Source organism: Rhizobium aethiopicum (genome assembly GCF_900094625.1).
GTDB classification, from domain to species: domain Bacteria; phylum Pseudomonadota; class Alphaproteobacteria; order Rhizobiales; family Rhizobiaceae; genus Rhizobium; species Rhizobium aethiopicum.
Genome location: NZ_FMAJ01000025.1, coordinates 1 through 43228, shown reverse-complemented (window position 1 = coordinate 43228; position 43228 = coordinate 1). Strand labels below are relative to the sequence as shown.

41 protein-coding genes, 1 tRNA gene and 1 pseudogene are annotated in these 43228 nt (G+C 61.5%); 24 read left to right on the top strand and 19 right to left on the bottom strand.

Annotated elements, in window-relative coordinates; translation table 11 throughout:
• From GA0061105_RS32210 to GA0061105_RS29230, 6 genes and pseudogenes are all read right to left on the bottom strand, one after another.
• Positions 1-119 (bottom strand): annotated as a pseudogene (locus GA0061105_RS32210) (electron transfer flavoprotein subunit alpha/FixB family protein); the annotation flags it as partial.
• Between the two features lie 24 nt (positions 120-143).
• Positions 144-893 (bottom strand): electron transfer flavoprotein subunit beta/FixA family protein, encoded by a 750-nt coding sequence (locus GA0061105_RS29255; protein WP_092754619.1) that lies wholly within the window; start codon positions 891-893, stop codon positions 144-146.
• A 183-nt stretch (positions 894-1076) separates the two neighbouring features.
• Positions 1077-1853, bottom strand: coding sequence for a rhomboid family intramembrane serine protease (locus tag GA0061105_RS29250; protein ID WP_064697562.1), 777 nt, complete (start codon positions 1851-1853; stop codon positions 1077-1079).
• A 32-nt stretch (positions 1854-1885) separates the two neighbouring features.
• Entirely contained in the window at positions 1886-2464 is a 579-nt protein-coding gene (locus GA0061105_RS29245) for a cob(I)yrinic acid a,c-diamide adenosyltransferase (RefSeq protein ID WP_092754616.1), read from the bottom strand.
• 399 nt (positions 2465-2863) lie between these two features.
• Positions 2864-3067, bottom strand: a complete 204-nt coding sequence (locus tag GA0061105_RS29235) for a twin transmembrane helix small protein (protein ID WP_092754610.1) — start codon at positions 3065-3067, stop codon at positions 2864-2866.
• 18 nt (positions 3068-3085) lie between these two features.
• Entirely contained in the window at positions 3086-3919 is an 834-nt protein-coding gene (locus GA0061105_RS29230; protein WP_092754607.1) for an SDR family oxidoreductase, read from the bottom strand.
• 75 nt (positions 3920-3994) lie between these two features.
• Between GA0061105_RS29230 and GA0061105_RS29225 the strand changes: the two genes are divergently transcribed.
• On the top strand, positions 3995-4918 hold the full coding sequence (locus GA0061105_RS29225) for a YihY/virulence factor BrkB family protein (protein WP_064697567.1): 924 nt from the start codon (positions 3995-3997) through the stop codon (positions 4916-4918).
• On the opposite strand, the gene gluQRS is transcribed toward GA0061105_RS29225, so the two are convergent.
• A complete protein-coding gene (gene gluQRS, locus GA0061105_RS29220; protein WP_092754604.1) occupies positions 4883-5764 on the bottom strand; it encodes a tRNA glutamyl-Q(34) synthetase GluQRS in 882 nt (293 codons plus the stop codon). The genes GA0061105_RS29225 and gluQRS overlap by 36 nt on opposite strands.
• Between gluQRS and GA0061105_RS29215 the strand changes: the two genes are divergently transcribed.
• On the top strand, positions 5763-6455 hold the full coding sequence (locus GA0061105_RS29215; RefSeq protein WP_092754601.1) for a DNA-3-methyladenine glycosylase family protein: 693 nt from the start codon (positions 5763-5765) through the stop codon (positions 6453-6455). The two genes, gluQRS and GA0061105_RS29215, sit on opposite strands and share 2 nt — an antisense overlap.
• Before the next feature lie 111 nt (positions 6456-6566).
• Positions 6567-7124, top strand: a complete 558-nt coding sequence (locus GA0061105_RS29210) for an HNH endonuclease (RefSeq protein WP_064697570.1) — start codon at positions 6567-6569, stop codon at positions 7122-7124.
• Positions 7125-7134: 10 nt separating this feature from the next.
• On the opposite strand, the gene GA0061105_RS29205 is transcribed toward GA0061105_RS29210, so the two are convergent.
• Together GA0061105_RS29205 and GA0061105_RS29200 are read right to left on the bottom strand one after the other, a co-directional pair.
• The gene (locus GA0061105_RS29205) at positions 7135-7650 is read right to left on the bottom strand and encodes a disulfide bond formation protein B (RefSeq protein WP_092754598.1); all 516 of its coding nucleotides are present in this window, start codon (positions 7648-7650) and stop codon (positions 7135-7137) included.
• Positions 7651-7672: 22 nt separating this feature from the next.
• Complete coding sequence (locus tag GA0061105_RS29200) at positions 7673-8263, bottom strand: YqaA family protein (protein ID WP_064697572.1); 591 nt, start codon at positions 8261-8263, stop codon at positions 7673-7675.
• A 198-nt stretch (positions 8264-8461) separates the two neighbouring features.
• On the opposite strand from GA0061105_RS29200, the gene GA0061105_RS29195 reads away from it, so the two are divergent.
• Positions 8462-8752 (top strand): hypothetical protein, encoded by a 291-nt coding sequence (locus tag GA0061105_RS29195; RefSeq protein ID WP_064697573.1) that lies wholly within the window; start codon positions 8462-8464, stop codon positions 8750-8752.
• A 40-nt stretch (positions 8753-8792) separates the two neighbouring features.
• On the opposite strand, the gene GA0061105_RS29190 is transcribed toward GA0061105_RS29195, so the two are convergent.
• Complete coding sequence (locus GA0061105_RS29190; RefSeq protein WP_092754595.1) at positions 8793-10541, bottom strand: cation:proton antiporter domain-containing protein; 1749 nt, start codon at positions 10539-10541, stop codon at positions 8793-8795.
• Between the two features lie 214 nt (positions 10542-10755).
• Here GA0061105_RS29190 and GA0061105_RS29185 point away from each other — a divergent pair, with 214 nt between their 5' ends.
• Positions 10756-11040, top strand: a complete 285-nt coding sequence (locus GA0061105_RS29185) for a hypothetical protein (RefSeq protein ID WP_092754592.1) — start codon at positions 10756-10758, stop codon at positions 11038-11040.
• 166 nt (positions 11041-11206) lie between these two features.
• The gene (locus tag GA0061105_RS29180) at positions 11207-11494 is read left to right on the top strand and encodes a hypothetical protein (protein ID WP_064697599.1); all 288 of its coding nucleotides are present in this window, start codon (positions 11207-11209) and stop codon (positions 11492-11494) included.
• A gap of 96 nt (positions 11495-11590) precedes the next feature.
• Here the strand turns inward: GA0061105_RS29180 and GA0061105_RS29175 are convergent.
• Together GA0061105_RS29175 and GA0061105_RS29170 are read right to left on the bottom strand one after the other, a co-directional pair.
• Positions 11591-11675 (bottom strand) — tRNA-Leu (locus GA0061105_RS29175).
• A 123-nt stretch (positions 11676-11798) separates the two neighbouring features.
• Positions 11799-13094: an MFS transporter gene (locus GA0061105_RS29170; protein WP_092754589.1), complete on the bottom strand. Its 1296-nt coding sequence runs from the start codon at positions 13092-13094 to the stop codon at positions 11799-11801.
• A gap of 129 nt (positions 13095-13223) precedes the next feature.
• Between GA0061105_RS29170 and GA0061105_RS29165 the strand changes: the two genes are divergently transcribed.
• Entirely contained in the window at positions 13224-13829 is a 606-nt protein-coding gene (locus GA0061105_RS29165) for a TetR/AcrR family transcriptional regulator (RefSeq protein ID WP_064697600.1), read from the top strand.
• Here GA0061105_RS29165 and GA0061105_RS29160 read toward each other — a convergent pair.
• The gene (locus tag GA0061105_RS29160; RefSeq protein WP_092754586.1) at positions 13796-14776 is read right to left on the bottom strand and encodes an aldo/keto reductase; all 981 of its coding nucleotides are present in this window, start codon (positions 14774-14776) and stop codon (positions 13796-13798) included. The two genes, GA0061105_RS29165 and GA0061105_RS29160, sit on opposite strands and share 34 nt — an antisense overlap.
• Positions 14777-14971: 195 nt before the next feature.
• Between GA0061105_RS29160 and GA0061105_RS29155 the strand changes: the two genes are divergently transcribed.
• Complete coding sequence (locus tag GA0061105_RS29155) at positions 14972-16600, top strand: AMP-binding protein (protein WP_064697578.1); 1629 nt, start codon at positions 14972-14974, stop codon at positions 16598-16600.
• A 4-nt stretch (positions 16601-16604) separates the two neighbouring features.
• Here GA0061105_RS29155 and GA0061105_RS29150 read toward each other — a convergent pair whose 3' ends face one another.
• From GA0061105_RS29150 to secA, 3 genes are all read right to left on the bottom strand, one after another.
• Positions 16605-17882, bottom strand: a complete 1278-nt coding sequence (locus tag GA0061105_RS29150) for a GNAT family N-acetyltransferase (protein WP_064697579.1) — start codon at positions 17880-17882, stop codon at positions 16605-16607.
• Complete coding sequence (locus GA0061105_RS29145) at positions 17883-19298, bottom strand: lipopolysaccharide biosynthesis protein (protein WP_064697580.1); 1416 nt, start codon at positions 19296-19298, stop codon at positions 17883-17885.
• A gap of 177 nt (positions 19299-19475) precedes the next feature.
• Positions 19476-22190 carry a preprotein translocase subunit SecA gene (gene secA, locus GA0061105_RS29140; RefSeq protein WP_064697581.1) on the bottom strand — a complete coding sequence of 905 codons (2715 nt, stop codon included), beginning with the start codon at positions 22188-22190 and terminating at the stop codon, positions 19476-19478.
• A gap of 246 nt (positions 22191-22436) precedes the next feature.
• On the opposite strand from secA, the gene GA0061105_RS29135 reads away from it, so the two are divergent.
• The 6 genes from GA0061105_RS29135 (at position 22437) to GA0061105_RS29110 (ending at position 26542) form a co-directional block, all read left to right on the top strand.
• Entirely contained in the window at positions 22437-23318 is an 882-nt protein-coding gene (locus tag GA0061105_RS29135) for a peptidylprolyl isomerase (RefSeq protein ID WP_092754583.1), read from the top strand.
• A gap of 92 nt (positions 23319-23410) precedes the next feature.
• Positions 23411-24652, top strand: coding sequence for a bifunctional glutamate N-acetyltransferase/amino-acid acetyltransferase ArgJ (argJ, locus tag GA0061105_RS29130; RefSeq protein WP_092754581.1), 1242 nt, complete (start codon positions 23411-23413; stop codon positions 24650-24652).
• On the top strand, positions 24633-25439 hold the full coding sequence (locus tag GA0061105_RS29125; RefSeq protein WP_092754578.1) for a GNAT family N-acetyltransferase: 807 nt from the start codon (positions 24633-24635) through the stop codon (positions 25437-25439). Before argJ ends, GA0061105_RS29125 begins: the two co-directional genes overlap by 20 nt.
• Positions 25436-25849, top strand: a complete 414-nt coding sequence (mutT, locus tag GA0061105_RS29120; RefSeq protein ID WP_064697585.1) for an 8-oxo-dGTP diphosphatase MutT — start codon at positions 25436-25438, stop codon at positions 25847-25849. The genes GA0061105_RS29125 and mutT overlap by 4 nt, the downstream gene beginning before the upstream one ends.
• A gap of 126 nt (positions 25850-25975) precedes the next feature.
• Positions 25976-26293, top strand: coding sequence for a hypothetical protein (locus tag GA0061105_RS29115; protein ID WP_064697586.1), 318 nt, complete (start codon positions 25976-25978; stop codon positions 26291-26293).
• Positions 26294-26374: 81 nt separating this feature from the next.
• Complete coding sequence (locus GA0061105_RS29110; protein WP_064697587.1) at positions 26375-26542, top strand: Flp family type IVb pilin; 168 nt, start codon at positions 26375-26377, stop codon at positions 26540-26542.
• A 15-nt stretch (positions 26543-26557) separates the two neighbouring features.
• Here GA0061105_RS29110 and GA0061105_RS29105 read toward each other — a convergent pair whose 3' ends face one another.
• Positions 26558-27442, bottom strand: coding sequence for a methyltransferase domain-containing protein (locus tag GA0061105_RS29105; protein ID WP_092754575.1), 885 nt, complete (start codon positions 27440-27442; stop codon positions 26558-26560).
• A 77-nt stretch (positions 27443-27519) separates the two neighbouring features.
• On the opposite strand from GA0061105_RS29105, the gene GA0061105_RS29100 reads away from it, so the two are divergent.
• From GA0061105_RS29100 to GA0061105_RS29085, 4 genes are read left to right on the top strand one after another with little or no spacing between them, the layout of a single operon-like run.
• Entirely contained in the window at positions 27520-28296 is a 777-nt protein-coding gene (locus tag GA0061105_RS29100) for a ComF family protein (RefSeq protein ID WP_092754625.1), read from the top strand.
• 32 nt (positions 28297-28328) lie between these two features.
• A complete protein-coding gene (grxC, locus tag GA0061105_RS29095) occupies positions 28329-28586 on the top strand; it encodes a glutaredoxin 3 (protein ID WP_064697589.1) in 258 nt (85 codons plus the stop codon).
• A 10-nt stretch (positions 28587-28596) separates the two neighbouring features.
• Positions 28597-29454, top strand: coding sequence for a carbon-nitrogen hydrolase family protein (locus GA0061105_RS29090; protein WP_092754572.1), 858 nt, complete (start codon positions 28597-28599; stop codon positions 29452-29454).
• Positions 29451-29879 carry a DUF1178 family protein gene (locus GA0061105_RS29085; RefSeq protein ID WP_064697591.1) on the top strand — a complete coding sequence of 143 codons (429 nt, stop codon included), beginning with the start codon at positions 29451-29453 and terminating at the stop codon, positions 29877-29879. Before GA0061105_RS29090 ends, GA0061105_RS29085 begins: the two co-directional genes overlap by 4 nt.
• 75 nt (positions 29880-29954) lie before the next feature.
• On the opposite strand, the gene ubiG is transcribed toward GA0061105_RS29085, so the two are convergent.
• Complete coding sequence (gene ubiG, locus GA0061105_RS29080) at positions 29955-30701, bottom strand: bifunctional 2-polyprenyl-6-hydroxyphenol methylase/3-demethylubiquinol 3-O-methyltransferase UbiG (protein ID WP_092754622.1); 747 nt, start codon at positions 30699-30701, stop codon at positions 29955-29957.
• Between the two features lie 295 nt (positions 30702-30996).
• On the opposite strand from ubiG, the gene GA0061105_RS29075 reads away from it, so the two are divergent.
• The 6 genes from GA0061105_RS29075 (at position 30997) to clpB (ending at position 40474) form a co-directional block, all read left to right on the top strand.
• Entirely contained in the window at positions 30997-32271 is a 1275-nt protein-coding gene (locus tag GA0061105_RS29075; protein WP_064697592.1) for an aspartate kinase, read from the top strand.
• An 87-nt stretch (positions 32272-32358) separates the two neighbouring features.
• On the top strand, positions 32359-34626 hold the full coding sequence (ptsP, locus tag GA0061105_RS29070) for a phosphoenolpyruvate--protein phosphotransferase (RefSeq protein ID WP_092754569.1): 2268 nt from the start codon (positions 32359-32361) through the stop codon (positions 34624-34626).
• Positions 34627-34654: 28 nt separating this feature from the next.
• Complete coding sequence (prfA, locus tag GA0061105_RS29065; RefSeq protein ID WP_092754566.1) at positions 34655-35734, top strand: peptide chain release factor 1; 1080 nt, start codon at positions 34655-34657, stop codon at positions 35732-35734.
• Positions 35731-36591, top strand: a complete 861-nt coding sequence (gene prmC / locus GA0061105_RS29060) for a peptide chain release factor N(5)-glutamine methyltransferase (RefSeq protein ID WP_092754563.1) — start codon at positions 35731-35733, stop codon at positions 36589-36591. Before prfA ends, prmC begins: the two co-directional genes overlap by 4 nt.
• A gap of 343 nt (positions 36592-36934) precedes the next feature.
• Complete coding sequence (locus GA0061105_RS29055; RefSeq protein WP_064697596.1) at positions 36935-37651, top strand: DUF4167 domain-containing protein; 717 nt, start codon at positions 36935-36937, stop codon at positions 37649-37651.
• Between the two features lie 222 nt (positions 37652-37873).
• Positions 37874-40474, top strand: a complete 2601-nt coding sequence (gene clpB / locus GA0061105_RS29050; RefSeq protein WP_092754560.1) for an ATP-dependent chaperone ClpB — start codon at positions 37874-37876, stop codon at positions 40472-40474.
• Between the two features lie 103 nt (positions 40475-40577).
• Here the strand turns inward: clpB and GA0061105_RS29045 are convergent, their stop codons facing one another.
• The gene (locus GA0061105_RS29045; RefSeq protein ID WP_064697598.1) at positions 40578-42521 is read right to left on the bottom strand and encodes a M23 family metallopeptidase; all 1944 of its coding nucleotides are present in this window, start codon (positions 42519-42521) and stop codon (positions 40578-40580) included.
• Positions 42522-43228 lie beyond the last annotated feature (707 nt).

The following is a 43228-nucleotide window of genomic DNA, read 5'->3' as shown; positions in this document are numbered from 1 at the left end:
GCCTTGCCGGCAACGAGGATGTGAATGTCAGAGCCGATCTGGCTTGCCGCCGTCAGCGCCTTGGCGGTCTGGTCGGAAAGATGATTGCCGTCATGGTCGGCCAGAAGAAGAATGGTCATGATAGTTGCTCCTGTTCCAAGCCGTTACAGCACGCCGGCTTCGTTCTTCAGCTTGTCGACGAGTTCGGCGACCGACTTGACCTTGACGCCGGCCTTGCGGCCGGATGGCTCCTCGGTCTTCAGCACCTTCAGCCGCGGCGTCGTGTCGACGCCGAAATCGGCGGGAGCCTTCTTGTCGAGCGGCTTCTTCTTCGCCTTCATGATGTTCGGCAGCGAGGCATAACGCGGTTCGTTGAGGCGCAGATCGGTGGTGACGACCGCCGGCAGCTTGATCTCGATCGTCTGCAGGCCGCCGTCGACCTCGCGGGTCACGGTCGCTTTGCCGTCACCGATCTCGATCTTCGAGGCGAAGGTCGCCTGGGCGGTGCCCAAGAGCGCCGCCAGCATCTGGCCGGTCTGGTTGGAATCGTCGTCGATCGCCTGCTTGCCGGTGATCACAAGCCCCGGCTGTTCGGCATCGGCCACCGCTTTCAGGATCTTGGCGACGGCGAGCGGCTCGACTTGATCCTCGGTCTCGACCAGGATCGCCCGGTCGGCACCCATGGCCAGCGCCGTCCTCAGCGTCTCCTCGGCCTTGGCGGGGCCGATCGACACCACCACCACTTCTTCCGCCTTGCCGGCTTCCTTCAGCCGCAGCGCCTCTTCAACCGAGATCTCGTCGAACGGGTTCATCGACATCTTCACATTGGCAAGCTCGACACCGGAACCATCCGGCTTCACCCGGATCTTCACGTTGTAGTCAACAACCCGCTTGACGGGCACGAGAATCTTCATGGGGCCTTCCTTCAAGAAAAACTGATTTCGCGAGGTTGTTAGGAAAATGCGCGCTCAAGCGCCGCTTCGATTGTCGAATGGCGACATGGATACGCGTTTTTCCTCCAAATTCAACGCTTGCCTAACGCCGGCAGAGATTCCTCGGCAATATATTAACGTTTACGTACGCGTCAATATATCTGTTTAGCGCCGGCCTCGGCCCCAAGGAAGACGCTGACGCTCGACCGCGCCGGCCGCAACGGGGGCGGCTTCACCCCTTACGGCACGGGGTGTAACGATTTGCCGGTCGAAGAGCGGCACCCCGGGGCGGCGCAGGACGAGGACCAGCAGGGCACCGGCAAGAATGCCGCCGACATGGGCGCCCCAGGAAACGTCGCCATCGGGCGCAATCGCCAACATGAAGAATTGTTGCCCGATCCACAAAAGCAGCGGCACGAAGGCCGGCAGTGGCAAGGGCACACGCAGGAACACCAGCACCCAGACCCGGACGCGCGGATGCAGCATGACATAGGCGGCAACAACGCCGGAGATCGCTCCGGAAGCGCCGACCAGCGGCGCTTCCGACGCCGTTGTCAACAGACCATGGCAGAGGGCGCCGATAGCTGCACAGAGCAGGTAGAAAAGCAGGAAACGCATGTGCCCCAACGCATCCTCGACGTTGTCGCCGAAGACCCAGAGGAAGACCATGTTGGAGGCCAGATGCCAAAAGCCCGTATGGACGAAGGAATAGGTGAGATAGGTCAGCGGCTCCGGCACGATTTCCAATCCCTGTGCCAATTGCGCGTGGCCGAAGGCGACTGCCGGGATGTAGCCAAGGCCGACCGTCGTCGCCTGGGCAGCCAGTTCGCTCTCCAGACTGGTGAAGAGCCAGACGGCGAAATTCAGCGCGATCAAGGCCAGCGTCACCCACTGGACCTTGATATGCTTCAGCGTATTAGCATCGTGAAGTGGTATGAACATAAGGCCCCCCGGCGATCGTGATCGCGGCAAACCTATCTGTTTTTTCCCGGAACCCAAAGCACATCAGCACGACCTCGGTCATTTGCGTGACGGGCCGCGACGAAGAGAAAATCCGAGAGGCGATTGATATATTTCATCGCTGTCTCGCCGATGATTTCATCGTCCCTGCGCGCAAGCGTCACCATCAGGCGTTCGGCCCGGCGCGCGATCGTGCGGGCCAGATGCAAGTGTGCGGCGGCCGCACTGCCGCCCGGCAGGATGAAGGATTTCAGCGGATTCAGATCGGCGTTCAGCCGATCGATATCACGCTCGATCCGCTCGACCTGCGTCTCGACAATCCGCAGCGGCTCATAGGCTGGAGGCTCACCGGTGTCGGGAGTGGCAAGATCGGCACCGAGGTCGAAGAGATCGTTCTGGATCGACATCAGCATCGCGTCGAGGTCGGGCACGCCTGTCGTATAAAGCCGCGCCAGGCCGATCGCGGAATTGGTCTCGTCGATCGTGCCATAGGCTTCGACGCGCAGGTCGTCCTTCCTCCGTCGTCGGCCGGAAGCCAGCCCGGTCGTGCCGTCGTCGCCTGTCTTCGTGTAGATCTTGTTGAGTCTCACCATGCAGCACCGCCGATCGGGGGGAGGGCTGTCGCGTCCCCCCAACGTCCGTCATGCTCGGGCTTGACCCGAGCATCCACACCGCATCCGTCAGCAGTTAGGAGGATGGAACCCCGGGTCAAGCCCGAGGATGACGGAGGGTGGGGTTGGCCTTCTCGCCAAACTCGCGCCGGCATACGGACGCACGCCGCGTCGGGGAGCTTCCTCAAGCCGGCGCTCGCCTCATCTTCCTTATTCCTGTCCTCGGGCTTGATCCGAGCGATGTCACAGGAATCCGGTGCGCCCAAGTCCGTGGGCGCGGAAGACTTTTTCAATGGCAGGCAGTGGTCATTCACGGCGCGGACGCGAGGAATGAGGGAAGATATGTTGGCGTGCATCATCAAAAAGCCCTCCACGGTTTCTTCAGGTCGGGCGGCCGCCGCCGGTGAACCATAGTGTCAGCATGATCAGCACTACCGCAATTGCCTGCAACAGAACACGAAGCTGCATCAGCTTGTTGGAAACGTTGGCGTCGCCGCCCTTCATCATGTTGAAGAGACCGCGGATCAGCACGAGGGCGACGAGGCCCATGACGATGATCGCAAGGATATAGGTGGCCGTGGACATGGCATTCAGCTTTCTCGGTCAATCGGTCCAGCGCATCAGATTGTAGAAGAGGTCCGCCGGAAGCAGCCGCTTCAGGAGCATGCCCTGTCTGGCCGGAGTCGTTACAGGATAATGTGGCCTTGGTTTTTTCGAGTTCAATGCGTGTTTCAATACCGAATAGACCGCGTCCGGGCCAAGTTTATGGCGGTTGACCGGCCCCGAGCCATCAAGCCTCGCCAATTGTCTGGTATAATCGGCTGCGTGCGGCGAATTCTCGACGTCGATGTTTTCCTTGAACTTTGCGAGCGCATTGGCGGTAAAGCGCGAGGCGATCGGCCCGGGTTCGATCAGGCTCAAATGGATGCCGCTGCCATGGAGTTCCATGCGCAGAGTGATGCTGAGGCCTTCCAGCGCGAATTTCGAGGCGGTGTAGGCACCGCGATAGCGGTAGGGAACCAGGCCGAGAATGGAGGAGCATTGCACGATGCGTCCATGACCATGTTTGCGCATCGAGGGAATGACCTGCCGCGTCAACTCGTGCCAGCCGAAGAAATTCGCCTCGAACTGCGCGCGCAGCGCCGCCGTCGACAGATCCTCCACGGCGCCAGGCTGGCCATAGGCGCCGTTGTTGAAGAGCGCGTCGATGCGGCCGCCGCTGCGGTCGAGCACCGCGGCGACCAGGTCGGAAATCGTCTCGGCCCTTGCATAGTCCATCACGAAGGCTTCGATGCCGGCCTCTTCCAGCCCGGCCAGATCTTCCGTCTTGCGCACCGTCGCAAAGACACGCCAGCCATCGGCTTTCAGCGCTCGGGCGCAATGAGCGCCGATGCCGGAGGAACAGCCGGTGACGATGATGGTGCGCTGTTCCGCCATGGAATGATTCCTGTACAAAATGGGACTCGTTTCCCATATTCGGCCAGAGGATACAATCTGGAAGCCGGGGACGGAATGCGGAAGGTGCTGCGCACGATCTACGACGTGGTCTATGACGCGATCTGTCACATGGTCGAGGACGACGGATTTGCGATGGCGAGCCACGTGGCGCTGTCGAGCCTGCTTGCGGTTTTTCCCTTCCTGATCTTCGGCACGGCGCTTGCAAGCTTCCTCGGCGCCGATCAGTTTTCCTCCACTGCCATTCATTTGATCTTCGACACCTGGCCTGAAGCGATCGCAAAGCCGCTCGCCGACCAGGTGCTCCAGGTCCTGACCATTCAGCGCGGCGGGCTGCTGACGATCTCGGTGCTGGCGGCCGCGTATTTCGCCTCGAACGGCGTCGAAGCGCTGCGCATCTCGCTCAACCGTGCCTATCGGGTGCAGGAAACGCGGCCGTGGTATTTCACCCGCCTCGCCAGTCTCGGATACGTGCTGATCGCGGTCATCATCTTCGCGGCGATCAGTATCCTGCTGGTGGCCGTGCCATTGGCTCTCGACTATGCCCGGAAGTGGTTGCCGTTGTTTGCCGATACGCTCGACGTCGTCTTCAGCTGGCGCATCTACGGCACGCTTGTCGTGCTGACCGTCGGGCTGCTGGTCATGCACCTGTGGTTGCCGGCCGGCAAGCGGCGCGTGTTCGACGTTATTCCCGGCGTGCTGCTGACGCTGCTTCTGTGGCTCGCCGGCGCGTTGATTTTTGCCTATTATCTCGCGACCTTCGCCAATTATACAGCGACCTATGCAGGTCTCGCCTCGGTGATGATCGTGTTGATCTTCCTCTACATGGTCGGCGTCATCTTCATCATCGGCGCAGAGATCAACGCGGCGCTGATCAAATTCCGCGTCTTCCGGATGTTCTCCCACACGCTTTCGATCGTCGGCAGAGAGCGTGTCGAACGGCGATCAAAGCCCGACAAGACGGCGAATATCGGCCCCTGACATGCCTCGGGCGCGCAATTCGGCAAGCCCACTGTCACCTTCGCTTTTCGAAAGCTTGCGGCCCTCGGCGTCGAGAATGAGACGATGATGGTGATAGAGGGGCTGCGGCAGGCCGAGCAGCACCTGCAACAGCCGGTGCACCGATGTGGCGTGGAAGAGATCAAGGCCGCGCACGACATGGGTGACGCCCTGCAGTGCATCGTCGACGACCACCGAAAGGTGATAGCTCGAGGGAGCATCCGAGCGCGACAGGATGACGTCCCCCCAGACGTCGGGTTCGGCGGCGATCTCGCCCGTCCTGCCGTTGCCGGTTTCCGTCCAGAACAGCAGCTCGCCGATCAGTTCGAGCGCCTTGCGCATATCGAGCCGCCAGGCGTGTTTTTTGCCGGAGGAAAGAATATCCCGCCATTCGGCCTCCGGCCGCTCGCGATCTATCGGCGGGTAATGCGGCGTGCCGTCGGGATCGCGCGGCCAGGGTTCGCCTGCTGCCTCGTAGGCGGAGACACGCGCCTTCACTTCGCCGCGCGTCAGGAAAGCCGGATAGACCAGGCCGCGCTCGATCAGCGCGTGCAGCGCCGCCTGATACTCCGGGAAATGTTCCGACTGCCGCCGCACCGGGCTTTCCCAGTCAATGCCCAGCCAGTCGAGGTCCCTCAGGATGCCGGCCTCGAATTCGGGGGTGCAGCGCGTCTGGTCGATATCCTCGATGCGCAGCAGCAGGCGGCCATTTTCGGCTTCGGCCATGTCGCGGTTCAAAAAAGCCGAAAGCGCATGGCCGAGATGCAGCGATCCGTTGGGACTCGGCGCAAAACGAAAGACAGGTTTTTGACGCTCGCTCGTGGTCATGCTTTCTTCTGCCACGGATTCTGGTTTGGAACCACTGGGAGGACGCGTGCAGATCATCCGCAACGACGATGACGTCAGGCTGGGGCTCGAAGCGCTGCTGGTCCTCGATCCGCGGCTTGCACCGATCGCAGCAGATGCGGGGGCGGTTCCGCTGCGGCTGCGCGAACCGGGTTTTGCCGGCCTTGCCCATATCATCGTCTCGCAAATGGTATCGCGCGCCAGCGCCGAGGCGATCTGGCGGCGCATGCTGCCGGCGGACGGCCCGCTGACGGCTGAAGATTACGTGATGCTCGCGCCGGAGGCATGGCGGGAATTCGGCTTGTCGCGCGCCAAGGCCGACACGCTGTCGCGGATCGCCGAAGCGGTTGTCTCCGGCCGCCTCGATCTTTCCGGACTCTGCCTGAAGCCGCCGGACGAAGCGCTTGGCGAGCTGACGGCGCTGAAGGGCGTCGGCCCGTGGACGGCGGAGGTCTATCTGATGTTCTGCGGCGGCCATGCCGACGTCTTTCCGGCCGGCGACGTCGCGCTGCAGAATGCCGTCGCCGCCGCGCTTGGACTTGCGGCGCGGCCGCAAGCAAAGGCGCTTGCCAAGCTTTCTGAGGTCTGGTCGCCGTGGCGCTCGGTGGCCGCCCGGCTTTTCTGGGCCTACTACGCCACGAAAATGCGACGCAACATGGTACCGACCGGCTGATCGGCAACGCTCTTTAAATTGCCTTTATCCTCTGAATTTATTGGACTTCACAATCCTGTAACAACCGGCCTAATATACAGGTGCAGATGCCGAATCGATCAGGAGAGTCCCTTGACGATTGCAGTCTCCCCGCAGGCCCTGCCGGCGCTCGTCCTGAACGCTGACTACCGGCCGCTGAGTTATTACCCCTTGTCGCTTTGGTCCTGGCAGGACGCGATCAAGGCGGTATTTCTCGACCGTGTGAACATCATCGCGGAATATGAACATTCGGTTTCCTCGCCGAGCTTTTCGATGCGGCTTCCGAGTGTCGTGTGCCTGAAGACTTACGTTCAGCCATCCCGCAATCCGGCTTTCACCCGGTTCAACGTTTTCCTGCGCGACCGGTTCGAGTGCCAGTATTGCGGCTCCCACGACGACCTGACCTTCGATCACGTCATCCCGCGGGCGCATGGAGGCGAGACGACCTGGGAGAATGTCGTGGCGGCCTGCTCGCCCTGCAATCTGCGCAAGGGCAGCAAACTTCCGAAGCAGGCGGGCATGTTCCCGGCGCAAAAACCATACCAGCCGACGGTGCAGGATCTGCACAATAATGGCCGGCTGTTTCCGCCCAACTATCTGCATGAAAGCTGGCTCGACTATCTCTACTGGGATAGCGAACTGCAGCCCTGACAGGTTCGCCTTACGCAGATTTGCGGACGCCGACGAAGGCGAAAGCTGCGAGCAGAATGCCTGCGATCACGTTCCAGCCTGCAAAAGACAGGCCAAGCACTCTCAGCGCCGCATCGGTGCAGGATGGGCCTTTGATCGTATTGAGCTCGGTGAGCAGATCGCCGGCATTGCCCGTCATGCTGTTTGCAGTGGTCGAGCAGGTCGCCGGCCCCGGCCAGAAATGCCATTCCACGCCGGCGTGATAGACGCCCATGCCTGCCGTCACCAGCATCAGGATGCCGGCCGCGAGAATGAGCGCCCGGGTGATCCAGTTCGGCAGGCCGACGAGCGAGGTTATCGCGCCGATCATGGCGATCGGGATGGCATAATAATAGGGCTGGCGCTGCAAGAGGCAGAGTGCACAGGGAATATAGCCGCCGATATACTGGAAGCCAAGTGCGGTGCCGACTGCCGCCGCCATGCCGATGGCGAGCAATAAGGAATAGGTAAAACCGGGGCGAGCGAGCGGCGAGGAGGTGGCAGTCATGGCGGAACTCCGCAAAATGGGCCTAGTGAGCGAAAGAGCGGTAGCCGACATATAACACGATCGCGGCACCGGCACCGACGCCAACGATCTGGCCGAGACGCTTCTCGACGAAATGCCGGATCGGCTCGCCGTAGCGGCGCAGCAGCCAGGCGAGGAACAGGAAACGGGCGCCGCGCGCAACGATTGCCGAAACGATGAACAGACCAAGATTGACGTGGATGACGCCGGACAGAATGGTCACGATCTTGATCGGCGGCAGATGAGCGAGGCCCGATGTAACGAGCAACAGCAGGATCGTCTCGTAGCTGACATAGGCCTTCATCTGTTCGAAAGCATCGAGCTTGCCGTAGAATTCGAGAACCGGCCGGGCCACCGTTTCATAGGCGTAATAACCGAGCGCCCAGCCGGCGATGCCGCCGAGGACAGAGGCCACGGTCGCCACCAGCGCATAGCGATAGGAGCGTTCCGGCTTGGCGAGCGCCATCGGCAGGAAAAGCACGTCGGCGGGAACGAGAAAGACGGAGCTTTCCACGAAGGCGATGACGGCGAGCCAGACTTCGGCCGATTTGCGCGAGGCCAGAGACATGGTCCAGTCGTAAAGTCTGCGAAGCATCCCATTCCTTTCCTGTTGCGGTGCAAAAAAAGCTTTAGGGTCCATGTGCGGCGCTGTAAATGCTCGCCCGTGTCCTTCGTGCCACCGCCGTCTAAAAATTTTGTGATCCGGACGCGTCGCCGCCCCTCTCAAGGTTTAATAGGATTGCGAATCGGCCATTCTGCGGCAAGCTTTACGTGGGTCGACGTGCAGGGTGGCATGAGAATGTTCAAAGTGATCGAAGGCGGCCTTGGGCGGGCCGTGCAAATGAATGACTGGGCCGAAGTAGGCCGGGGACCGAGCCGGGAAGATGTGCGCCACGAAGCGAACCGGCGGCTCAAGGAAAGTGGTTACCACCCGTCGCGCATCCGGGAGTTTGCCACCGGCGTGCCGATGCTGGCGTCGCTGAAATACCTGTCGCTGCAGATCGATTTCGCAGCCGAGACCTTATCGCGGCTCGACCCGATCCCGGACGATTTCCGCTCAGATGGCTATTGGCCGGCAGGTTAAGAATCACCCGGATTTGGAAGTCGGATCGGCGATCTCAGCGTCAGGAAAGATCCATCGATTTTTCCCATTGCTGACGCAGCACGTTCATTTCCGTGCGTTTCTGCGCCATTTCGCTGACGATGGCGCGCAGATTGGGATGGTGCGACATGAACATGTTGAAATCGCGCCGCTCTAGCACTTCGAACTGGCAGAAGTCGACGGCGATCACGTCTGCTGTGCGCCTTCCGCCGCTCAGCAGCGCCATTTCCCCGAAGAAGGCGCCCGGTTCCAGGCGGATTGCGCCGCTGGCGAGCCGCACTTCGACCGCGCCCGATGAGATGAAATACATGCTGTCGCCGCGGTCTCCGCGACGGATGACACGTTCGCCGGGCGGCGCCGACTTCGCCTTGAAGAGCAGCAGCAGTTCTTCCTGCGCGTCCTCGCCGACCTGGGAAAACAGCGGGAAGGTTTCGATCAGCTGCTGCATCTTCAACTGATGCTGGCGTTCACGTTCCTCGCCGAGCGCCCTGATCTTTTCCAGCTCCCTGCCGAGCGTCTTCTGCCTCTTTCTGCCGAAGCTTTCGAAGAGGACGGGCCATTTAGAATGGACATATTTTTTCAAGCCATCGGTCGCGAAGATCACGATCGGGTTGAGTGTGATCGACAGGATCGCTGCGGCAAGGATCAGATCCTGGCCTTCATGCGGCAGCAGCCCTAGTGACACGCCGAGGCCGGCGAGGATGAAGGAAAACTCGCCGATCTGAGCAAGGCCGCCGGCCAAGGTCAGCCCCATGCCGATCGGATATCGCAGCAGCATAACGATCGCGAAGGTGATGACGGCCTTGCCGACGATGACGAGCGCCAGGGCGCCGATCACGGCCAGCGGCTGGCGCACCAGGATCGAGGGGTCGAAGAGCATGCCGACAGAGACGAAGAACAGCACGGAGAAGGCGTTTTGCAACGGCAGCGAATCGGCCGCCGCTCTATGGCTGAGCTGGGATTCGCTCATGACGACGCCGGCAAAAAAGGCGCCGAGCGCAAAGGAGACGCCGAAAATCGCCGCGGAGCCGAAGGCGATGCCGAGCGCGATCGCCAGCACCGTCAGCGTGAAGAGCTCGCGCGAGCCGGTACGGGCGATCATCGTCAGCAGCCATGGCACGATGCGGGGGCCGAGAAAGATCGCCATGGCGGTGAAGGCCACGACCTTGAACAGGGTCAGCCCGATTGTCAGCGCAAGCGGCAGCTCGCCGAGGCCGTGATTGGTGGCATCGACGGCGTGGCCGCCGAGAAGCTCTGCCAGTGCTGGCAGCAGCACCAGCGCCAGCACCATCGCCAGATCCTCGACGATCAGCCAGCCGACGGCGACACGCCCGCTTGGCGCATTGACGAGATTGCGTTCTTCCAGCGCTTTCAGGAGAACCACGGTGCTCGCCACGGAAAGGCTGAGGCCCAAGACGATGCCGGCGCCGAGGCTCCAGCCCCAGAGCTTGCAGAGGCCGATGCCCAACAGAGTGGCCAGGATAATCCGGCCGATCGCGCCCGGCACGGCGATCCCGCGTACAGCGAGCAGATCGGAGGCGGAAAAATGCAGGCCGACGCCGAACATCAGCAGAATGACGCCCATTTCGGCGAGCTGGCCGGCAAGGGGGGTGTCGGCGACGAAGCCCGGCGTAAACGGCCCCATCAGGATGCCGGCCATCAGATAACCGACGAGCGGCGGCAGCCGGAGCCTGTCGGCGCCATAACCGAGGATCGCCGCGAAAACGAAACTGACGGCGACCGTCGCGATGAGTCCTACTTCCTGATGCACGTCTGCCCTCGTCTGATGGTAACGGCGGCCACTCTGTACGAAGTGCAAATAAAATTAAACAGTTGATTTGCATTCCACGGCTGCGGTGAGAGGCGTTGGCTTGGTCGCCAACAAATGAGCTCCCCATCTATTCCAGGATGACAGGCTCGCAGCCGATATCGGAACCACCTTTCTCCTGCTTCGTTGGCCTTTGATCACGAGAAGGAGGAACGATATGCGAAAGATCATTCTGAACTGTACCGTGGCGGCCCTCGCCGCCTGCTCCTTTGCAGCGCCTGTACTCGCCGACAGCGTGTATGTCAGGGAGCGTTCCTATGACGACGACTATCGTCATGAGCGGGTGCGGCCCGGAATCACCATCAGCGAACGCGGCGTGACGTTTGGAGCCGTTCGCGACCGTGAGCACCGCCGTTATCGCGACAATGGCTGCGAAACCAGGAGCGTCACCCGCCAGACCGATGAAGGCGAAGTCACCAAGACGGTCCGACGCTGCTACTGATCAGATCCGCGGGCAAAGACGAAGCCCGGCTCCCGCAAGCCGGGTTTCGCCTTTCGTGTGGCGCGGACAGCGCAATGAGGTGGTGGAAGTGATCAGGGGGTGTTATGAGCCCCCTTTGTTCGAAGCGCATTCCAGCGCACAGAACCCCGCACAGGAATTTTTCAGTATGATTGAGCTTACCCCTTCCCAGATCGTCGCACTCAAACTCGCCAAGGCCGGAGATCTCTATCCTCAGCCGGCGAATAAATGGACGCATCAGAACGCGACGGTGACCTACGCAAAGACCGACCGCTGGAAAGAGCGGCCGCAGAAGGTGAAATCGGTCACGGCAAAGACGCTGGGCGAGTTGAAAGAGCCGGGCTTCCTCGAACGGCGGCACCTCGACGATGACGCATCAAAAGATGTCTACGGCATCACGATGGCCGGCAAGATGTGGCTGCTGAAGAACAAGTAGTTTTCGGGAAGGCGCGGGATCTGTTGGGTCCCGTCCGCCTTCGTTCCTGACAGGACGACGGCGCGACAGCCTTCTTTGCTCCCGCAAAGCGGAGGCTGGTGCCCCATGCCGGGGTCGAACCAGCACTTCTTTCGAAACTCGATTTTGAGTCGAGCGCGTCTACCAATTCCGCCAATGGGGCAACGGATACGGACGGGCGGCTGTCTAACATGCGAGCGCCTGCGCGCGCAAGACGGGCCGGCGAAGTTATCGCAATGGCGCGTTGGAGGATCCGGCCTGGTTGCGAGGCCGGATCTTTTTCATATCAGTGGGCGGCGGCAGGTGCCGCGCTGGGCAGGCCGGACTTCTTCAGGGTGATCGCCAGGACCGAAGCCAGCAGGCAGAAGGCGCCGGCGACAAAGAAGGCGGGCAGGTAGCTCGAGAGCTCCGTGCGTGACAGGCCGGCGCCATAGGCGGCGGTGGCGGCGCCCAGCTGGTGTCCGGCAAAGACCCAGCCGAAAACGATGCCGGCCTTTTCGCGGCCGAAGCGATCGGCGGCGATCTTGACGGTCGGCGGCACGGTGGCGATCCAGTCGAGACCGTAGAAGATGGCGAAGATCGAGAGCCCGTAAAAGCTGAAATCGCTGAAGGGCAGGTAGAGCAGCGACAGGCCGCGCAGGCCATAATACCAGAACAGCAGCCAGCGATTGTCGAACCGGTCGGACAGCCAGCCGGAGCCGATGGTGCCGAAGAAATCGAAGATGCCCATGACCGCCAGCACACTGGCGGCGGCCACTGGCATGATGCCGAAATCGCCGCAGAGGGTGACGAAATGGGTCTGGATCAGGCCATTGGTGCTGAGGCCGCAGATGAAGAAGGTGGCAAAGAGGATCCAGAAGGTCGAGGTTGTCGAGATTTCGCGCAGCGTGGTGATCGGCGTCATCAGGGCAGCGCCGAGCGTGGTGCGGGCCGGCGCAGGCGCCACGTGAGCTTCTCCCAGTGACGGCAGATTCACGTCCGAGGGGCGGTCGCGCATGAAGAGAAGGACGAGAAGCGCGGCAGCCATGATCATGGCGCAGACGAAGAACACGGTGGCGCGCCAGCCGTAACGTTCGGTGAGTTCGGCCATCAGCGGCAGGAAGACGAGCTGGCCGGTTGCCGAGCTCGCCGAGAGCATGCCGACGACAAGGCCGCGATGCTTGACGAACCAACGGGCCGAAACCGTTGCCGCCAGCACCATGGCCGTGAGGCCGGTGCCGAAGCCGACGACAACGCCCCACAGCGCCAGCAGATGCCAAAGCTTCGTCATGAACAGCGAACCGATGAAACCTGCGCCGATCAGCGCCAGCGCAAAGACGATGACCTTTCGAACGCCGAAATAATTCATGAAGGCGGCGGCGAACGGACCCATGAGACCGAAAAGGATCAAGCGGACCGCCAGTGCGGACGAAATCTGCGAGGTTTCCCAGCCGAACTCGTCCTGGAGCGGTTTGATGAGGACGCCGGGCGCGCCCATGGCGCCTGCCGTCACCAGCATGGTCAGGAAGGTCGCGGCAACGACGACCCAACCGTAATGAATGTTGCGCCGCGCAAGGGAGGAGGCCAGGGCTGTTGAAACCATGAGGGAGCTTCCATTCGAAGTTCAAGTGGCGAAGAGACGGAAAGGGATTTACATGATGGTCATCATATTTCTTGCTTATTGATGATGGACATCATATATTTTGTCAAGCGACTATTTTTGGAGATGAAGATGCGGGTCAGCCGCGAAAAATTTGCCGAAAACCGAGAGAGAATCCTCAGTGTTGCCGGCGTGCTTTTTCGAGAGAACGGTTTCGACGGCGTCGGCGTCGCCGACATCATGAAGGCGGCGGGGCTGACGCATGGCGGCTTTTACGGCCACTTCGGTTCGAAGGACGAGCTGGCGCTTGAGGTCAGCCGCAAGCTGATCGACAAGGTCGAGACGCGCTGGAAGGAACATATTGCCGAGTCGCCGGACAGACCGCTGCAAGCACTTCTCGACCATTATATCCATTGGCGCACGGTTGACGATCCAGGCGGCAGCTGTGTCTTCGCGACTTTGATCCAAGAGGTGAGCCGCAGCCGTGGCGCCGTCCGCGCGGTCTTCAGCGACGGGCTGTCCGTCCTGGTCGACACGCTTGCCGATATCGTTCCCGGCGAGACCGAGGAGGAGCGCCGCGCTAATGCCGCGACGACCCTCTCATCGATGATGGGTGCCGTGATTCTTGCCCGCGCCGTCGAGGACAGGGCTCTTGCCGAGCAGTTTCTCGTGACGATGCGCCGGCAGCTCGACCCCGCCAGCGGTTACTTGAAGCCGGCGACGGCGTGCGGGACATAGGGCGCTTCCAATGCCGCGTTTTCCTCGGCGGTCAGTTTGACCGAAAGCGAGGCAATGGCATCCTTCAGGTGGTTCGGTTTGGATGCGCCGATGATCGGGGCTGTCACCACGCTCTTCTGCAGGATCCAGGCGGTGGCGACCTGGGCGCGGGAGATGCCGCGGGCGCTGGCGATTTCGGCGACGGTATCGACGATCCTGCGGTCGGCGTCGATGGACTGCGTGTAAAGCGTCTTGCCGAATTCGTCGGTTTCGCTGCGCGCCGTCGTCTCGTCCCAGTCGCGGGTCAGGCGGCCGCGGGCCAGCGGGCTCCAGGGAATGACGGCGATCTTCTGATCTTCGCAGAAAGGCAGCATTTCGCGCTCTTCCTCGCGGTAGAGCAGGTTCAGGTGGTTCTGCATGCTGACGAACTCGGTCCACCCGTTCAGCCGGGAGACGTAGAGCGCCTTGGCGAATTGCCAGGCATACATGGATGAGGCGCCGATATAGCGTGCCTTGCCCGATTTGACGACATCGTGCAGCGCTTCCAGCGTTTCCTCGATCGGCGTGGTATAGTCAAAACGATGGATCTGGTAGAGGTCGACATAGTCGGTGCCGAGGCGGCGCAGGCTATTGTCGATCTCGTCGAAGATCGCTTTGCGCGATAGCCCGGCACCGTTCGGGCCCGGTCGCATGCGGTTGAACACCTTGGTCGCCAGCACGATATCCTCGCGCTTGGCGAAGTCCTTGATGGCACGGCCGACGATCTCCTCCGAGGAACCGTTGGAATAGGTGTTGGCGGTGTCGAGAAAATTGATGCCGAGGTCGATCGCCTGCTTGATCATCGTCCGGCTTTCCTCCTCCCGCAGGCTCCAGGCGTGATTGCCGCGGGCAGGGTCGCCGAAGGTCATGCAGCCGAGGCAGATTTTCGACACTTCGAGACCGGTCTTTCCAAATTTGACGTATTCCATGAAACGGCTCCAGAATTGAGATGCCCCCGCGGCGTTTCAAGATCTAGTGCGACGCCGCCAAAGCCGCAGGGGGTAAACGAGGAATTTGCGGACGGTGAATGCAATAGTGCGTGATGGGGGCGCCGTTTTGGTCTGCGGCTTGCGCATCCCCGCAGCAAGGTGTTAGCTGCTGCAGCATTTCACTGGAATCCGCCTATGCGACTGCCGTCTTTCGATCGTTATGACGATCTCTACCGAGATTTTTCCTGGCGGATTCCGGAGGATTTCAATATCGGCCGCGCCGTCAGCGACGAATGGGCGTCGAGAGACCCGGAGCGCGTCTGTCTGGAGCATTTCAGCGCAGATGGCGACCATCTTTCGCTGACCTATGGCGAACTTTCCAGTTCCTCTTCGAAGTTTGCCAATGCGCTGGCGTCGCTCGGCATCAAGCGCGGCGATCGCGTCGCTCTGCTGATGCCCCAGTCCTTCCAGACCGTTATTGCTCATGTTGCAATCTATAAAATGGGCGCGATCGCCCTACCGCTGGCGTTGCTGTTTGGCGTCGAGGCGCTTGAATATCGGCTGAGGATTTCGGGTGCGGCGGCAATCGTCACCAATGATTTCGGCCTTGATCGCGTCCGGCAGGTCCGCGGTCGTCTGCCGGAGCTGCGACATGTGATCAGTGTCAGCAGCGCTGCCGACGCCCTCTCCTTTGCTGATCTGATCGCCTCGCATTCGCCGGTCTTCGCGGAAGAGAAGACAACGCCCGACGATCCGGCGCTGATGATCTTTACCTCGGGCACGACAGGGCCGCCCAAGGGCGCGCTGCATGGCCATCGTGTTCTGCCCGGGCATATTCCCGGCATGCAGTTTGCCCATGAAGGTTTTCCAGAGGCGGGCGACAAGGTCTGGACCCCGTCCGACTGGGCCTGGGCCGGCGGTCTGCTCAACGCATTGCTGCCGAGCCTTCTGCTCGGCGTTCCCGTGGTCTCGTCGCCAGCCCAGAAATTCGACGCCGACATGGCCTATCGGATCATGGCGGAGATGAAGGTGCGCAATGCCTTCATCCCGCCGACGGCGCTGCGACTGATGCGGTCCGTTTCGGATCCGCGATCGAAATATGATCTGGTGCTGCGCACCATAGGCTCGGCCGGGGAGGCGCTCGGCCGTGAGACCTATGAGTGGGCGCAGCGCGCGCTCGGCATAACCGTCAACGAATTTTACGGTCAGACGGAATGCAATTTCGTGCTGTCGTCGAGCGCCGCCTTTGGCGTCAGCAAGGCGGGCGCCATCGGACGGGCGGTGCCCGGGCATCGCATCGCGATCCTCAGCGAGGCCGGCGACGAATTGCCGGCGGGCGAATCGGGCCAGATCGCCATCGCCAGTCCCGATCCAGTCATGTTCCTCGGCTATTGGAACGATGCGGCGGCGACCGAGCGAAAATTTCTCAACGACTGGCTGCTGACCGGCGACGTCGGCCGGCAGGACGAAGACGGCTACGTCACCTTCGAAGGCCGCGACGACGACGTCATCACCTCGTCCGGATATCGCATCGGTCCGGCCGAGATCGAAGATTGCCTGATCGGCCATCCCGCCGTGCAGCTTGCCGCCGCCGTCGGCAAACCCGATGCTGTGCGCACCGAGATCGTCAAGGCCTATATCGTGCTGTCGCCCGGCCAGTCGCCGAGCGAGGCGCTGGCCGCCGACATCAGGGAATGGGTGAAGATGCGGCTTTCGATGCACGAATATCCACGCGAGGTGGAGTTCGTGCCGTCATTGCCGCTGACCACGACCGGCAAGGTGATCCGCCGTCTATTGCGGGAAAAGGCGGCCGCCGAAGGTTAGTTGTTCAACCCCGGCCCGCAAGCGACATGATCTTCTGGCGCAGCATCTTGGCCATGTTGCGGGTGCTGCGATACATGTGGAGCTGGGCGGCAACCTGGCGCATGTCGCGGTCGCCGTTTTGCGTTAGGCCGATAACCAAGGTTCCCATCTCCTCGCGCTCCTGCCAGAAACGGCTCATGATTGGGTGGTCGGAGACGGCGCAGGAATCCGAGCGCACGATATTGGCATCGTCGAGATGCCATTCCGTGAGTTCGCTCATCAAGAGCTTGCCCGGCGAATAGCGGGCATAGTTCTCGTCATAGGCGGTCTTCCAGGTATAGGCCTCGCCGCCCATCATCAACACCACGATGGCGGCGATCGCCTTGCCGTTGAGATCGATCGTATGGATGCGCACCGCGTCGACGGCGGCGAGGTTCGAGACGGCCTCGCGCGCGAAGGCGGTATGGTAGCGATCGGTGACGAGAGCGCTTCGCCGCTTGCCTTTCCAGCCGCCGGCCTCCATCGCCAGGAATTCCTCGAAGCGGACATGGACTTCGCGCGGCTGGCGGGCGACTGCGTAGACGGCCGTTCCCTGTTCCTCCAGCAGGCGCCACTGACGGCGCATCTCGCGCATATGCGAGGAGGATATTGTCTTGCCGAGATAGGCAGGCGCCTCCTCCTGGCTCTGCAGCATCGGCCGCAGATAGGGGTTGGCCACGGTAAGGGGAAGGTTGCGGCTGAGTGCCACGGCTTTCAGCATGCGCACGAAAATTCCGTTCAATCTCATATCCGGCAAGACAAGGATGCTCGGCAGGTTGAGATCAGGAGCGATGAGCCCCTCGAAGAAATTGTCGAGGGTTTCGGCCGCATCTTCGCTATCAACGAGCGGCGTACCGAGCGGGCCGAAGCTGTTCGACCAGCCGCGGATGATCGAGGGGCCGACGGCAAAACCCGGTCTATCGACTGAAAACGGCAGGAGGAAGCGCATCCGGCTGCGGCCGGCATTGTGGTCGCGGATCAGAGCGAAGTTTACCTGCCGGTCTTCGATCCGCGGCATGGCGGGTGCGAGGAAGCGGCCGGAGAAAAAGACGTTCGGTTCCATGGAGCGGTTGGAGAGGAAGTCGAGCTCATCCTGAAGTTCGTAGCCGAGCTTGCCGGGATAGAGGCAAAGCTCGCGCCCCGGCCGGCCGATCTCGGCGCGGGCCTCGGCCTGCGGCGCTTCGAAATGCAGCGCCGCCAGATCATGAATCATGCGGTTGGTGATGCTGTCGGTGCTTTTGGTAACGGGGGGCAGGCGCACCATCTATCGAACTCTCATTTCTGGCGTTGCGGCGGAGGGGCTGGCAAAGGCGAAGAGGACAATGCCGAGCGTGCGGCGCACGGCGACATGCAGGAGGATGGCCTCGACCGCCATGGCCGAGGCGGTGGCGACGGCGGTGCCTTCGATGCCATAATGCGGGATCAAGGAAAGGTTGAGGCCGACATTAGCCGCCAATGCGCCGGCATAGAGCGCGACACAGAGGTTCTGCTTGCCCGCCATCATCAGCAGCGTTTCGGCCGGACCCACCAGTGACTTGGCAAGGATGCCGGCGAGCAGGATCCCCATCAGCAGATAACCCGACGTGAAGGCGCCGCCGAACAGCGACAGCAGCAGGTGGCCGGCGGCGAGCACGACGAGGCCGACGCCGAGCGCCGGCCAGAAGGTCCAGCGGGCGGCGTCGGTTGCGGCGGCCGCCAGCTGGGCATGGTCGCCTTCGGCGATGATCGCCGAAAAGCGCGGGCCGGAAGCCGCCTTGACCGAGAAATTGATGAAATGCACCAGCGCCATGGTTTTGGCGGCGGCGAAATAGACGGCGACGTCGTGCGGCTCGAGGAAAATGCCGACGACGATGACATCGGAATTGGTGAGCAGGAAACTCACGCCCTCGATCAGGAAGATCGGGAAGGCGACGCTGAGCCAGGCGAGGAAATCTACCTTGCGGGGACCTTCGTCATAGTGCCGCCGAAGGCGGTAGAGTGTAGCGCTATATTGGCCGAGTGCAGTGACGAAGGTGGCAACAAGCGCCGCCTGCATGGCGGTGACGGCCGTATGCTCTGCGCCCATCGCAATCGCGATCAGCATGAAGGCGATGATGAGGATCGGCCGGATGATATAGACCGGGCTCAGAGCCATTACCGGCCAATGGTTCGCCCGCGACGTGCCTTCCAGAATATCGCCGAGTGCGATCATCGGCATGGCAAGCAGGCCGAGGAAAATCGGCACGAGGTAATAGGTCTCGATCATATCGCCGAAGAAATGCAGCCCGATCATGCCGGCGGCGAGCATCGCCGTGCCGGACAGCATCGCGAAGATGCGTGCCGTGCCGGTCAGTCCGCGGATTTCCTCGAAGGCGCCCGCCGCCTTGTACTGCGGCAGAAAGCGGACGATCACGGTGTGGAAGCCAAGGCAGGAGAGATCGCCGAAGACGACGATCAGCACCCAGACGAAAACGAAAATGCCATATTCATATTCGCCCATCAGCCGTGCGAGCACGATCTGCGAGATGAAGGCGAGGGCGGCGCTGAGGATGCGGATCGAGAAGGCCGTCAGCGCCATGCGCTGCGCGGCGGCCTTTTCACCACCTTCAGTGAGGACGGCCGCAAGCATGCGGAGCGTCCGGCCGCCGGCCGGGCGCAGGCCCGCGGGCAGCAGTTTCTCCGCTGTTTCTATGACCGCCATGATGAACACGCAAAACTCTGAGGTCAGGCAAATCGCCCCTGAAGTCTTGACAGATCAGGGTTAAGAAACGGTTCCGGACTGAGCCGCCATTCGACTGTGCAGGTCGGGTTCGTCGGAGCTGCCGCAGAAACGAAAATGCCGCCCGGAGGCGGCATTTTCCAGGTTTCACGATTTGTCTCAGACCTGCTCGAAGGCGCCGTGGCAATGTTTGTATTTCTTGCCGGAACCGCAAGGGCAGGCCTCGTTGCGCCCGACCTTGCCCCAGGTGGCGGGGTCGTCGGGATTGCGGTTCTCGGGCGAGACCATGACTTCGGAGGCCTGGTAGATCGGGGCGAAATCGTCCTCGCCGGTGGTCGGATCCAGGTGGTGAGCCTGCATCACCGGCGGCTCGGGTTCGGCCGGCGCCTGCTGCACCAGCTCGACGCGCATCAGCTGGGCGGTGACGGCCTCGCGCAGATTGTTGAGGAGGCCAGTGAAGAGTTCGAAGGCTTCGGACTTGTATTCCTGCAGCGGGTCGCGCTGGGCATAACCGCGGAAACCGATGACGGAGCGCAGATGGTCGAGGTTGACGATGTGCTCGCGCCAGAGATGATCGAGCGTCTGCATGACGATCGAGCGTTCGACATAATGCATGATGTCGTCGCCGAAGCGCTCGGCCTTTTCGGTAAAGAGGGCGTTGGCGGCTTGCGTCAGTCGCTCGCGAATATCGTCCTCGCCGATGCCTTCTTCCTTGAACCACTCTTCGATCGGCAGATCGAGGTTCAGGATATTGGTAACGCCGGCCTTCATGCCGGCGGCATCCCATTGTTCGGCATAGGCGCGCTCGGGGATATGCTTTTCGACCAGATCCTCGATTACTTCGCGTCGCATGTCGGAGACGGTCTCGGAAATGTTGGTCGATTCCATCAGCTCGAGGCGCTGTTCGAAAATCACCTTGCGCTGATCGTTGAGGACGTCGTCATACTTCAGCAGATTCTTGCGGATGTCGAAGTTGCGGGCTTCGACCTTCTTCTGCGCGCGCTCGAGGGCCTTGTTGATCCAGGGATGGACGATTGCCTCGCCCTCCTTGAGGCCGAGCTTGGTCAGCATGCTGTCCATGCGGTCGGAGCCGAAGATGCGCATCAGGTCGTCCTGAAGCGACAGATAGAATTTCGAGCGGCCGGGGTCGCCCTGACGGCCGGAGCGGCCGCGCAGCTGGTTGTCGATACGGCGGCTCTCGTGGCGTTCGGTGGCGATCACGTAGAGGCCGCCGGCGGCGAGCGCCTTTTCCTTCAGGGTTTTGATTTCCTCGACGATTGCCTGGATTTTCGCGTCGCGCTCCGGACCGGCTTCGACATCGCCGAGCTCGCGCTCGATGCGCATATCGAGGTTGCCGCCGAGCTGAATGTCGGTACCGCGGCCGGCCATATTGGTAGCGATAGTGACGGCGCCCGGCACACCGGCCTGGGCAACGATATAGGCTTCCTGCTCGTGGTAGCGGGCGTTCAGCACCTGGAAGTTATCGAAGCCCTGCTTGCGCATGCGCTCGGCAAGCAGCTCCGACTTCTCGATCGAGGTCGTGCCGACGAGCACCGGCTGGCCGCGCTTATGAGCATCGAGGATTTCGTCGATGATCGCCTTGAACTTCTCGTCGAAGGTCCGGTAGACCTCGTCGTCCTCATCGATACGCTTGATCGGCAGGTTGGTCGGGACCTCGATGACATCGAGATTGTAGATATTGCCGAATTCTTCCGCTTCCGTCTGCGCCGTGCCGGTCATGCCGGCGAGCTTGTCGTACATGCGGAAGTAGTTCTGGAAAGTGATCGAAGCCAGCGTCTGGTTTTCCGGCTGGATCTGCACCTTTTCCTTGGCTTCCAGCGCCTGGTGCTGGCCTTCCGAATAACGCCGGCCCGGCATCATGCGGCCGGTGAATTCGTCGATGATGACGACTTCGTCGTTGCGGACGATATAGTCCTTGTCGCGCTGGAAGAGCTTGTGGGCCTTCAGTGCATTGTTGATGTGGTGGACGATCGCGACGTTCTCGATGTCGTAGAGCGCATTACCCTTCAGGAGGCCAGCCTGGCGGAGAAGGTTCTCCAGCTTTTCGGTGCCTTCTTCGGAAAAGTTGGCGGAGCGCTGCTTTTCGTCGATTTCGTAATCGCTCGGTACGAGCAGCGGAATGAAGGCGTCGATCGTATTGTAGAGTTCGGAGCGGTCGTCGAGCGGGCCGGAGATGATCAGCGGGGTGCGCGCCTCGTCCACGAGGATCGAGTCCACTTCGTCGACGATCGCAAAATTGTGGCCGCGCTGGACCATCTGGTTCTTCTCATACTTCATGTTATCGCGCAGATAATCGAAGCCGAGCTCGTTGTTGGTGGCATAGGTGATGTCGCAGGCATAGGCCGCGCGGCGCTCCTCGTCGGAGAGGCCGTGGACGATGACGCCGGTCGTCATTCCGAGGAAGCCATAGACGCGACCCATGGTCGCGGCGTCACGCTGGGCGAGATAATCGTTGACGGTGACGACGTGCACGCCCTTGCCGGAAAGCGCGTTCAGATAGACCGGCAGGGTGGCGACGAGGGTCTTGCCTTCGCCCGTCTTCATCTCGGCGATCGCATTCGAGTGCAGGATCATGCCGCCAATCAGCTGCACGTCAAAAGGTCGCAGGCCGAGAACGCGGCGCGACGCCTCGCGCACGACGGCGAAGGCGGGAATCAGAATGTCGTCGAGCGTCTTGCCTTCGGCGAGAAGAGCGCGGAATTCGACCGTCTTTGCCGCGAGCTGCTCGTCCGTCAGCGCCTTCGTCTTCTCTTCGATGGAGTTGATCGCGGCGACGTTCGGCTGGTAGGACCGCACGCGGCGATCATTGGACGATCCAAATAACTTGCGGGCTATACCGCCAAAGCTGACCATGTGACTGGTCCTTTCTCAATATTCATCCGCGACGTTTCTTGTCCGCGGCCCAGCCGAAAATCAGGCGCACGCCTTGAAACGCCCGGAAACTGTTCTGGACGCGAGGTTGCGTGACAGATAAGAGGGGGGTCGAATGATGTCAACGGATTTGGCGGATACAGAAAGGCCACAATCCAGTGTTGATGGCTATTTTGAGCTGGAACAGGCGATGCTGAAGCCGGCGATATAACTGTGAAGGGTTATTTGATGTTGAGCACCAAAAAATTCGCCATGCTGGCGTTTGCAACTTTCGTTGCATGCCAGGCTCCGGCCCATGCAGAGGACGCGGTCGTCGCCAAGGTCGGCAATCTGGAGATCCACCAATCGGAACTCGATCTCGCCGTCGCCAACCTCGATCCGCAGCTGGCGCAGCTTCCCGAAGAACAGAAGAAGGTCGCAGCCCTTTCGGCCGCCATCGACGTGAAGCTGCTGGCCGCCGACGCCCTCGCCGAGAAGCTCGATCAGACCGACGAATTCAAGAAGCGCATGCAGTATCTTTCCGATCGCGAGCTGCACAATGCCTACTTCAAGAAGCACGTCGTCGACACCGTGAAGCCTGATGAAGTCAAGGCTCGTTACGACAAGGAAGTCGCCGCCCTGCCGAAGCAGGAGGAAGTCCACGCCCGCCACATCCTGGTCAAGACCGAGGACGAAGCCAAGGATATCATCAAGCAGCTTGACGCCGGCAAGGATTTCGCCGAACTCGCCAAGGAAAAATCCACAGATCCGAACAAGTCGGAGGGCGGTGATCTCGGCTATTTCTCGCGGGGCCGGATGGTCAAGGAATTCGAGAACGCAGCCTTCGCGCTCGAGAAGGGCACCTATTCCAAGACGCCTGTTAAGACCGATTTCGGCTATCATGTCATCAAGGTCGAGGACAAGCGCGACGCTCCGCCGCCGCCTTTCGACCAGGTGCAGGACCAGGTTCGTCAACTCGTCATGCGCGACAAGTATCTTGCCCTCCTCAACCAGGCCAAGTCGTCTGCCAAGATCGAGATCTCGGACGAGACGTTGCGCAAGGGTTACGACGAGGCCAACAAGCAGCCGGAGCGGGGCAGCGAGCCCGCCGCGCCGGCGCCGAAGCAGTAATATTCGCATCGGGCCCGGTTCTTCCGGGCCCTTCACTATGTTGTCGCATTTCCACTGATGCCGCCTGGAAATGCTCATTGGCAGGTCTCAGCATGTCCGGTTCCGTTTCCCCGCTCGCCCCGAAATCCTTCGTCCCGATGCCTTCGCTGCGCGGCGTGCGCATGGCGACGGCTTCCGCCGGCATCAAGTACAAGAACCGTACCGACGTGCTGATGATGGTTTTCGACAAACCGGCTGCTGTAGCCGGGGTGTTTACCCGCTCCAAGTGCCCGTCGGCGCCCGTCGATTTCTGCCGCGCCAATCTTCCCCATGGCAGCGCCCGGGCGGTCGTCGTCAACTCAGGCAATGCCAATGCCTTTACCGGCCTGAAGGGCCGCCAGGCGACCGCGTTGACGGCGAAGTCGGCTGCGGCTGCCGTCGGCTGCGCCGAAAACGAGATCTACCTGGCGTCGACCGGCGTCATTGGCGAGCCGCTCGATGCCGCCAAATTCTCAGGTGTCCTCGACAAGATGCAGGCCGAGGCGACCGGCGATTTCTGGTTCGAAGCCGCCAAGGCGATCATGACGACCGATACCTATCCCAAGGTTTCGACCCGCAGTGCCGAAATCGGCGGCGTCACTGTCACGATCAACGGCATTGCCAAGGGCGCTGGCATGATCGCGCCCGACATGGCGACGATGCTCTCCTTCGTCGTCACCGATGCCGACATCGCGTCCGACGCGCTGCAGGCGCTTCTATCCGACGGCGTCGGCCCGACCTTCAACTCCATGACCGTCGACAGCGACACGTCCACCTCCGACACGCTGATGCTGTTTGCGACGGGTGCAGCGGCCGAGGACGGCCAGGCCCGCATCGAACGTGCCGACGATCCGCGTCTTGCCCCTTTCCGGGTCGCGCTCAATGAAGTGCTGAAAGATCTTTCGCTGCAGGTGGTGCGTGACGGCGAGGGTGCGACCAAGATGCTCGAAATCACCGTGAGGGGCGCCGAGAGCGATGCCGCCGCTAAGCGCATCGCCCTGTCGATCGCCAATTCGCCGCTGGTCAAGACGGCGGCCGCCGGCGAAGACGCCAATTGGGGCCGAATCGTCATGGCCGTCGGAAAGTCCGGCGAGATGGCCGACCGCGATCGGCTCGCCATCTGGTTCGGCGATGTCAGGGTCGCCGTCAACGGCGAGCGCGATCCCGACTATTCAGAGCAGGCCGCCTCTGATGTGATGAAGGCGCAGGACATCCCCGTCAAAGTCGATATCGGCCTCGGCACCGGCACGGCAACCGTCTGGACCTGCGACCTCACCAAGGAATATGTTGCGATCAATGGCGACTATCGGAGCTGATCGTTCATTGGTGCAGGCATCCATATCCTCGCAGAATCTGCCGCTGGTCCGCAGGCTGGAGGCCGTCGGCTTTCGCGCCTGGCCGGCGGCATCCGTGCAATATGACGGCAGCTGGCAGGTCCGGCTAACAGCGGGCCACCCGTCCAACCGGCTGAATTCCATCGTGCCGCTCGATCCCTCGGATCACCGCGACGTCGAGATTCGGCTGGAAAAGGCAAGCCGGAAGTTCGAGGCCTATGGACGTCCCGCCGTGGTTCGCCAGACGCCGCTCGCGTCGCCGGTGCTGATCGAGCTTCTCAGGGCCCAGAACTGGACGCGGTTCGACGAGACCGTGGTGATGACCTGTGATCTTGCCGAGGCGGAACTGCCGGATACGCTCGATCATCTGCCGACCCATGATGTCGGCCGCTTCGTCGACGCAAACCTTGCCGTCGACGGGGCGCCGTCGACGCTGAAGCCGGCGCTTGCCGAAATCATTTCGGCGATCAAGCCGCCGTCGGGCCTCTTCATGATCGAAAATGCGGCGGAGGGGCCGCTGGCGACCGTGCTCTGCGTCCAGGACAACGATCTTGCCGGCATCATGTCGCTCTCGGTCTGCGAAAAGCGGCGGCGCGAGGGGCTCGGCACTGAAATCCTGACCTCGGCGCTGCGCTGGGCGCGCGTGCGCAGCGCCCGCTCGGCCTGGCTGCAGGTAAAGCTCTCCAACCGCCCGGCCATAGCGCTCTACGAGCGGCTCGGGTTTCGGGACGCCTATCACTATTGCTATTGGCAGAGGGAGTCGCGATGAGCGAGGCAGGCCGGAAGATATTGCTGGTCGCCGCCTGTGCGCTGATTGATGCCGACGGGCGTATCCTGTTGGCACAGCGTCCCGAGGGAAAGTCGCTGGCCGGGCTCTGGGAGTTTCCCGGCGGGAAAGTCGAGCCCGGCGAGACGCCGGAGGAGACGCTGGTGCGCGAGCTTGAGGAAGAGCTCGGCATCAGGACCAAGATCGCTTGCCTCGCGCCGCTCACCTTCGCCAGCCATTCCTACGAGACCTTCCACCTGCTGATGCCGCTTTATATCTGCCGGCGCTATGAGGGAATTGCCCAGGGCCGCGAGGGCCAGGCGCTGAAATGGGTACGTGCGCAGGCGCTTCGGGATTACCCGATGCCGCCCGCCGACGAGCCGCTGATCCCGATGTTGCAGGATTTACTTTAGCGTTAGCTGATTATTATTGTGCCACGCCGTTTTCGGCTGTGGATATTAATGGATCGTTTAACACCTTCTGCCAAAGATCGGCCTCAATCAAGCATCTGGCGTGCGTGTATTAAAAGGCTTGACCTCATGGACGATGATTTCTGGAAAGCTGTCCGGGAAAAGGAACGGGCTTCGTCTGCCTCGCGCAGGACGGGTGCGCTTAATATCGCCCTTCTCTTTGGTACGGCGGTGGTTGCGCTGACGCTGATCCTGACGCCCATGCTTGCGGATTCCTCGAAGAAAAGCGTCTTTGCGAGTGCGCCGGTCGATTTCGACACGATCACCACCGGGTCCATTCCGAAGAACGAAAGTGGCAAGCACTATACGATTCGTCGCAGCGTCCTTCAGGATACGCCCGGCTCGGTCTGCGTCGTGCAAGGCTACGGTGTCGGCGCCGGTTGCTGAAGCCGCTGCTGAAGCATGACGGCCAGCGCCCGGTGGCCGGAGAATTGATCGTTGCAGTCTGTTCACGCAGAAGGTTGGGGTATGCGACTTTTGAAAGCATTTCTTGCAGACGAGACAGGCGCGACGGCGGTGGAATACGGCCTGATTGCCGCCGTCATTTGCACAGCCCTCCTCTCCGGTCTCGGCATTTTTACCGGCAGCCTGCAGAATGTCTTCAACGTGGTCAGCAACAATATGACCGTCAATTGACGAAGCTGCCGACGATTACTGCCTGAGCCTGTGCTCGTCGACTTTCAGGGCATCGGCAAGACGTGCTTTGGCCGAGCCCGGCTGGAGCGGCTTCTGCTGGCTCTCGTGCGGAGCCCATCCAGAGAGATAGATGATCGAGAATGTCGCGCGAATGCGTCCGTCGGGGTCGGAGTAGCGCTCGGCGTAAATCTCTGCCGCGCGCAGGAAGAAGGCGCGCGTCAGCGGCAGGCGAGCGCGGGCTGCAAGCGGATTGCTCATGCCCATTGCCCTTAGGTCGCGCATCAGCGGAAAGAGCGAATCATATCGTACCGTATAGTTCTCGGCGTCGATCACCGGGAGCGTGAAACCGGCGCGCTGCATGAGACTGCCGATATCACGCACATCGGCGAAGGGGATGACGCGGGGGCTTGCGCCGCCCGTCATTTCGACTTCGGCGGCCAAGAGCACGTCGCGCAGTTCCTGCAGCGTGCCGGCGCCGGGAATGGCCGCCAGGAACAGGCCGTCCGGCTTGAGGGCGCGGCGAATCTGGATGAAGACTCCCGGCGTATCGTTGGTGAGATGCAGGCTGAGCGGCGCAAGGATGAGATTGGCCGATTGCGGCTCAAGCGGCACCTCCTCGAGCGGCGCCTCCATCAGGGTTTCCTCCGGACCCGCATAGGCCTTCTCGGCCTCGACGCGCATCATCGTGCCGATCTTGCCCGTCGCCACCGCCGCGCGGGCGGCCGCTCCAGTGGCGCCGTGCAGTTCGACAGCGGCCTCGAATGCCCGCTCGACGACGGCAAGCCTTTCGGCCATTTCCTCAGCGGCAATATCGAGCAGGAAGGCGGCCCTGGGATCGTTATTGACAAGCGCCCGGTGGCGATGCGCGGCGATCAGGGCTCTGTCGAAGATCGTTTCCATGGCAATCTCCTTAGTCCCGCGCCGTATACGCGGCAAGGCGATTTTCCTTGATGAGAGAACAGGCTAATCTCGGCGGCATGAAATCGATCCAGTTCGAGAGACCGGTGGAGTTCCTGCGGGCGCAGATCCTGCGGCCGTTTTCGGCGCTGGCCGATTTTCTGTATCCGCCCGCCTGTTCGGTCTGCGGCATTTCGACCGGCGGCCACCGAGGGCTCTGCGCGAAATGCTGGTCCGGCATCCGTTTCATCGAGCGTCCCTTCTGCGAGGTGCTCGGCATTCCCTTCTCGCATGATCTCGGCGCCGGCATCCTCAGTGCCGAGGCGATCGCCAATCCGCCGCCTTTCGACCGGTTGCGGTCGGCGGCAACGCACGATCATGCGGTGCGGGATCTCGTTCATGGGCTGAAATATCGCGATCGCACCGATCTGGCGCCGATGATGGCCGGCTGGATGCTCCGTGCCTCCGACGGCGCGGTCGAAAGCTGCGACGCGCTGATCCCGGTGCCGCTGCACCGCACCCGCATGCTGGCGCGCAAGTTCAACCAGGCTGCCGAGCTTGCCCGCCATATGGCGAGCCTATCGGGCAAACCGCTGCTTGCAGCCACACTCATCCGCGTCAAGCGCACCAGCCAGCAGGTCGGCCTCGGTGCCAAGGCGCGCGAGGACAATGTCAGAGGTGCTTTCGCGATTACCAAAGGTTGCGAGAACGAGGTTTTCGGCAAGCGTATCGTGCTCGTCGACGACGTCTACACGACGGGGGCGACGGTTGCCGCCGCAAGCCGGACGCTGCGTAAGGCGGGTGCGGCGGATATAACGGTTTTGACCTTTGCAAGGGCTCTTTCCGAGCCTATATGACAGAAAATACCCGGCATTCGTCTGGAGATATCATGGTACCCGTCACGATCTATACACGGCAGTTCTGCGGCTATTGCACCCGTGCCAAATCCCTGCTCGAACAAAAGGGCGTCGAATATGTCGAGCATGACGCGACCTATTCGCCGGACCTTCGCCAGGAGATGATCGGCAAATCGAACGGGCGCACGACTTTCCCGCAGATCTTCATCGGCGCCGATCATGTTGGCGGCTGTGACGACCTTTTCGCGCTGGATCGAGCCGGTAAGCTCGATCCGATGCTGGCGGCATGAGGGAACTCCGATGAGCTTTAAGGCTGCCGCCGTTCAGATGTGCTCCGGGGTCGATCCGGCGAAGAACGCAGCCGTCATGACTCGGCTGGTGCGCGAGGCTGCTGGCCAGGGGGCGACCTATGTGCAGACGCCTGAAATGACCGGAATGCTGCAGCGTGACCGGGCGGCGGCACGCGCCGTGCTTGCCGAAGAAACGCACGATATCATCGTCAAGACGGGCTCCGAGCTTGCGATGGAGCTTGGCATCTACATGCATGTCGGCTCGACGGCGATTGCGCTTGCCGACGGCAAGATCGCCAATCGCGGTTTCCTCTTCGGTCCCGACGGCCGGATCCTCAATCGCTACGACAAGATCCATATGTTCGACGTCGATCTCGAAAATGGCGAGAGCTGGCGCGAAAGTGCGTCCTACACCGCCGGCTCAGAGGCGCGCGTCCTGTCGCTCCCCTTTGCCGAAATCGGCTTTGCAATCTGCTATGACGTCCGGTTTCCGGCGCTCTTTCGCGCCCAGGCCGTTGCCGGAGCCGAAGTGATGACGGTTCCCGCCGCTTTCACCAGGCAGACCGGTGAGGCGCATTGGGAGATCCTGCTGAGGGCGCGCGCGATCGAGAACGGCGTCTTCGTCATAGCGGCTGCACAGGCGGGCCGGCACGAGGACGGGCGCGAGACCTTCGGCCATTCGATGATCATCGATCCCTGGGGCACGGTGCTGGCCTCGGCTGGCGCCACCGGCGAGGCGGTCATCGTTGCCGAGATCGATCCCAGCTCGGTAAAAGCCGCCCACGACAAGATCCCGAATCTGAGGAACGGCCGGGAATTCTCGATTGAGAAGATCGCGGGGGCAGTCGCAGGAGGCGTCGCCGCTTGATCCGCTATTCCCTTCGCTGTGACAATGCCCATGAATTCGAAGGCTGGTTTTCGGAGAGCGCCGACTTCGACCGTCAGGTCGAGAGCGGTTTCCTGACCTGCCCGGTCTGTCATTCCGCCGCCGTCGGCAAGCTCCTGATGGCGCCTTCGGTGTCGACGGCGCGCAAGAAGGACGAGAGGCAGACGCTGGCGATGGACGCCATGCGCCGGGAAGCCTTGGAAAAGCTGAAAGAGGCAGTCGCCGCGGTCAAGGCCAATTCAGAGGATGTCGGGGCGAAGTTTCCCGAGGAAGCGCGCAAGATTCATTACGGCGAGGCGGATGCCCGCGGCATCATCGGCCAGGCGACATTAGACGAGGCGCAGGCGCTCGTGGAGGAAGGCATCGAAATCGCCGCCATTCCGGTGCTGCCGGAGGACGTGAACTGACGTGCACTCCAGGTAGTCCTTCCGCAGCCTGTCCCCGCCCCGCGCGGAAGTGTAGCCGGTTATTGACGTCGAACGTTAACCCGGCCGCTTGGCCAGCAGCATATAATTCACGTCCATATCCCGAGACAGGTTCCACTGGTTCGAGAGCGGATTAAAGAAAACACCGGTGCGCTCGGTAATCTCGAGGCCGCTTGCCGTTAACGGCTTTTCTAGCTCTTCCGGGCGCACCAGCTTTTCATATTGATGGGTGCCGCGCGGGAGCCAGCGGAGAATGTTTTCGGCGGCGAAAATAGCAAGGGCTGCCGCCTTCATCGTCCGGTTGATGGTGGCGACGAAGATCAGGCCGCCCGGGCGAACCATTTTCGCACAGGTCGTCATGAAGAGCTCGACGTCGGCGACGTGTTCCACAACTTCCATGTTGAGGACGATATCGAAGGTTTCGCCGGCCTCGGCGAGCTCCTCGGCGGTGACCGCGCGATAGTCGACCGAGACACCCGAACCCTTCGCATGGGTCGAGGCGATACCGATATTCTTTTCGGAAGGATCGGCGCCGACCACGGAAGCGCCCATGCGGGCAACAGGCTCGGACAACAGGCCGCCGCCGCAACCGATGTCGAGTACGCGCAAACCTTCGAGCGGACGAGGGCTTTTTGGATCACGGCCGAAATTCTCGCAGGCCTTGTCCCTTATATAGGCGAGGCGGACGGGATTGAACTTGTGCAGCGGCCGGAATTTGCCGGTCGGGCTCCACCATTCCGCCGCCATTGCCGAGAAGCGGTCCACTTCGCCCTGGTCAATCGTGCTTCTGGCGGTCTCCGTCATCATCCACTCCTTCGTTCGTGAGATGTGAAGTCGGACGATCGCGGGCATAAGTCAAGGGGCGCAGAGCGGGAGACCGGCGAAGCGCGGAGCCGCCCGACAATTGCTTTTGTCACACGCGCTTGCCTCCCCCCGTCAAACTCGCTAAGAGACGCCGCAACTTGGGGCCTTCAGGGGCCTGGGCTTTAGAGCGGTTCCAGAAATGGAAGCCGGCTCTTTCGCCAAGCGTTCCGCCCCAGAGCTTTCGTGATGCCGGGTCCGGGTTTCCGCTTTCCGGCGCCAGTCGTGGTAGAGGCATATGGCACGCATCGTAATGAAATTCGGCGGCACGTCCGTCGCTGACCTGGACCGCATCAAGAACGTTGCCCGCCATGTGAAACGCGAAGTCGATGCCGGCCACGAGGTGGCGGTTGTCGTTTCGGCCATGTCCGGCAAGACCAACGAGCTGGTCGGCTGGGTGCAGGGTACACCGAAGGTCATCGGCGCCAATTCCCCGTTTTACGATGCGCGCGAGTATGATGCGGTGGTCGCCTCCGGCGAGCAGGTGACCTCGGGGCTGTTGGCGATCGCTTTGCAGGCGATGGACATCAATGCGCGCTCCTGGCAGGGATGGCAGATCCCAATCCGCACCGACAACGCGCACGGCGCGGCGCGGATACTTGAGATCGACGGTTCGGACATCGTCAAGCGGATGGGCGAGGGGCAGGTCGCTGTTATCGCCGGCTTCCAAGGTTTGGGACCCGACAATCGCATCGCCACACTCGGCCGCGGCGGGTCGGACACGTCGGCCGTCGCCATTGCCGCCGCTGTCAAAGCGGATCGCTGCGATATCTATACCGATGTCGACGGCGTCTATACGACCGATCCGCGCATCGTGCCGCAGGCGCGCAGGCTGAAGAAGATCGCCTTCGAGGAAATGCTCGAGATGGCCTCGCTCGGCGCCAAGGTGCTGCAGGTGCGCTCGGTTGAGCTTGCCATGGTGCACAAGGTGCGCACCTTCGTGCGTTCGTCTTTCGAAGATCCCGATGCTCCGGGCATGGGCGATCTGTTGAACCCGCCCGGAACGCTGATTTGTGACGAGGATGAAATCGTGGAACAGGAAGTAGTCACCGGCATCGCCTATGCCAAGGATGAGGCTCAGATCTCGCTTCGCCGTCTTGCCGACCGGCCGGGCGTATCTGCCGCGATCTTCGGGCCGCTTGCCGAATCCCATATCAATGTCGACATGATCGTCCAGAATATTTCCGAGGACGGATCGAAGACCGACATGACCTTCACCGTGCCGTCGGGCGACGTGGAGAAGGCGATCAAGGTTCTCGGCGACCATAAGGAGAAGATCGGCTACGATGTCGTGCAGAACGAATCGGGGCTGGTGAAGGTGTCCGTCATCGGCATCGGTATGCGCAGCCATGCGGGCGTTGCCGCCACCGCCTTTCGTGCACTTGCCGAAAAAGGCATCAACATCAAGGCGATCACGACCTCCGAGATCAAGATTTCCATCCTGATCGATGGTCCCTATGCAGAACTCGCTGTCAGGACTTTGCATTCCTGCTACGGTCTGGATAAGAATTGATTCCAGTGGCCGGCCTGCCCCTTCAGGTTGAGGAGACGGAGGCGGGCCGCCGGGACTGAGTGCGATGTTTCGGGAGCTTGAGACGCCATGAGAGACCTTTCCGTCGGTCCGCGCGTGCTGCTCAGACGGCTGCGCGAGTTGATGGCAGAGCCGCTGGAGCCGCAGGATCGTCTTGACCGGATCGTCCGACAGATCGCCGGCAACATGGTGGCGGAAGTCTGCTCCGTCTATGTGCTGCGCGCCGACGGCGTGCTCGAACTTTACGCGACCGAAGGCCTCAACCGCGAGGCGGTGCACCTGGCGCAGCTGAAGATGGGGCAGGGTCTCGTCGGCACGATCGCGGCCTCGGCACAGCCGCTGAACCTTTCCGACGCGCAGTCGCATCCGGCCTTCCGCTACCTGCCGGAGACAGGCGAAGAAATCTACCATTCCTTCCTCGGCGTCCCTATCCTCAGGACCGGGCGCTCGCTCGGCGTTCTCGTCGTGCAGAACAAGGCGAGCCGCAACTATCGCGATGAGGAGGTGGAAGCGCTTGAGACGACGGCGATGGTGCTTGCCGAGATGATCGCCACCGGCGAGCTCAAGAAGATCACCAAGCCGGGCCTCGAACTCGACCTGACACGATCGGTGACGATCGATGGCGACACCTATAATGACGGCATCGGTCTCGGCTACGTCGTCTTGCACGAGCCGCGCATCGTCGTCACCAACCTGCTGAACGAGGATGTGGAAAAGGAAATCCGCCGGTTGGCGGAGGCCATGGGGTCGCTGAGGATCTCGATCGACGACATGCTGTCGCGCCGCGATGTCTCGATGGAAGGCGAGCATCGGGAGGTGCTGGAAACCTATCGTATGTTCGCGCATGACCAGGGCTGGGTGCGCAAGCTCGAGGAGGCGATCCGCAACGGCCTGACGGCGGAAGCGGCGGTCGAAAAGGTGCAGAGCGACACCAAGGCGCGGATGATGCGGTTGACCGACCCTTATCTGCGCGAACGCATGCATGATTTCGAGGATCTGGCGAACCGACTGCTTAGGCAGCTGACGGGCTATACCGGGCGGACGACCGCCGAAGGCTTTCCGAGCGATGCGATTATCCTGGCCCGCGCCATGGGGGCGGCCGAGCTGCTCGATTATCCCCGCGCCAACGTGCGCGGACTGGTGCTGGAAGAGGGGGCGGTGACGAGCCATGTGGTGATCGTCGCCCGCGCCATGGGCATTCCCGTCATCGGCCAGGCGGCGGGCGTTGTGGCGCTCGCCGAGAATGGCGATGCCGTTATCATTGACGCCGACGAAGGGCACGTGCATCTCCGGCCGATGGCTGATCACCGGCGTTCCTACGAGGAAAAGGTGCGCTTCCGCGCGCGGCGGCAGGAGCAGTTCCGGGCGTTGCGCGCCATCGAGCCGGTCACCAGGGACGGCCAGCGGATCTCGCTGATGATGAATGCCGGCCTGCTGGTCGACCTGCCACAGCTCTCGGAATCGGGCGCGGAGGGTATCGGCCTGTTCCGCACCGAGCTGCAGTTCATGATTGCGTCTACCATGCCGAAGGCGGAAGAGCAGGAGCAGTTCTACCGCAATGTCATCAAACAGGCGGCAGGCCGCGTCGTCACCTTTCGCACACTCGATATCGGCGGCGACAAGGTCGTACCCTATTTCCGTGGCCACGAGGAGGAAAACCCCGCACTCGGGTGGCGCGCGATCCGGCTGTCGCTCGACCGGCCCGGACTGTTGCGCACCCAGCTGCGCGCCTTGCTGAAGGCATCGGCCGACACCGAGCTGAAGCTGATGGTACCGATGGTGACCGAGGTTTCCGAGCTGAAGATGGTGCGCGAGCTCTTGCAGAAGGAAGTGCAGCATCTCTCGCGTTTCGGCCATGGGCTGCCGCGCAAGCTTCAGTTCGGGGCGATGCTGGAGGTGCCTGCACTGCTCTGGCAGCTCGACGAACTGATGGCGGCGGTCGATTTCGTTTCGGTCGGTTCGAATGACCTCTTCCAGTTTGCGATGGCCGTCGATCGCGGTAATGCGCGCGTGTCGGACCGTTTCGACCCGCTTGGCAAGCCGTTTTTGCGCATCCTGCGCGACATCGTGCGCGGCGCGAACCGGAACAAGACGCCGGTCACCCTTTGCGGCGAGCTCGCCGGCAAGCCGCTCTCGGCAATGGCGCTTCTTGGTATCGGCTTCCGCTCGATTTCGATGTCGCCGGCCTCGATCGGGCCAGTGAAGGCGATGCTGCTCGGGCTCGATGTCGGCGCGCTGGCGAAGGCAATGGACGAGGTCCTTGACGATCATGCCGCCGACGCGCCGATGCGCGAGGTGCTTGCCCGCTTCGCCGAGAGCCACAATATTCCCCTTTAGAAATTTGCAAGAAGAATCGGAGTGAAGGGTGGCGAAGCTTCCCGTTGAAAAGATGCGTGAGCTGGAACGGCGTTTCGGCGAGATCGAGGCGCGCATGTCGGCTGGTCCGGCCGCCGACGTCTATGTGAAGCTCGCATCCGAATATTCCGAGCTGCAGCCTGTCGTCACGAAAATTCGCGCCTATCAAAAATCCGTCGGCGAACTTGCCGATCTCGAAACGCTGCTCGAAGACAAATCAGTCGATCGCGAGATGCGCGATCTGGCCGAGCTCGAACTGCCGGAAGTGAAAGCGCTGATAGAGGCGCTGGAGCAGGAAATGCAGATCCTGCTTCTGCCGAAGGACGCAGCCGACGAAAAGAGCGCCATCCTGGAAATTCGCGCCGGCACCGGCGGCTCCGAAGCTGCCCTTTTTGCCGGTGATTTGTTTCGGATGTACGAGCGTTTCGCGTCGGAAAAGGGCTGGAAGGTGGAGGTGCTCTCTGCAAGCGAGGGCGAGGCCGGCGGCTATAAGGAAATCATCGCGACGATCACCGGCAGGGGCGTCTTTGCCAAACTGAAATTCGAGTCCGGCGTGCACCGCGTGCAGCGCGTGCCGGAAACCGAGGCGGGCGGGCGCATCCATACATCGGCCGCGACAGTGGCCGTGCTGCCGGAGGCCGAGGAGATCGACATCGAGATCCGGCCGGAGGATATCCGCATCGACACGATGCGCTCTTCGGGCGCGGGCGGTCAGCACGTCAATACGACGGACTCGGCGGTGCGCATCACTCACCTGCCGAGCGGCATCGTCGTCACCAGCTCGGAAAAATCACAGCACCAGAACCGCGCCAAGGCGATGCAGGTATTGCGCTCCAGGCTCTACGATGCAGAGCGGCAGCGGGCCGATAACGAGCGCTCGGCCGACCGCAAGAGCCAGGTCGGCTCCGGCGATCGTTCGGAACGCATCCGTACCTATAATTTCCCGCAGGGGCGGGTGACCGACCATCGCATCAATCTGACGCTTTACAAGCTGGACCGGATGATGGAGGGCGAGATCGAGGAAGTCGTCGATGCATTGATGGCCGATTATCAGGCAAGCCAGCTGGCGCAGCTCGGCGAACAACAATGAGCCCGACGGTCGCCGATATGCTCGCCGATGCACGCCGTCGCTTCACCGAGGCAGGCATCGTCGATCCGGCAGCCGATGCGCGGCTGCTTGTCGCCGGCCTTTTGAAACAGTCGTCGACCGAGCTGCTGACGCGATCAGCCGAGAAGCTTTCACCCGAGCAGACTAAGGGGATTTTGGAGGCGGCGGAACGGCGGGTCGGCCATGAGCCGGTGCATCGCATTCTTGGCGAGCGGGAATTCTACGGCCTGCCGCTTGCCCTCTCGGCGGAAACGCTGGAGCCGCGTCCCGATACGGAAATCCTGGTCGATACGGTGCTTCCCTATCTTAAGGACCTTGCAAAGGCCGAGAGCAATCTCCATATTCTTGATATCGGAACCGGGACCGGGGCGATATGCCTGGCGCTTTTGAGCGAGTGTCCCGATGCGTCAGGTATCGGCAGCGACATATCGGCAGATGCCCTAGGGACGGCACGATCAAACGCAGAAAGAAATGGGTTGCAGGATCGCTTTCAGACCGTACAGTCGAGATGGTTCGAGAACATCCATGGTTCGTTTCACGCGATTGTCTCAAATCCGCCCTATATTGCCTCCAGTGTCATTCACGATCTCGCTCCCGAAGTGACGAAATTTGATCCGGTTGCGGCTCTGGATGGCGGCCCGGATGGGCTTGACGCCTACAAAGCCATAGCCAAGGATGCGGCAAGGTTCATGAGGCCCGACGGGATTCTCGGACTGGAAATCGGCTACGACCAGCGAAACGATGTGACGGCGATCTTCGAAGCGAAGGGCTTCAGGTGCCTCAAATCCGTGAAAGATTATGGTCAGAACGACAGGGCGCTCGTGTTCGCGCTCGCGTAAGAGGCGATAATAGCGGCATTGGACGGGACATTATTGTTATTGCGAAGAAAAGGCTTGGATTTCCCCGGGAAGCAATATAGGTTACGGACACGTGTTGGGCAGATAGGAATGAACGAGATTCGTTCGGTACTTGGTTTGCCTCGGGGGTCCGCTCTTTTAAACGAGAGTTTCAACGGTTGAACACGACCCAACGCGTGAATCAGTCAAACTGACTTGAGAACCAAGCGGCAGGTCGGCGCAGAGGCGCAGTATGCTCGCGGCACAAAGGTCCTGACCCGGTTTTCCGGTCATGGCGGTTGGTGCCATGTATCCATCACAAACAGAGAATTCAGGTGAACGATCTATGAGGCCAGGACAGCAAAACAAGCGCGGTCGAGGGCGTGGTAACAACAATAACAATGGCGGCGGCGGAAATAACAATAACAACAATTTCAACCGCAAGGGCGGTAACCCGCTGACCCGGACCTATGACAGCTCCGGCCCCGATGTGAAGATTCGCGGTACTGCACAGCATATCGCCGAGAAATACGCGCAGCTTGCCCGTGATGCCCAGAGCTCCGGCGATCGCGTGATCGCCGAGAACTATCTCCAGCACGCCGAACATTACAATCGGATCATCGCCAGCGCTCAGGCGCAGATGCAGGAGCGTTTCCAGCGCGACGATCGCGGCGAATACAATGACCGCGACGCGGCCGATCGCGACAGCGACGATATTGATAACAACGACAATGACGGCGATGATGTCGTTGTCGTCCAGCCGCCGCAGAGCAGGCAGCAACAGCCGCAGGCACAGCCGGCCGCCGCCGCGGCGCCTGTCCAGGCACCCCAGCCCGAAGTCATCGACGGAACCGGCCCTCAGCCGGAGATCGAAGGTATTCCCGCCGAGGTCGCCATGGACGAGGAAGGCTCCGCCGGTCAGCCGCGCGAACGCCAGCCCCGCCGCCGCAGCGCCGGCAATCGTCCCCGCCGCCCGCGCCGCGGCGCAGAAGGCGATGCAGCCGGTGACGGCGAAGGTGCTTCCGCCGAGGCGCCTGTATTGGCGGACGTCGCATCGGAGTAAGCCGAGACTTCGCCATCTGCTCGAATTTGCTTGAAAATCCCCGGCCTTCTGCCGGGGATTTTCATTTTCCGGGCTCTTTAAACTCTTCGAGCCGGCTACCATATTCTCCACGAACTGCTTGGCCCAATTCAGACGGGCCAAGCGCGGCCTGCCTTTTCAGGGGGTCGATCTCAATCATCGGTCTGCGCCTCGTAAGGGCAGGGCGATTCATGGAGGTAGAACATGAATATCGAGAAATATTCCGAGCGGGTGCGCGGTTTCATCCAGTCGGCTCAGACCTACGCGCTGGCGCAGGGCCACCAGCAATTTTCACCCGAACATGTGCTGAAAGTCCTGCTCGATGACGATCAGGGCATGGCAGCTTCGCTGATCGAGCGTGCCGGCGGCGATGCCAAGGCTGCTCGCCTTGCCAATGACGCGGCACTTGCGAAATTGCCGAAGATATCTGGCGGCAACGGCAACATCTATCTGGCGCAGCCGCTTGCGAAGGTGCTTTCGACCGCGGAAGAGGCGGCCAAGAAGGCCGGCGACAGCTTCGTCACGGTCGAACGTCTGCTGCAGGCCTTGGCGATCGAGTCCTCGGCTTCGACCCATTCGGCGCTGAAGAATGCAGGCGTGACAGCCCAAGGGCTCAACCAGGTCATCAACGATATCCGCAAGGGGCGGACCGCGGATTCGGCCAGTGCGGAGCAGGGCTTCGATTCACTCAAGAAATTCGCCCGCGATCTGACTGGAGAAGCCCGGGAGGGCAAGCTCGATCCGGTGATCGGCCGTGATGATGAGATTCGCCGCACGATCCAAGTCCTGTCGCGCCGCACCAAGAATAATCCGGTGCTGATCGGCGAGCCGGGCGTCGGCAAGACGGCGATCGTCGAAGGTCTGGCGCTACGCATCGTCAACGGCGACGTCCCGGAATCGCTTAAGGACAAGAAGCTGATGGCGCTCGATATGGGCGCGTTGATTGCCGGCGCGAAATACCGTGGCGAATTCGAAGAACGGCTGAAGGCTGTTCTCAACGAAGTCCAGGCGGAAAACGGCGAGATCATCCTGTTCATCGACGAAATGCACACGCTGGTCGGTGCCGGCAAAGCCGACGGGGCGATGGATGCATCCAACCTTTTGAAACCAGCCCTTGCCCGCGGCGAGTTGCATTGCGTCGGCGCGACCACGCTCGACGAGTATCGCAAACATGTCGAGAAGGATCCGGCGCTTGCCCGCCGCTTCCAGCCTGTCGTCGTCGACGAACCGACGGTCGAAGATACGATCTCGATTCTGCGCGGGCTCAAGGAAAAATACGAGCAGCATCACAAGGTGCGCATCGCCGATGCTGCGCTGGTCGCGGCCGCGACGCTGTCCAACCGCTATATCACCGACCGCTTCCTGCCCGACAAGGCGATCGATCTGATGGATGAGGCGGCAGCGCGGCTGCGCATGCAGGTGGATTCCAAGCCGGAAGAGCTCGATGAACTCGATCGCCGGATCATTCAGATGAAGATCGAGCGCGAGGCACTGAAGAAGGAAACCGACGTCGCTTCCGCCGACCGTCTGAAACGGCTGGAGACCGAACTCACCACGCTCGAAGAGGAGGCCGATGCGCTGACGGCGCGCTGGCAGGCGGAAAAGCAGAAGCTCGGCCTTGCCGCCGATCTCAAGAAGCAGCTCGACGATGCCCGCAACGAACTGGCGATCGCTCAGCGCAAGGGTGAATTCCAGCGTGCCGGCGAACTGACCTACGGCGTGATTCCGGACCTGGAAAAGCAGCTCGTCGAAGCCGAGAAGCAGGACGGCGAGCGTGGCGCGATGGTGCAGGAGGTGGTGAGCCCCGACAATATCGCCCATGTCGTTTCCCGCTGGACCGGCATTCCGGTCGACAAGATGCTGGAGGGCGAACGCGACAAACTGCTTCGGATGGAAGACGAGCTGGCAAAATCGGTAATTGGCCAGGGCGATGCCGTTCAGGCGGTGTCGCGCGCCGTTCGCCGCGCCCGCGCCGGCCTGCAGGATCCGAACCGGCCGATCGGTTCGTTCATCTTCCTCGGTCCGACCGGCGTCGGCAAAACGGAGCTGACCAAGGCCCTCGCCCGCTTCCTCTTCGATGACGAAACGGCGATGGTGCGAATGGACATGTCGGAATACATGGAGAAACACTCCGTCGCCCGGCTGATCGGCGCGCCTCCCGGCTATGTCGGCTATGATGAAGGCGGAGCGCTGACGGAAGCCGTGCGCCGCAGACCGTATCAGGTCGTGCTGTTCGACGAGATCGAGAAGGCGCATCCCGACGTCTTCAACATCCTGTTGCAGGTGCTTGACGATGGCCGCCTGACGGACGGTCAGGGCCGGACGGTCGATTTCCGCAACACGATGATCATCATGACCTCGAATCTCGGCGCCGAATATCTGACGCAGCTGAGGGACGGCGATGACAGTGACACGGTTCGCGAGCAGGTGATGGACGTGGTGCGCGGGCATTTCCGGCCGGAATTCCTGAACCGCATCGATGAGATCATCCTCTTCCACCGCCTGAAACGCGAGGAGATGGGCGCGATCGTCGACATTCAGCTGAAGCGGCTGGTGGCATTGCTGTCCGAACGCAAGATCGTCATCGATCTCGACGAAGACGCCCGTCACTGGCTGGCGAACAAGGGTTATGACCCGATTTACGGCGCAAGGCCGCTGAAGCGGGTGATCCAGAAGTTCGTGCAGGACCCGCTGGCCGAGCAGATCCTGTCAGGTCAGGTGCCGGACGGTTCGAATGTCAAGGTGACGAGCGGTTCAGACCGGCTGCAGTTCAGCACCCGACAGACGGTCGGCGAAGCGGCGTAAGCTACTTTGCAGGATGATGGCGGAATGGCGGCTTCGGCCGCCATTTTCGTTCAGTCGGTCGGCCGCTACCCAGAGGACCTCAACCGATCGGCGGTGATAAAGTTTATTTGCTTGCCACCTGGTCCGGCGTCGGCGGATTGTCGAGCAGCGTGTCGATACGCTTGCGCTCATCCTCGAATCTCGCCAGCGCCTCGCCTTGCAGCGATTTGCCGCCCGGCAGTCGGATGCGCAGCGGATCGACCTTGGTGCCGTTGACGATCAGCTCGTAATGCAGGTGCGGCCCGGTGGATTCACCTGTTGTGCCAACCCAGCCGATCACCTGGCCCTGGCGGATTTTCGCGCCGGGGACGACCCCCTTGGCAATGGCGCTCTGGTGATTGTAGGAGGATTCATAGCCGTTGGCATGGCGGATGATCGTCTGGTTGCCGTATCCGCCGGAATCCCAGCCGGCTTTTTCGACTGTGCCGTTGCCGGCGGCGATGATCGCGGTGCCACGGGGTGCGGCCCAATCGACGCCGGTATGCATGCGGGCGAAACCGAGGATCGGATGGCGACGCATGCCGAAACCGGATTTGAAAATACCATTCGGAACCGGATTGCGCAGCAGGAACTGGCGGATGCTCTTGCCGTTCTCGTCGAAATAATCGACCGTGCCGTCTTCAGGATCCTGGAAGCGATAGAAGCGCGTCTGCGTATCGCCGAAACGGGCATTGACGTAAAGCAGTTCGGAATCTTCGGTCGCCTGGCCTGCGCTGTCGGCGACGGAGAAGAAGGCCTCCAGCTTGTCGGTCGGTCTCAGCTGCGCCTGGAAATCGACGTTGCTGGCGAGCAGCTTGATGATCAGCGCGGTCATATCCTTGGTCATGCCGTAGGAAAGGGCGGCGCGATAGATGCCGTCATAGACGCGCGGCAGGTTCTGTCCCGGCGGGGGAGCGAAGGAATTGTTATCGAAGGCCGTAGCGATGGCATCCAGCATCGGCGGCTCGTTACCGGGCACATACTTGCCCTTGTCGTCGAGAGCCACGGTGACCAGATGACGCGTGCCGCGGTAAACGCTTGCCCGGATGATCTTTGCCTGTTCCCCCTTCTGGATGATGCCGATACGCAGCACGTCGCCTTTTTCGAGATCGCTGGTTCCCAACTGCTGCGCAATGAAGCCGGCAATTCCATCGGCATATTGCTGCGGATAGCCGGAGTCCGTTAGCGCCTTGGCGATCGGTGCGTCGACGCGCACCGGCAGGATGTCGTCGGCGAATTCCTCGGTCTGCGGCGTGATCGATTCCGATGCGGAGACCGTCATGTTCTGCTCGAGCACGCGGGCGGACAGGCCGGCGGTCAGATCGACATCGGCTTCCTCGTTGGAGAAGCGACGCGGATCGACGTAGTAGAGGGCCGCGAGCTGCTTGTTGCCGTCGGTCAGGACGGAGCCGTTGGAGCGCACGTTTTCTTCGACTTCCTCAAGCGACAGGCCGGCGGCCATCTTCATACCGGTCTTGCCGGTCGGGAAGGCAATGGTCTTCAGGCTGACTTCGGATTCGACGTCGGAGCCATAAATTGCGCCGGTGCGGCTCTGCGGGGCGGGCTGCGGTTCGTCGGCGGAAAAGATCGCCAGGGGATCGAAGTCCGGGTAGTCCTCAGTCGCCACATGATTGGCGGCCAGCGTCATCTTCACATGCGCGAAGGGCTGGCGGCGCACGACCTCCTTCTCGCCGTCATGGACGACGGTCGAAACTTCCATGATCGCCCTGTCGGATGGTTTTGCGGCGATGGCGGGCGCGATTAGCCGGCCGCCACGGACCACCGTCGTGTCCACATGCGCATCTGCGGCGGCACTCGCATAGGCCTCGGCAGGAATCGCCAGCTGCTGGCGGCCGTCAAGCGCGGCAAAAAGGGCAACGCCCATCAGGACAGAGGATGTGATACCGGTGAGGAACGTGCCCGAGAGCCAGCGCAAGGAAACTTCGCGCTTATCGGGCGCACGTCTGCCGTCGGCCAGAAGCGGAGGCTCGTTGCCCAACGAGCGGATCATCATTTTCTCCGTCATCATGGCAGTCGGGTCCGCGTCCTTACATTTGACGTCTCTGGCAGCATTTCCTGGCCGTCCTGGCTGGGGCGAAAGATGTGCATATTTTAGGCACTGAAGTCAAATCGGGTACGGGAAAGGCACTCTACCCGCATGACCCTGTGTGAATCATGCGTCCTTTAAGACCAGCAGATTGTGATCATGTCGGGGCGCGATAGGCGAAAGAGCCCTCTTTCCACGAAAACTCGACGAATATTCACTTCTCCGGCGCGGCACCCAGCCGGTCAGAATCCGGGAAACGACCGCATTGGCGAGCTTCCCAAAACTTCCTAGAAAAAACAACGAGTTGCCAGAAAAGTGATTTTTTTCGAAAAGCGCTGTTGACTTGGAAAAGGGGTTGGTTCTATAAGCCCACTCACTGAACGAGGGCGGCGGCGCTGCTGGCGACGAAGTCTCTCGCTCTTAAGAAACTCAAGCGGATTGGCGGATTGCTGGTTTGTTGCTTCGGGCTTAGGTTTGGAGCGGGTTTTGGTGACGGCATGTGTCGTCGGTTATTTGACAATTGAAGATTGGAAGAAAGAGAAACGTGGGCGGCGGAGCTTGCGGGATCTGAGAGATTGGATCCTTTGAAAGAGACTTTGGCGGTCACGTTTATCAAGAGAAGTTACACTGGTTTTCGGAGATTGAGTTTCGGCTTAGTTTCCTGGAAGACAGGTGTGAAGTTCTCGTCG

Coding starts and splice junctions, on each gene's coding strand:
- GA0061105_RS29255 (WP_092754619.1), bottom strand. CDS start 893: ATGAAGATTCTCGTGCCCGTCAAGCGGGTTGTTGACTACAACGTGAAG.
- GA0061105_RS29250 (WP_064697562.1), bottom strand. CDS start 1,853: ATGTTCATACCACTTCACGATGCTAATACGCTGAAGCATATCAAGGTC.
- GA0061105_RS29245 (WP_092754616.1), bottom strand. CDS start 2,464: ATGGTGAGACTCAACAAGATCTACACGAAGACAGGCGACGACGGCACG.
- GA0061105_RS29235 (WP_092754610.1), bottom strand. CDS start 3,067: ATGTCCACGGCCACCTATATCCTTGCGATCATCGTCATGGGCCTCGTC.
- GA0061105_RS29230 (WP_092754607.1), bottom strand. CDS start 3,919: ATGGCGGAACAGCGCACCATCATCGTCACCGGCTGTTCCTCCGGCATC.
- GA0061105_RS29225 (WP_064697567.1), top strand. CDS start 3,995: ATGCGGAAGGTGCTGCGCACGATCTACGACGTGGTCTATGACGCGATC.
- GA0061105_RS29215 (WP_092754601.1), top strand. CDS start 5,763: ATGCTTTCTTCTGCCACGGATTCTGGTTTGGAACCACTGGGAGGACGC.
- gluQRS (WP_092754604.1), bottom strand. CDS start 5,764: ATGACCACGAGCGAGCGTCAAAAACCTGTCTTTCGTTTTGCGCCGAGT.
- GA0061105_RS29205 (WP_092754598.1), bottom strand. CDS start 7,650: ATGACTGCCACCTCCTCGCCGCTCGCTCGCCCCGGTTTTACCTATTCC.
- GA0061105_RS29200 (WP_064697572.1), bottom strand. CDS start 8,263: ATGCTTCGCAGACTTTACGACTGGACCATGTCTCTGGCCTCGCGCAAA.
- GA0061105_RS29195 (WP_064697573.1), top strand. CDS start 8,462: ATGAGAATGTTCAAAGTGATCGAAGGCGGCCTTGGGCGGGCCGTGCAA.
- GA0061105_RS29185 (WP_092754592.1), top strand. CDS start 10,756: ATGCGAAAGATCATTCTGAACTGTACCGTGGCGGCCCTCGCCGCCTGC.
- GA0061105_RS29180 (WP_064697599.1), top strand. CDS start 11,207: ATGATTGAGCTTACCCCTTCCCAGATCGTCGCACTCAAACTCGCCAAG.
- GA0061105_RS29170 (WP_092754589.1), bottom strand. CDS start 13,094: ATGGTTTCAACAGCCCTGGCCTCCTCCCTTGCGCGGCGCAACATTCAT.
- GA0061105_RS29165 (WP_064697600.1), top strand. CDS start 13,224: ATGCGGGTCAGCCGCGAAAAATTTGCCGAAAACCGAGAGAGAATCCTC.
- GA0061105_RS29160 (WP_092754586.1), bottom strand. CDS start 14,776: ATGGAATACGTCAAATTTGGAAAGACCGGTCTCGAAGTGTCGAAAATC.
- GA0061105_RS29155 (WP_064697578.1), top strand. CDS start 14,972: ATGCGACTGCCGTCTTTCGATCGTTATGACGATCTCTACCGAGATTTT.
- GA0061105_RS29150 (WP_064697579.1), bottom strand. CDS start 17,882: ATGGTGCGCCTGCCCCCCGTTACCAAAAGCACCGACAGCATCACCAAC.
- GA0061105_RS29145 (WP_064697580.1), bottom strand. CDS start 19,298: ATGGCGGTCATAGAAACAGCGGAGAAACTGCTGCCCGCGGGCCTGCGC.
- secA (WP_064697581.1), bottom strand. CDS start 22,190: ATGGTCAGCTTTGGCGGTATAGCCCGCAAGTTATTTGGATCGTCCAAT.
- GA0061105_RS29135 (WP_092754583.1), top strand. CDS start 22,437: ATGTTGAGCACCAAAAAATTCGCCATGCTGGCGTTTGCAACTTTCGTT.
- argJ (WP_092754581.1), top strand. CDS start 23,411: ATGTCCGGTTCCGTTTCCCCGCTCGCCCCGAAATCCTTCGTCCCGATG.
- GA0061105_RS29125 (WP_092754578.1), top strand. CDS start 24,633: ATGGCGACTATCGGAGCTGATCGTTCATTGGTGCAGGCATCCATATCC.
- mutT (WP_064697585.1), top strand. CDS start 25,436: ATGAGCGAGGCAGGCCGGAAGATATTGCTGGTCGCCGCCTGTGCGCTG.
- GA0061105_RS29115 (WP_064697586.1), top strand. CDS start 25,976: ATGGACGATGATTTCTGGAAAGCTGTCCGGGAAAAGGAACGGGCTTCG.
- GA0061105_RS29110 (WP_064697587.1), top strand. CDS start 26,375: ATGCGACTTTTGAAAGCATTTCTTGCAGACGAGACAGGCGCGACGGCG.
- GA0061105_RS29105 (WP_092754575.1), bottom strand. CDS start 27,442: ATGGAAACGATCTTCGACAGAGCCCTGATCGCCGCGCATCGCCACCGG.
- GA0061105_RS29100 (WP_092754625.1), top strand. CDS start 27,520: ATGAAATCGATCCAGTTCGAGAGACCGGTGGAGTTCCTGCGGGCGCAG.
- grxC (WP_064697589.1), top strand. CDS start 28,329: ATGGTACCCGTCACGATCTATACACGGCAGTTCTGCGGCTATTGCACC.
- GA0061105_RS29090 (WP_092754572.1), top strand. CDS start 28,597: ATGAGCTTTAAGGCTGCCGCCGTTCAGATGTGCTCCGGGGTCGATCCG.
- ubiG (WP_092754622.1), bottom strand. CDS start 30,701: ATGACGGAGACCGCCAGAAGCACGATTGACCAGGGCGAAGTGGACCGC.
- GA0061105_RS29075 (WP_064697592.1), top strand. CDS start 30,997: ATGGCACGCATCGTAATGAAATTCGGCGGCACGTCCGTCGCTGACCTG.
- ptsP (WP_092754569.1), top strand. CDS start 32,359: ATGAGAGACCTTTCCGTCGGTCCGCGCGTGCTGCTCAGACGGCTGCGC.
- prmC (WP_092754563.1), top strand. CDS start 35,731: ATGAGCCCGACGGTCGCCGATATGCTCGCCGATGCACGCCGTCGCTTC.
- GA0061105_RS29055 (WP_064697596.1), top strand. CDS start 36,935: ATGAGGCCAGGACAGCAAAACAAGCGCGGTCGAGGGCGTGGTAACAAC.
- clpB (WP_092754560.1), top strand. CDS start 37,874: ATGAATATCGAGAAATATTCCGAGCGGGTGCGCGGTTTCATCCAGTCG.
- GA0061105_RS29045 (WP_064697598.1), bottom strand. CDS start 42,521: ATGATGACGGAGAAAATGATGATCCGCTCGTTGGGCAACGAGCCTCCG.